We start from the raw sequence: 57,671 nt of genomic DNA, 5'->3' as shown, positions 1-57,671 counted from the left end.
GTCAAGAGTACCGCGATGTCTCGCCTGCGCTCACGAACTTCGCGGGCGAGCTCCACTCCATCCATCTCGCCCGGCATCATGATGTCCGAAAAAATCACGTCGATGCGTCGGGCATTCGCCAACGCGCCGAGCGCTGCCGATGCGCTGGCGACGCGCGTCACTTCATAGCCGAGCTGATCGAGCATCTCGCTGACCATCGACGCCACTTCGTCGTCGTCTTCCACCAACAAGACCGAACCGGCCGGCTCGTGTGCCTGACGTTGCGTGAGCAAGTCGGCCACTGCAGCCGTGTCGCTCGCTGGCCCTGCCGTCGAACGAGGCAGCAACAAAGAGACCGTCGTACCTCTGCCGACCTCGCTTTCGATGTAGACGGCGCCACCAGATTGCCTCGCAAAGCCGTACACCTGCGCCAGCCCGAGGCCCGAGCCCTTGCCGACTTCCTTGGTCGTGAAAAACGGCTCGAACACGTGTTCCTGCACTTCGGCGCTCATGCCAGTCCCGGTATCCATGACGGACAATCGAACATAGTCGCCGCGCAGATGTACATCATCACGTTCCTCGACATTCCGGGCTCGTATGGTGATGACGCCGCCCCTCGGCATCGCGTCGCGCGCATTGACGGCCAGGTTGAGCACGACCAGCTCCAGTTCTCCCGGATCCACTTGCACCGCCCAGAGATCCGCAGCGAAGTCGACGTGCACCTGAACGTTACCGCCCAAACTGCGATCCAACAGCTCGCGCATGCTGCCGATCTGCTGCGCCAGATTCACCGGCTGAGGCTGGAGCGCCTGGCGACGCGAGAAAGCCAACAGCTGGCGGGTGAGCGCCGCGCCTCGCTGCGCAGCTTGTCGCATACCGTCCATGAGCATCTGCCGACGGGCTCGCTGGTCGGTGTGATCCAACATTTCCAAACCGCCGAGAATGACCATCAGCAGATTGTTGAAGTCGTGCGCGACGCCACCGGTCAGTTGTCCCAACGCTTCGATCTTTTGCGCCTGTCGCAACGAATCCTCTATGCGCTCGCGCTCGATCATTTGCGTGCGCAGCGCTTCGTTCGCAGCTTCCAGCTCTGCAGTGCGCGCCCGGACCAGATCCTCCAGTCGCTGGGCTGCGCTGACCTGGACCTCCAGCAAGGCCCGCAATTGATATTGGCGGGAACGGGCACGGACCGCGGCCTGTACCGTACTGGTGAGAGTGATTGCCTGCACGGGCCGCTCGAGCAGCGACACGTTGTGCAACATGTCTACCAGCTCTCGCCGCCACCGCCCGACCGCCGGGTGCGCTACATCGCTGGTCAACACCACGAACGGCATGTCGGACCACGCGGGTTGATGCGCGATCCACGCGGCTAGCGCCGAAGTGTCCTTGCCGAACACAGCCTCTTCCGCAATCAGGACGGCGCACACATCTGCTTCGATGTGATCCATCAGGCACGGCAAGTCGCGGCACACCCAAGCATGCAGCCCCGCCCGGGTCAGAAGCTCCGCGGAAGCCGACGCATCTCGTCCTATCGGCGCAACGATCAGTACGCGAGCGGCATCTGGCTCAGGCCCCTCCATGCTCTTCGGCCTGCAGCAACGGACTGGGATCGCCTGTGAATTGCGGTGTGCCGGAGAATATCCCGCTGAAGCTCACCAGCGGAGGGCCGACACTGATGCCCCGAGACGAGAGTCGAAACTCTCGAATCGTATGCTCGTGGTAGCCGCTGCGTTTTTTGACAACCGACAGAGCCCGTCTGACCACGCCGCTGTGTTCGAAATAGCGCAGCATCAGCACCGAGTCGCTCAAATAGCTGATGTCCAGCGGCGTGTCCATCGGCCCCACCAGACCATGCTGAGCCAGCACCAGCAATGTCAGCACGCCCTGCTGATTGAGATACGTGAGCAGCTCATGCATCTGCAGGATCAGGAAGCGACCGTCCGGCATCGCATTCAAATAGCCATTCAGGCTGTCGATCACCACCAGCCGCGCGCCATCCACCTCGACGCTTCTACGTACGTTTGCAGCGAATTCGCCGGGCGATAGCTCAGCCGGATCGACTTGTTGAAAGCGAATCAAGCCTCGCTCCAAGGCGTCGCTCAACGGCAGTCCGATCGCCTTGGCCCTGGCCTCGAGCGTGCCGCGGCCTTCATCGAACGCAAAGAAAACCGAATGTTCATTGCGCTGCGCCGCTGCGATTACGTACGACAGCGCCAGCGAAGACTTGCCCACGCCGGCCGAGCCGATCAGCAATGCGTTGGTGCCCCGCTCCAGGCCGCCGCCCAGCAAACGATCCAATTCTTCGTTGCCGCTGGAGGTGAAGCCGTGAAAGAACCTGGCATGATGTTCCGCGGCGATCAGACGCGGGAAGATCTCCAACCCGCCTTTCTTGATAGTGAAGTCATGGAAGCCGCCACGAAATTCGATACCGCGCATTTTGATGACGCGCAGACGACGCCGCTCCGCGCCGTACTCGATCGCGAGCTGCTCCAACAGCACGACGCCGTGCGAAATCGAATGCAGCTGCAGATCATTCTCCGTCGAGGACAGGTCGTCCAACAGCACGACCGTGCATTGCCGACTAGCGAAGAAATGCTTGAGTGCAAGCACCTGACGCCGATAACGCAGCGGGTTCTGTGCCAGCAATCGCAGCTCCGAGAGGCTGTCGATCACGATTCGCGACGGGTTGAGGGCAGCCACGCGATCGAAGATCAACTTGGTCGTCTCGCTCAGATCCACTTCGGACGGATGCAGCACCGTCAGCTCCCGTTCGGGATCCAGCGTGATCTCCGGAGGCACCAGCTCGAAAATGTCGAGCCCGGCAAGCGACCACTCGTGGCGCCTGGCTACCAGCGCAAGCTCTTGCTTGGTCTCCGACAGGGTGATGTACAGCGCCCGTTCCCCCCGGCGCACTCCTTCCAACAGGAATTGCAGGGCGATCGTGGTCTTGCCGGTTCCCGGCCGACCCTCGTACAGGTACATACGATTGCTGTCGAATCCGCCGCCCAGAATGTCGTCGAGACCGGTGCTGCCGGTGGAGATGCGCTTCAATTCGGGCGCATCGTGTGCATTGCTTGGAGACTGCTCTGCCATGCGCTAGTTCGCTGAGCCCCTGAGTAGTATTTTCGTACCCGATCTAATGATCGCTAAAGCTCCTTTTGCGCCGAAAAGTTCCAACATGGCGGCCAGAGAGGCTCTGTGCCGTGCCGATCGGTGATCCAGCAATTCGATGTCAGCCGAAGATATTCAAGAACAACGGGCAAATCCGCGGCGCTGGTGCGGACGGCCGTCAAGCAATGGCACCTTCAAGGCTGCAACGCCGCCGCCTTGACGATGCGAGTGGCGAACAAGGCAAGATTCTCCGGATACGAGCTGTAGATCGGAATGTCAGGCCGGACGCCCGCGGCACTGTTGCGCCCATCTGTTCTGAGCATGATGCAATCGGGCGCGACCACCTGCAGACCGGACATCGGCAGGACGATAGGCGAGCGGCGATAGCCGATAAAGCCGCAACCGCCACCGCGCGTCCGCTCGCCGATGACGACCGCGGCATTGGCGTCCTGAAGATATCCCGCGAACAACTCGGCCGCCGATACGCTGTCGCGGTCCACGAATATGACCAAGGAACCGCGCCAGCCAATCTCCTCGACATCGATCGGCAGTCGCCGCGATGTTTTCCCCGCTGGGACGAGCGCCGTTCCATCGAGCAGCAGTTCGCCGTCCACAGCGAGCGGCACGCGTGCGACGCGGCCACATTGCCACAGGGCCGCGACGGACCACTCTCTTCTCTCCTTCCACACCCACGACAAGTCGCATGGCCTGCGGCTCGTCACATCGATGCGAATCTTCAGTAGCGCGTTGAGTGCGACGAGCGCGGCTTGGCGCGTCGCTCGATCATTTCTCGTATCTCGTGCCGCGACCTGAAGCTCGTCGGCCCGGACCGAAAGATATCGGTCGAGCCGCCCGTCCGCCACGACCCCCAGGGCCGGAGATTCCAGGCGCCTGCCCGCGATTGATTGCGCCAGATCCCACGCCCAACTCTCTCCGCCCGGATTCTGGCCAAGGTCGATGAGCAGCGTGCGCGCGCCGCGGCGCCACGCCACCTCCAGATCTCGTCGCAACCATGCGATGCCGAGGGCGATGCTCTGCTCTCTGAGCCGAGCCACACAATTCGCAGAACACCAGCGCGGCCAATCCGAATGACTGGCGGACATCGAGACGGTTGCGAAAGCTGCCTCGCAAGCCGACACGAACTCTGCAGATAAGAAGGACGCAATGCGCAGCACAGCGACCTTCTGTCCCGCGGCGGTGGTGACGATGCCAGTCCTGAAACCCGATGCCGGAGTGCCACGGATCAGCTCGAAGCGGCCCGCGGTTTCGAATGGCAGCGAATAAGCGTCCCCGTCAACGTCGCTGTACCCGATCGAGGCACAGGCGGATGCCGCATCCTCGAAGAGATCTCTTGTCTCGCTCGGCAACTGCTCCACGACGTGCTCGGCGTCGGCAATATACAGATGGCCATCGCCAATTCCGTCGACGAGCGTTGCGATGGCCTGGAACGCCTGTTGATCGGTGCGCGCCTCGCGCACCGCGCGCTCAGCGGCCGCCGCCGACGCAGGCAGGTCAACGTCGCTCTCGAACGAGGCCTTCCACAGCAGGTTCGGATAGCTCGCTTCGAGCTCTGCTTTGAGGGTTTGCAGATCGCCGAGCCAGTCACCGTCGCTGCGCTCTGCCACGCCCGCCTCGCCCGCTGCGAGAAGGGCGGGCGGCGGCGAGCAGCAGCATGCAAACACGAAAGTGGCTAGCACGCATGCTCGACCCGTTCTTGTTTTCCCAATCACGAGCGGCACTCCAGAGCGTTTATCGCCTTCGCTCTTTGGCACGCGTGCGCATTTGCTCGCGCATTTCATCCTGGATCTTCCTGAACTCCGCCATCTGGCGTTCGTCGAGCACGGCAGCCACCTGGCCCTCGGTCGCTTCTCGGAGCCTGGCCAGCTCGGTGCGCAAAGAGCGCATCTGCTGCAGGCTCGGCCGCTGTCCGCCCCGGCTGAATCCATTTGCTTCGAGCGCAGCGATGCGCTTTTCGAAGCTCGAACGCAGGATGGGCTGCAGTTGAGATTCCTGCTCGGGCGTCAAACGCAGCCGAGCCCGGACTTCCGCGAGGTGTTGCTCGATCTGGGCGCGCTGTTCCTTGCTCAGTTGGCGTTCTCGATCCTGCGCCGCCGCCGTGCCAGTGCTGACGACGATCGCGGCAATCGCAAGCATTGCTGCACAAATACGCTTGAAGGGGGACATCGATGCACTCCTTTTTAAAGCAGTCGCTACAGTCTTCCCTAGCGCCGCTTGCCACCACGGGGTGGCCGGGCCGGGAGGAGCACACGATAAGCTCTCCAGCTCGACGCAACAGCGCCGCTTTGCCAGCAGTTGTTACAGATCCGGGCCGTCGAAACATTTGTTTACAAATTGACCGCGCTGCCGATTTGCCGAAGCCGAGCGCAACCGCGATAGTATTTACATGAACGATGTGACCGCCCGGATCCTACTGGTCGACGACGATGCGCGGCTGCGCGAGCTGCTGCTGCGCTACTTGCAATCGCAGGGTTTCGACGCCAAAGGAGCGGCCGACGCCGTCCACATGCAGCAAGCTCTGGACCGTGGCCACTACGATCTCATCGTGCTGGACCTGATGCTGCCAGGTGAAGACGGACTGCAGATCTGTCGGCGCTTGCGTGGCCAGGGTGATCTCACCCCGATCGTCATGCTGACCGCCAAAGGCGATGAGATCGATCGTATTGTCGGCCTGGAAATCGGTGCCGATGACTACCTGCCAAAGCCGGTCAATCCGCGCGAGCTGTTGGCACGCATCAAAGCAGTGCTGCGTCGGACACACCCAGTCTCCGGCGCCCCCCGACCCGAAGGCGGAGAGATTCTTTTTGGCGAGTTCAAACTGAACCTGGGCACGCGCGAGCTGGCACGCGGCGCGACTCCGCTGCGGCTGACTTCCAGCGAGTTCGCCGTGCTTGCAACGTTACTGCGGCATCCGCGCCAGCCACTCAGCCGAGACAGACTGATGAGCCTGGCACGCGGCCGCGAACACGACGCGTTCGAGCGCAGTATTGATGTCACGATTGCGCGTCTGCGGCGCTTGATTGAGCAAGATCCGCGCAATCCGCGCCTGATTCAAACTGTATGGGGCACGGGCTACGTCTACGTGCCGCCGGGAGAGGTGCCATGATTTCTTCTCCGCGCGGAGTGTTTGCTCAGCTGGCCCTCGTGATCGCGCTCACCTTGATTGGCACCGCCATCCTGGCCGTACTGCTCGGCCGTGAGCTGGTCACGCGCCCCGCGGCCTCGCAGTTACTGCGGGCGATGGATGGCTTCGCCGGCGCAATCGAGGAAATGGGTCGGCACCAGCCGCGTACGCAGATGCTGGAAGCGCTAAGGGGCGCCGGGCTGCAGGTCATCGAGACGCCACCGGAGCAGCTCACAAGGCGCGTGGCGCCATTCATGCGCGAGCTGACTGATCAGGCTCAGCAGCGATCCGAAACATCGCGCGTCATACAGGTGGGCCACTACAACGGCGCGGACGGAATATGGCTCGCATTGGACGCGGCGCCTCCCGTCTGGGTCTCCTTTGGATACCCCAAAGATCGCAAGAAAGTGCGCCGGTTCTCGGTACTGCTTCTGGCCGGCAGTGTCCCGCTCGTGTGGCTGGCGGCGGCCTACTACGCACGTCGAATGGTTCTTCCTCTTCGTCAGTTGGCGCAGGCCGCGCCTAGCATCAGTCGCGGCGATCCTCCGCCCACGCTCGCCCCCTCATCTTCCGAGGTTACGGAACTCGCGCAGGCGCTGGCCGCCGCCAGCGCTGAAGTTCGCAGTGCGGCCGCGGATCGCTCCATGATGCTCGCCGGCATCTCTCACGATCTGCGTACACCGCTGACACGACTGCAATACGCACTCGAGCTGCTACCTGACACCGATCCAGAACTGCGCGCCGGCATGGGCCGAGACATCGAGGAGATAGACGCGATCCTGACGCAGTTCATCGACTATGCGCGTGACGGTCGCGACGAAACCAACGAACCGGTCGACCTTGTCGATATCTGCCGAAACGCAGTGACCGCCGCGAAGTGCGAATGGGACACCGTACTACCGGACGCAGCGCCGCTACGAGGGCGTCCAATGGCGCTGCTACGTGCCGTGAGCAACTTGATCGGCAATGCCGAACGCCACGGCGCACCGCCATTCAGTTTGTATCTGACTCGCGCTAAAGACGCTTGGGCGATCGAGGTGCGCGACCGAGGTCCGGGTCTGTCGCCCGTGGAAGCCGATCGCGTGCGACAACCTTTCGTGCGCAGCCTGGAGCACGGCGGCAGCGGCCTCGGACTGCCGATCGTCGATCGCGTCGCTCAACAGCACGGCGGTGACCTGCGCCTGGCACCGAATACGCCGAGCGGCCTGTGCGCCACGTTGTCGCTGCGTGGCGCCTGAGGTTCCCGCATCTTGATTCGCGATCACCTCACGGTGATCTGCGAACGCCGTCCCCGACAAACCATCACGGTCAATAACAAGAGCAGGAACCCAGGTCCCATCGAGCCGCCACCGCCTCTCGTAGTGCGGCTAAAAGCATTGACTGAGCCGACTCCGCCGAGGTTTGAGATCGCAAAGTTCTCCATGCCATCGGCGTCGTTCGCGCCGCCATCTTCGATGGTCACCTGCACGCACCAGTCGCCCTCGCTCAATCCGGCTCGGTAATCGAGGCTGCCCGGTGGCGGACACACCCCGAGCAGACCCGGAGCCGATGCCACCCGATTGCGTGAGTTCTCGATGAATGTGGTCCAGTGTCCAGCCGCGAACTGACGATACACGGCGTTCACGGGGATCGGCTGACGCTGTGGGATGACGATCTGGATACTGCCGCCGACGCTCGGCAAATCACGCACGCCGAAATCGAAATACCCTCCGGCGTTTCTCACAATGTCGAGCGGCAGGCGGCGCTGCCCCGCCCGTTCGGTATCGTTCAACAATGCGCCGTCGGCGCCCTCTTGGAACGCGCCCTCGCCCAGGATGAGCCGCACGCCCGGATCCGCTTCGATCAGGAACAGACCGTCATCGCCCACGCGTTCGTTGAGCACGTTTCGCAGGTCGCTGGCGTCGAGATAATTCGGCTGTCCATCGCCATCGTCATCTCCCCAGCCCTCCGACGCGTCATCGATGCCGTCGCCATCGGTATCCATGCTCGCGCTCAACGCGGGGGCATCCGCGACGACCTCGATGACGCGGAAGTCATACGTGCTCATCGCGGGCGTACCGCTGTCGCCGACAGCCAACTCGAACTTGTAAAAGCCAGGCGCGAGCAGTGATGGATCAAACGTACGAACGGAACTACCCACGCTCGTAGCGAGGATGTCAGCCGGAATGCTCCAGTGATACGTGTGCTCGTCCGCCGGGTTCGAATCGCGCACGGTCGCTCCCAGCGTCACGAGACCACCCTCCCTGACGACAACGCTCGTCTGCCTGCCCCCTTGCACGACCGACCAGTCGAACGTGGGCGCCACATTGGTCTCAACGATCCTGATGACATGGTTACGACGCGCGCCGAAGTTGCCCTCGCCCGTGAGCGCCACCGTGAGGGTTTCCTCGCCTTCGGCAATACCATCGTCGGTGACATACACCGTCACCGTTTTTTCGACTTCATCTTGCTCAAACACCACGACACCGGACACCAGATCATGATCGCCGGTGCCGGCGGTGCCGCCGACCGTGTAAGCCACCGTAAGCGGATAGCTCGGCGACGTTCCATTGAGGAAGAAGCGCACGGAAACATCCGCGCCCTCGCCGCTGACCTGATCGGGACCCAGGGAAATCAGTGGTCGAACGTTGATGGCCTGCAGTGTCTGGCCGCGGTTGCCGGCAGCGTCGGTCGCTTGCCAGGTGACCGTGTGCGTGCCCGGCGCCAGATAATCCAGTGCCTCCACCAGGCTGGCCGTGACCGGCCCATCGCGACCATCCACCGCCGAAGGGGGTGTCAACGTCGGTGCAATCGTGAGCAGGCCGGTCGCATCGATCGTCACCGGCGGCGGAGAACTGATGAGCGGCGCCTGATCGTCACGCGTCGGGTCGCTGCCCTGCAGGAACTCATCGAGGTTCGACACCCCGTCTCCATCCAGATCGGTCGCGGCATCGGACGGATCGTGCGGATCCAAGCCATAGCGTTGCTCGAACTCATCGCTCATGCCGTCGCCATCCTGGTCGTTGACAGCAACGCCGCCAATGACGATTGCCTTCTGCCCAGCCAACGAAAGTGCACTGCCCGGGATCGGCAGTGTGAGCGTGGCATCGACCCCAGCGAGATCGCGGATGATCGCGCCATTCAGCGTCAGCGCGCCGGCACTGTGGTAATCCAGATCGGCGGAAACATCGCCCGGCTGCACCACGTAGTTGAAGGTCAGCGTGTCCGTGGTGGACCCGGCAACATAGGCGATCGGTCGATCGATCGCTCCCGTCTCGAGCGTGAGCGTCGGCACCCCGCCACTGGTGGTTACAACGACGGGTGCGTCGAACGTGACTGTAATGGGGATCGAAGCGCCGACTCCGTAACTGCCATTGGCGACCGTGGAGCTCACCGACGTCACAGCGGCAGAGGCGAACTCGACCGCACCGATGTCGAGGCCCGCGCGTACGCGAGCATTCCCGTTTGCATCGATTGGCAGGCTCTCCGAGGTATCTCCGTCCTCATCGAGATCGTACGCATCGGCGGGCAGCTGTGCCGCATTGCCTGCGCCGATCAGAGCACTGCCAATCTGCGGCTTATGAGTTTGGACGTGGCCTCCATTATTGAATGCAAGATCGCCGAGCAGCAGATTGCCGGTGCCCTGGCTATTCAGCGAACCCGTATCGGCGGTGATCGTGACATTCGAGCCAAAGTAGCTGTGCATCGCCACGTCGAGCACATCGGCGACATCGTCCGGGCTGCCGCCGGTTGCAAGCGATGAGCCGCCGACGGCGGGTTGCGAGCCCGCGCCGCTCACGTTTCCTGCGACCACCGTGTTGGCGATCGTCTCAGTGCGCCCGGCATGCACACCACCGCCGCCGCTTTCTGCAGCGTTACCGACGATGGTGCTGTTATAAATATAGGCAACATCCCCGGAACCCGGGGTCACGCGGACTCCGCCGCCGAGGGAACCCGAACCCATCGCCGCATTGCCACTGATCGTGCTGTTGACGATTGTCATCGTCCCCGAGCCGCCGAATTGAATGCCGCCGCCGTGCGAGCCCGAACCGGCCGTGCGGTTGCCAGTGATGGTGCTATTGATGACATTGAGCGAGCCGCCTGGCCCGACGACTCGCACGCCACCGCCGAAGTTGGCAGAGCTGTTGTTCGAGACGGTCGTGTTGATCAGCGTCACGGCGCTGCCGCTTGCGTAGATCGCGCCACCGCCGGATCCCGTCTCGTGATTGTTATCGAGCACGCAGTCGCGAAGAGTGATTGCGACACCGGCCACGCCCACCCCCACTGCGGCACCGCCGCCGAAGGTGCTGCCATCGATCAGCGTGAGGCCTTCGAGCGTGACGTTGTTGTCGACCAGGAAAATGCGGCTGGCGCCATTACCGGAGATCGTCACATCAGGCACATGATCGCCATCGACATCACCGTCGATCGTGATGTTGTAATTCAGGCTCAGTTGCGTTCCGCCGAGCGTGATGGTGCCGCCTTGCCGACCGCTGACACCACCATTCAGATCGAAAATGATGGTATCTCCACTGCGCGCCCAGCCGATCGCTTCGCGCAAGCTCAATCCGTCGCCATCGGCTCCGTCGATCGTGACATCCGCTGCGATCGTCGAGTCATCGCCAGTGTCGATACTGCTGGTGACGAGGAATGTGAGCCGTACCGTGCGTACGGTGTAGTTGCTCGAATCCGTGAATCCCGTGCCGGCGTTGCCGGCGCTGTCCTGCACGCCCGTGTTATCCAGACGGATCCGGTTGGTGGGCACGTGCGGCAGGTTCGCCGTTGGAGTGAACTGAGCGGTATACGTGACGTTATCTGCAGTTGTGAGCGCGCTGATCGTGCCGCTATCGGCCGAGAGATCCGCCAGATCGAGCCCCGTCACCGGCTCGTTGAAAACAATGGTGACCGTCGCAGTTTCGCCCCAGTTCAACTCGGTATCTGAAAGGGTCAGAGTCGCCCTGGGCCTTTCGGTGTCGATAGCGTAATTGTTCGAGTCCGTGGTGCCGGCGCCGGCATTGCCAGCCCCGTCCATCACGCCGGTGTTGTCCAATGTAATGACGTTGGTGCTTCGAGTGAGGTTCGCTGTGGGCGTCAACGTAGCGTTGTAGACGATGTTGTCGGCGGTACTCAACGAGGAGAGCGTACCGTTTCTGGGAATGAAATCCGCGAGGGTCAAGCCTGTGACTGCCTCGTTGAAAGTGATCGTCACGAGTGAGGTCTCGTCCGCGGTCAGCAACGTATCGCTCACGACGATGTCGGCCGTTGGCCGTATCGTATCGATGGTGTACGGGGCCGACGTCGCCGTCCCGACGCCCGGCTCGTCGGTTGACACACTCGTCACGCCGCTGAGTGCGACGGAAATAGTATTGCCGCTGCTGGCGAAGTTGAGCGGTGGGGTGAGCGTGGCCGTCCAGGTGGTGTTGTCGCTGGTGGTGCGGGGACCCAATGAGCCGCCGGTCACCGTCAAGTCCGTGTGGTCGAAGCCATTGACCGCTTCGGAGAACGTGAAGGTGACCTGCGTGGTTTCACCCACGCCCAGCATCGGGTCTACGATGACGATCGACACCGTAGGGATGGCGGCGTGCGCGCCCTGTAATGCCATCAGCAATGTGGCGGCGAGCAGACTGGAAAAGCGAGAGTGATTCTTTGCGTGGCGAACCGTGACGTTGTTCGCACTATCGGAGCTGTCGAGATGCACGTAGAGGCGTCCTGCGTAGTTTCGAGCGCAGGCGCGAGGGCTCGGCTTTCGCGGACACTACCGCCCCTCTACGAAGGCGTGTGCGTCCATGCCGTGCAAGGTGCGCTTGCTCGACAGAAGTCTGCCTCGTGCGACGTTCTTCGGAAATGACCGCAGTCACACCCTCGCCTTCCCGCGCGCTAAGAGTTCGCGCGGTGGGGTGCTATCTCATCGTGCCGCTGATCTAGGCGGCGCTGTGCGATTTCAGACCGCCGTCTTGCGATCGAGCCGTCGCAGGATGTTCGGCGCGAGCTTCTCCTCCATCGCGCTCGTGCGCGCTTCGCCGCGCTTGGGCATGAAGACGGAAATGCCGAAGCTCACATCGCCCTTGCGAACTGCGAGGCCGTCGCCCCACCACAGCGCCTCGTCGCCGAACTTGCGAGGCACGGGTTGGTTCGAGATGACGCCCTGGTCTGCGGACTCATGGAACGCCTCCAGGAACTTCTTCGCCAAGCCCTGCCCTGCAGGCCAGCGGTGGGCATTGAGAATCACGAAACGGCGCCCGCGGCCCGGCTGCGTGACATCCGGCGCCTTATCGGGCTCGATTGTCCAGAAGCAGGTCGATGAGTATTGCCCGTCGCGCGACATGCCCTCGTCCTGACGGCGGCCGTTGTCCACGGGCAAGCCGCCGATCGCGGCGGAAATCTCCGCCGGCGTCAACAAAGCGCACGCGTTGATCTCGAGTGGAGACTCTGCCGCGTGAACGGTCGAGAACATCGCCCCCGACAGCAATGCTGTCGCCATTACCGTGACCCGCGCGTGCTTCATTCTATGCAGCCCCTTGCTCGTGTGAGCTCAGACTCTCACCGCAACGCTTCAGCGAGATGCCGTGCATCGTCGCCTTGTTTCTAATCGCCGAGCGCGTCCTTCGCAACGTGACGCAAATCGTGTCCAGCGAGGCGCCGGCCGTAGCCAACTGCCGCAACTGGCGGATTTCGTCGGTCGACCACGTGTTGGTCGGAATGGTTCTGCGAAGTGTATTGATCATGCCGCTCCTCGCGCCGGGACCTCCGAACTTGGGGGTACCGGCAAGCCTTGCACGACTCGCATGCACACGCGCGCGGTATCGGCGATCACGATCCAGAGAATCAGCGTCAGCACGACCGCCAGCACGGCATCGAGTCGTTGGTTGAAGATCAGCTGTGGCGCAACCGCGGCCTGTTCGGGGCTCAAGGTGCCAGCAGCCAGTTTCGATGCGATGTCATTGGCAGCAGCCAGGAAGCCGATTCGCACATCGTCGGAGACGACCTTCTGCCAGGTCGCCACGGTCGTCACGAGCGTCAGCCACGCCAGTGGCACGCCCGTCACCCACGCATAACGCAGCTTGCCCGACTTCACCAGAATGCCCGTGCAGATGCACAGCGCGATGCCGGCGAGCAGCTGATTGGAGATACCGAACAACGGCCAGAGAATGTTGATGCCGCCGTTCGGATCGATCACACCGATGTACAGGAAGTAACCCCAGCCGGCGACGATCATGGCACTGGAGAACAATATCGACGGGTACCACGAGGTCTGGCCGAGCTTCGGCCAGATGTGACCCAGCGCATCCTGCAACATGAAGCGGCCCACGCGCGTGCCCGCATCGAGCGTCGTCAGAATGAAGACCGCTTCGAACATGATCGCGAAGTGGTACCACAGTGCCAGCATGTTCTGACCGAACGTCGAGGCAAAAATGCTCGCCATGCCGACCGCCAGCGACGGCGCACCGCCGGTACGAGCAAACAAGGTCGACTCGCCCATTTCTTTGGCGAGGAACGCCATCTGATCGACCGTCACGGGGAAGCCCCAGCTGGTGATCGTCGCCACCGCCTCTTCGGGCGTCGCACCGACCGCACCCGGTCCGCTGTTGATCGCGAAGAAAATGCCCGGCTCGAGCAGCGTGGCCGCGATCATCGCCATGATGGCGACCGCCGACTCCAGCATCATGCTGCCGTAGCCGATCAGACGCACATCGCCTTCATTGGTGAGCAGCTTGGGCGTCGTGCCGCTCGAGACCAGTGCGTGGAAGCCCGAGATGGCGCCGCACGCGATGGTGATGAACACGAACGGAAACAGCGCGCCGCCGAAGATCGGGCCGGAACCGTCGATGAATTGGGTCACCGCCGGCATGTGAATGTCCGGACGCATCACGATCACGGAGATGAACAGCAGCGTCACCGTGCCGAGCTTCAAGAACGTCGAGAGATAGTCGCGCGGTGCAAGCAGCAGCCACACCGGCAGCACGGCAGCGATGAAGCCGTAACCGATCACGAACCAGGCGAGCGTGAGCGCGTCCAGATCGAAGAACTGACGAATCGTGGGGTGACTGTCGACCCAGCCGCCACCGCCCACGGCGAGCAGCAAGAGAACCACGCCGATGATGGAGGCTTCCAGCACGCGGCCCGGACGAATGTCCTTCATGTAAATGCCGACCAGCAGCGCGATCGGAATGGTCGCAAACACCGTCGAGGTGCCCCATGGGCTGTGGCGCATGGCGTTGACCACCACGAGGCCGAGCACGGCGATCAGGATGACCATGATGACGAGCGTGCCGATCATCGCGGCATAACCGCCGACCGGTCCCATCTCATCTTTCGCCATCTGACCCAGGCTGCGACCGTTGCGACGGGTCGACAGGAACAGCACCGTCATGTCCTGCACGCAGCCGCCCAGCACCGCACCGACCAGAATCCAGATCGTGCCGGGCAAGTAACCGAATTGAGCTGCGAGCGTCGGGCCGATCAGCGGGCCGGGGCCGGCGATGGCGGCGAAGTGATGGCCGAAGACCACCCACTTGTTGGTCGGGACGTAGTCGCGACCGTCGTTGATTCGTACGGCGGGCGTGACCCGACTCGGATCCAACACGAGCACCGAGGCGGCAACCCAGGCGCTGTACAGACGATAGCCGATGGCATAGACACACGCGGCCGCGACGATGAGCCACATCGCGTTGATGGACTCGCCACGGTGAACCGCGAGCCCGCCGATCGCGAAAGCGCCGATGATGGCGACCAGCAACCAACCCAGTTTTTTCATTCGACCCCCGAAATCAGCAACGCGCACGTTTGCACGTACGCGTTGCTATGTTTCATCCCGATGGACTTCAGTGGCGCGTTAGCGCTGCTGGGCCACTTGCTTCTCGGTGACTGCACCGCCGACGTTGCCCCATGCGGCACGCATGTAGCTGGCAATCAAAGCCACTTCCTCATCGGAGAGCTTCTCGCCGAAGTTGTTGGGCATATCCTTCCAGCGCTTCGGGCCAGGCAGCTTCGCCAGGTGCGGACCGTAGAGAATCACGTTGATGAGCGAGGCCGGGTTGCTCGCCTGCACCAGCGGATTGCCGACCAGGTTCGCGCCCGCATCTTCGCTCAGCGCGCCGAGGCCGCTGGGCTGATGGCAGGTGCCGCAGTGAAGGTTGTAGTGGCTCTCGCCCGCCTTCAACGCTTCGGCGCTGGCCGGCTTGCCGACCTTGCCTTCGTTGGCTGGCAGGCTCTTCAGGTACGTGGCCATCGCCATCGTGTCCTCATCGGTCAGGTGACGCGTGCTGTTCAAGATGACTTCGTTCATCGGGCCGTGCGTCTCGACGAACTCGTTACGCCCGGTCTTCAGATACGCCGCCAGCTCTTCCACGGACCAGGCAGCCAGGCCGTTCTTCGCGTTGGTGAGATTGGGCGCCGACCATTGCTTGACTTCGCCCGTCATGACCTTGTCGTTCAGTTCGCCGCCGGTGTACGCCATGCTGGATTTTTCCGCGCCCATGAAGTTGCGCGGCGAATGACAGGCGGAACAGTGACCGAGCGCTTCGGTCAGATACGCCCCCCGATTCCACTCGGGCGACTGCGCCGGATTCTCCTTGAAGCGGCCCTCATCGAAGAACATCGTCTTCCAGATACCCAGCGCCCAGCGCTGGTTGGCCGGGAAGCTCATCTCGTTCTCCGGCGTGGTGTTGTTCACCGGCTTCACGACCTTCAAGTACGCGTACAGCGCCGAGACGTCCTCGTCGGTCAACTTGGTGTAGGCCGTGTACGGGAACGCGGGATACAGATGCGCACCGTCGGGGCGCACGCCTTCGCGTACCGCGCGAGCGAACTGCTCCTCGGTCCATTTACCGATGCCGGTGTCCGGATCGGGCGTGATGTTCGTCGAATAGATCTTGCCGAACGGCGTTTCGAACGCGAGCCCGCCGGCGAATGCCTGCCCACCGTGCGCGGTGTGGCAGCTCACGCAGTTGCCGGCGCGGGCGACATATCGACCGCGCTCGATCAGCGAGTTGGCTTGATCTCCGGCGCTGGCCGCCGGACTGTCAGCACTGGAGTCGGCGATCGACAGACCTGTGACGCAGGCGACACCGAATGTAAGACCGAGCGTTACCCAAGTGGCGGCGACGCGGGAGCGTCGGCCGCCTGCAATGTTCAATTTCGTCATTTGTTATCGAGTCCGGCGAGTCGGCCGCTTAATAATGGATCCCCTGACGCAACTTTAGCCTTACGGCTTCAGCTGGCCCCGAATCTCTCCACCCTTGTGAGCGGCGCTGTGCACGTTCACGTACAGGTGGCCTGCCTTGAACGCCTGATACTGTTCCTCAGTGAGCTTCGAGCCTGCCGGGGCGGACCAGCTGCCGTCTTCGCCCTTGGTCAGGGTGACGACCGGCGGGCCGTTCTTGCCCGGCTCGGCGAGATGAATATGAGCCGCGATGCCCTCGACGCCGGAGGTCTTGACGCTGCCGGTCACGCTCATGTCCTTCGCGATCGTGATCGTGCCCTCGCCCTTGGCCTGGGTGGTCACGGCGGGAACTTCCTCGGCGCCCGTGAGTGTCACTTTCACGTCTTCGGCGCTCGCCGACAGACTCACGGCGAAGAGTCCCATCGCGAGCAACGTGCTACCGAACCTGTTCGCGGCACGAGTCGTAGTCATGCATCCCCCTCCGAGCGGATCGCTCTAGTGAGCCCTTGCGGGCCGTTGTTACGGCACCGTCACGCGGCGCCATTCTTACTGTCAAAAGCCTACTCCTGCGGCGTGGCAGGAACTTCGCGGAAATGCGTCCCCAGCTCGCGCCTTGCGCATGATGTATGCGTAATGCATCGAGCTGGCGACGGACGATTGCACGCCTTTAGATCTTCAGCGGCAATGACGTGGTCGACTTTACTTCCCAAGCCGCCACGAAGGAATTCACTTCGCGGATATTAGGCACTGTGGACAGCTTGCCGAAATAGAATTTTTCGTAAGCTTCCATGTCGCGCACCACCACGCGCAACAGGAAATCGTAGGCACCGAGGATCACGTGACACTCGAGCACTTCCGGAAAGCTGCGGATGTACTCGGTGAATTCCTGCAGGCTCTGCTGGTCGTTGCGGATCACCTTGACCTGCACGAACAGCTGCGTGAGCAGGTTCAACTTGCGGCGATCGAGCATCGCCACGATCCGGGTGATATAGCCCTCTTCCTTCAGGCGTTGAATGCGCCGATAACACGGCGACTGCGACAGTCCCACCGAATCTGCGATTTCGGCGGCTGAGTGCGAGGCATCCTCCTGAAGCGCACGCAAGATTTTCAGATCGATCTTGTCCAGACCTTCCATCATTCCCCCCTCATCAATACGCGATCGGCGCGCTCGTGTGTGCTGGTCGGGCGCAACCGTCTACAGGCATGTCTTAGGACGATTATGTGCGTTGGGCGTGCTTGGTGCGTTTACTTATCAACCTCGGCGAGTTTGGTGGCGTAGTGATGCACGTAAATGGCGACAGTTGCAAGACGCTAACGTCGTTCTAGGGGTTTTATGAACAACGTTTCAGGTAAAGGACGAACGTCACCGCCCCGCAAGCGAGGCAGTGTTGCGTTCCCTGGCAAAGTTCGTTGCTAGACGTGCAACGGCCAGGCAGTTGTGGTTTTTATCTCCGAGGCCGCGACATAGGAGGTGACCTCCAGGATGTGCGGCACGCGGGAGAGCTTCTCGAAGTAGAAGGTCTCGTAGGCGTCCATGTCCTTGGCCACCACGCGTAGCAGGAAGTCGAACACACCGAGCACGACGTGGCACTCCATCACCTCGGGAAAGGCGCGGATGGCCTCGGAAAACTCGGCGAGGCTCGCCCGGTCGTTTTTCACCACCTTGACCTGCACGAAACAGCTGCGCACGCAGGCCCAGCTTCTGCCGGTCGAGCAGCGCCACGATCTTGGTGATGTAGCCGTCGTCCTTGAGCCGCTGGATCCGCCGCCAGCACGGCGACTGCGAGAGGCCCACGGCCTCGGCGACCTCCGCCGCCGACAGCGATGCGTCCTGTTGCAGGACCGAGAGGATCTTGTAGTCGATTTTGTCGAGACTGCCGTTGCTCATGGCGCCTCTTTCTTCAGCGGCCATTACACATGCAAGGCATGGCCGAGACCGGCCAGCGATGCCTCAAAGAATGCCTCGGAGAGGGTCGGATGGGCATGGATGACTCCCGCCACATCCTCCAGCGTCGCGCCCATTTCGAGCGCCAGCGCAAACTCCCCGGACAGTTCGGACACGTGCGCGCCGACGGCTTGAATGCCAAGCAAGCGACGGTCGTGTTTGCGGGCAACGATGCGCACGAATCCGCCCGCCTCGCCCGCCTCCATCGACAACGCCCGGCCGTTGGCGGCAAACGGGAACTGCGAGGTGATCACCTCGATGTCGCCCGCGCCCGCGTCACTCGGTGACAAACCGACGCTGATGATCTCCGGTTCCGTAAAGCATACGGCCGGAATCGCGACCGGATCGAAGCGCCGCCGGTGGCCCGCGATGAGCTCGGCGACCATCTCGCCCTGCGCGGTGGCCTTGTGCTCGAGCATAGGCTCGCCGACCAGATCGCCGATAGCCCACACGTTGCGCATCGAGGTGCGGCACTGATCGTCGACGTGCACGAAGCGACCGCTCATGTCGATGCCCATGTTCTCCAGGCCCCAGCCCTCCGTACGCGGCCGGCGACCGACCGTGACCAGGACTTGCTCGGTCTTCAATGCCAGCGACCGGCCATCCTGGGTCTTCGCGAACAGCGAGCCTGCTTCGAAGCCGACGACCGACGCGCCCAGGTGCACCGGCACGCCGTTCTTCTCCAGCCAGCGCGCGACCGGCTTCACCAACGCACTGTCATACAGGGGCAGGATGCGATCCTGAGCTTCGATGACGGTGACATCGACACCCATTTTGCGGAATGCGATGCCCAACTCGAGCCCGATGTAGCCGGCGCCGATGACGGCGAGGCTGCGCGGCAGGCTCTGCAACGACAAGGCTTCGGTCGAGGAAATGATCGGTCCACCAAAGGGCAGCCCCGGCAAGGCCACGGGCTCGGAGCCCGTCGCGAGCACCACGTGCTCGGCCGTGATGCTGATCTGCCCGCCGCTGGTCTGCACCACGCACGACTTCGCATCGACGAAGCTCGCCCAGCCGGAGATCACTTGCACCTTCGCGCGCTTGAGCAGGCCTGCGACGCCTTCGTTCAAGCGGTTCACGACGCCATCTTTCCACTTCACCGTCTCGGCGAGATTCAGGGTCGGTGATGCACTTAAGGAAATGCCTAACGTGCCGCCCTGTTTGGCGGCATCCCGCACGTTCGTAAACTTTTCCGCGGCGTGGATCATCGCCTTCGAGGGGATGCAGCCACGGATCAAGCAGGTGCCGCCCAATCGGTCGGCCTCCACCAGCGTGACCTGCAGGCCAAGCTGTGCGGCTCGCAACGCCGTCACATATCCGCCGGGCCCACCGCCCACAACCAACAACCGTGTCTTGATGTGTTCGCTCATCGGAATCACCGAACGAAAATGGTGGCGGGCTGCTCGAGCACCGCGCGCAGGCGTTGAATGAACTCGGCGGCTTCGGCGCCGTCGATGACGCGATGGTCGAACGAGGACGACAGATTCATCATCTTGCGAATCACGATCTGCCCGTCGCGCACCACCGGGCGCTCGACGATCTTGTTCGGTCCGATGATGGCAACCTCGGGACGATTGATGACGGGCGTTGCTGAGACGCCGCCCAAGGGGCCGAGGCTCGTGATCGTGATCGTCGAGCCACTCAACTGGTCTCGCGATGCCTTGCCGTCGCGTGCGACCGTGGCGAGCTCACCCACTTCGCTTGCACAGTCCCACAGGTCGCGCGACTCGGCGTGCTTGATCACGGCGACCAGCAAGCCGCGATTGGTTTGCACGGCCATGCCGATGTGCACCGGGGCGCTGCGATGAATGACGCCAGCTTCATCATCGTACGTAGCATTCATCTGCGGGAACTCACGCAGCACACGAACGAGTGCGCGCATGAGGAACGGCAGAAAGGGTCAGCTTCGGCTGATCCTTGGCGCGCGTGGCGTTGAGGTGAGCACGAAGTTCTTCTTTCGAGTTTCGGTAACGTCGACCTCTTTCCACATAGGTGAAAGTGTGGAAAATTGTGACGTTTCGCCGCCTGCATGCGCTCGGCGATTTGCCGGCGCAGGCCGATGACGGGGACGTCCTCGCCACCGGAGAGTTTGCTGTACAGATAGTTGTTGCCGCCGCCTTGAGCAGGCTCGGCATGACCGATGCGCGATGGGCCGCCGTTGCCAGTCTCTTCAGCAAGATAGGCATCCAGATCGGCGTGCAGGATGCGACCGGTCGGGCCGGTGCCACGCACGAACTGCAACTTGATGCCGAGCTCTTCAGCGCGACGACGCACGGCCGGGGATGCCGCTGGACGCTCACCCCGACGAGGCTGAGTGCCAGCCTCGGCAGCTCGGCTGAAGCCAGAAGCACTATTCGCCGACGAACCACCGCTACGGCTAACAGCCGCCGCTGCTTTTGCGGACGCCTCCGCACCGCTCGCCTTGGGGGCGATCGTTGCCACCGCGACCGGGCCAGTACCGGTACGACGCGGCTCGGCTTGAGCGGCAGCGGCGATCGCAGCGGGTGGCTCCACCGACGCTGTTTGTTTGCTTTCGCTTGCGGACGCGCCACCGGCCGTTTCCAGCACGACCAGCACCGAGCCGACCGCAGCCTTCTCGCCTGCTTTGCCTGCAATGCTCTGCACGATGCCCGCCACCGGCGAGGTCAATTCCACCGTCGCCTTGTCCGTCATCATGTCGACGAGCGGCTGGTCCTCTTCAACGCGATCGCCCACCTTCACGCGCCACTCGGCGATCTCCGCCTCAGCGGTGCCTTCGCCCACATCGGGCAATTTGAAACTGTACTGTCCCATGACTTATGCCTCCATCGCCTGGCGCATGGCGGCCGCCACGCGGGCCGGGCCTGGGAAGTACTGCCACTCGAACGCGTGCGGATAAGGAATATCCCAACCCGTCACCCGCTCCACCGGCGCTTCCAGCTGATAGAAACATTCGCGCTGCACGAGCGCCGCAAGCTCTGCGCCGAAGCCACTCGTTTTAGTCGCTTCGTGAACGACGATGCAGCGACCGGTCTTGTTCACCGAGCTCATGATCGTGTCCACATCGAGGGGAATCAGGCTGCGCAGATCGATGATCTCGGCATCGACGCCACTTTCCTGCGCAGCGGCCAGCGCCACGTGAACCATCGTGCCGTACGCGAGAATCGTGACATCCTCACCGGGACGCACGATCGACGCCTTGCCCAGCGGCACGCGGTAATAATCTTCCGGCACTTCGCTCGCCGGATGCACCGACCAGGGTTTCACCGCCACATCGTGACGACCATCGAAGGGACCGGTGTACAGGCGCTTGGGCTCCAAGAAAATCACCGGATCGTCATCTTCGATCGAGCTGATCAACAGGCCCTTCGCATCGTATGGCGTCGAAGGAATCACGACCTTCAAGCCCACCACGTGCGTGAACAAACCTTCGGGGCTTTGACTGTGCGTTTGGCCACCGAAGATGCCGCCGCCGTACGGGGTGCGCACGACGATTGGCGTGTTGAAATCACCCGCGGAGCGATAGCGAATACGCGCCGCTTCGGAAGTGAGCTGATCGAACGCCGGATAGATGTAATCCGCAAACTGGATCTCCACCACCGGGCGCATGCCGTAGGCGCCCATGCCGATGGCCGCACCGACGATGCCGCCTTCGGCGATCGGTGTATCGAAGCAGCGGTTCTTACCGAATTTCTTCTGCAATCCATCGGTGGCGCGGAACACGCCGCCGAAGTAGCCCACGTCCTCGCCGAATACCACGACGCTCGGATCGCGCGCCATCATGGTGGCCATGGCCGAGTTCAGGGCCTGAATCATGTTCATCGTCGCCATGATCAGAATCCCGCCTCCTGGCGCTGCTTCAGCAGCCGCGGATCGGGCTCCTTGAACACGCCTTCGAACATGGTCTTCGGGCTCGCCGTCTGGTTGTTACCATGCACGCCCTTCGATTCGGCTTCCTTCTGAAGCGCTCGGATCTCTTGCGTCACTTCCTCTTGGAGTGCTGCATGCTTCTGCTCGCTCCACTCGCCGCGCACGATCAAGTGCTGCTTCAAACGCGCGATAGGATCGCCCAGCGGCCACTTGGTGCCTTCATCGGCGGGGCGATAACGGCTCGGATCATCGCTCGTCGAATGCGCATCGGCTCGATACGTGAACAGCTCGATCAACGTCGCGCCGTGATTGGATCGCGCACGCTCAGCGGCCCACTTCGTCGCCGCATACACCGCGAGGAAATCATTGCCGTCGACACGCAGCGCCGGCAGCCCGTAGCCAATGGCACGCGCCGCGAACGGCGCTTCATCGCCACCGGCGATGCCCTGGAACGAGGAGATGGCCCACTGGTTGTTGACGACGTTGAGAATGACGGGCGCGCGATACACGGAGGCAAACGTGAGCGCGTAGTGGAAATCGCCTTCGGCCGTCGTGCCATCGCCAATCCAGCTTGCGGCAATTCGAGTGTCGCCACTCAACGCCGAGCCCATGGCCCAGCCCACCGCCTGGATGAACTGCGTGCCGAGGTTGCCGGAGATGGTGAAGTAATTGTGCTCGCGGCTGGAATACATCACCGGCATCTGCCGGCCGAGCAACGGATCGAGCACGTTGGAATACACCTGGCCCATCATCTTGATGACGGGATAGCCACGCGCGATCAGCAGGCCCTGCGAGCGGTAGCTGCCAAACATCATGTCGGCGTCATCCAGCGCCGCCGCCTGCGCCGCGGCCACCGCCTCCTCGCCCGTGCTCCTCACGTAAAAGGAACATTTGCCCTGACGCTGCGCGCGATACATGCGCTCATCGAACACGCGCGTGAGCATCATGGTGCGAAGATTGGAAATGAGCATCGCGCTCGACAGCTCCGGCGCCCACGGTCCGACCGCGTTGCCATTGTCATCGAGCACGCGAATCAGCTCATAGGCGAGGTCGTGGATCGAGCGCGGCTCGGCATCGAGCGAGGGCCGGCGCACCGCACCGGGAGCCGACAGACGAAGCTTACTGAAGTTGGCCGGCTCGCCAGGACGGGCGGCAGGCTCGGGAATTCTGAGCGTCAGTGGCGCGTTGCGCGCTGGACTGAGCGCGGCCGCCTGACGATCCAGGCGGGGTGAATGCAGCATGACGGCCCCCTAACAACGTTTGTTGTCTGCATGTTGTAAGGGGCAGTCTAGCTACCGCATCGCGGTTATTTCTTCGCCAAATTCGCACCGTGAAGGCGCCTTGGCGCATGATCGTGGCAAGCATGGGTGCGCAGGCTGAAAATTCCTGCGCACCCAACCAAACATTACTGCTTCGACACCAGTTCCTTCTGATCCGGCTGCTTCACGTATACCTGCGTGAATTTCACTTTCACGGCCGAGGAAATTGCCGTGTTCTTGCCGGTCTTCGGATCGGGATAACCATCCGCCAGACGCATCATCGCCTTGTATTGCGAGGGCGAGGAGAGCTGACCGTAGCTGTGATGGTGAGTCGACCAGGAAGTATTCAAATGGTGGTTGAAGTTCTTCACATCGACGAAGCCAGCCATCAAGCCTTCGGCTGCTTCCGGATCGAGCTTCAGCTTGAACTGGAAGCCGCGGAACACGTGATATCCGCTGGTGCCGAACGTCACACCCCACGGCAGCATCACGCTGTCGGCAGGATCGGTGATCAGCACGCCATCGACGATCTTGCCCTTGAGCTTGCTCACATATTCCTTGCCCCAGCGCGTGTCGATGCGCTGCGTGCCGCCTGGAATGAAGCCTTCGCCCGTCGCATCCTGCAACAGACCGTCGCTACCGCGATACGTCGTCACGACCACGGAATCATCGTTCCTCAGATCGTCCACTTCGGTCAGCTCGATCACGATGCGCGTGTCGTCGTAGCTGCGCATGAACAGATTTTCGAAGTGATTGATCGTGCCCATGGTGCGGTAGTGGCCGATGCAGCCGATCACGCGATACAGCTGATTGTCGATGCCCTTTTCGCCTTCGGGGCTAGTGAAATCCTCCGGCCCCACCTTACCGTCGAGGTTCAAGCCGTAGGAAACATTGCCCTGCGCTTCCTTGAACACGAACGACTCCGGCGCGGTCGTCGGATGCCACTGCTCGCCTTCGCGCTTCAACTGCGCATCGACGATGCTGCGTTTCTTGCCGTCGTCGTACAGTTTCTTGAACTGCTCGCGCGGGCCGTCGTTGAAGCCTTGCGGGCACTCGGTCTTCGCACCTTCGGTTTCGTACACAGCCCAATATTTATGGGTCATCACGTAACCGATGCGGCGATCTTTCAACACCCCGCCGCCTTCCTGCAGCGCCGCTGGCTGGGCACTTGCCGTGGACAGCGCAACCGTCACCGAGGCGGCCAGCAGCGAGCCGGCGACGCTCATCATCCGAACTGCATTGCTCTTCATATCAGCTCCTGTATTTCGCCGACTTAGCGGTCGCCTGGCGAGCGGCCGAGGTTGTTGTTCCGATAGTCATCTCGCAGCCAGTACGCACGGAAGCCGTTGCGCTGACCGTTGAACTCACCGTAGTTGTCGCCATTCGCGTCACCCGGCTTCAGATCGTCGCCGTAGGTGTACACGGGGCGGCCACGGTAGGCCCACACTTGGAGCGCACCGGCATCGCCGGACTTCGCCCACTTGCCGGTGTTGGGATCGATCGTCACGACCGTCCACAAGCTGCCGTCGGCCTTCGCACCGGGAGACGCCTTAACGTACGGGAACGTCGCCTGGCACACCTGAGGATCGAAGTTGCCGCAGATGGCCATACGATAGACTTGCGGCGAATCCGGGTGATCGCAGGTCTGCTGATCCAGCGCATCGTCGTTGCACTGGTACACGTAGAGAGTCTTGCCGTCCTTATCCGCAAGTACCTGGCCGATGCGCGAATCCTGCACCGTGAACTCCGCCGGCGGCGGCAGCGAACGCTGCGTAAAGACGTTGTGCCAACCCGGATTGTCGCTGCCGGTCATGGCACGACCTTTGGTCTCGTGCACGTAGGTGTACAGCGGCGCGCCGCGATACGCCCATTGTTTGATACCGGGCGAGCGCTCGACCACGCTCCAGTCACCCTTGGCTTTTGCGGTCTGCGGCGCGATCACCGGATCCCAGTCCGACAGACACTTGCCGGTGCAGTTGGACTTACCCGGGCTGTCGGCATCCGAGGCATACACGGAGAAGCCCTTGTAGGTCGTGAGCATGCGGCCGGTACGGAACGGCACGATGTCCAGTTCCGGCGGTACATCCGTCGGCGGACCGATTGGCCGACGCACGATGCCCTGTGCACCACCGCTCAGCGCATTGGTGCCACCGAACACATCGCCTGCCTTTTTATCGAGATTCGAGGTGTAAACGGGATAGCCGTCGTACGCCCACTGCGTCTGGCCGTTCTTGCGCTTCACCACGGTCCACTTGCCAATGGGTTTGGCATCGGCTGGTGCGAGCACCGCAGGCCACAGCTCCTCGCAGCTCTTGCGCGTCTCAGGTTCCGGCAGCAGGAAGCCCGGCGGATAGGGGCTCATGTAACCGGTCGTCTCTTTATAAATGGTGTTGTCGCAGGTTGCGACACCGCTGTTGCGACGATCGCCTGCGTTACCGTTACGAAGGCCGCCAAGCGGCCAGGTGTAGATCGTCTTGCCTTCGGCAGTCGCGTAAACCGGCCCTTCGAGCTCGGTTTGGATGACCTGAATGCCCTCGGGCATCGGCACCTTCACATACGCTTCGACATCTTTGGAGTCTTTGGATTGCCAGTACGGACCATTGGCCGCCTGCGTCGTTTGACTGACGCCAGCGCTGACCAACAGCGCCGCCGACAGCAACCACCGAATTTTTTTCATGTATTCATATCCCCCTAAGCCATCAAACACTCATCCCCAGAACGCTTCACAGCGCTCTGGGGAATGAGTTGCGCACGCCGCCAGGTCAGCTCATGCGAGACACGAGGATCTCGCCGAGCTCTTGCGACGTGTTGTTGCTGTTCACGCCCCACGACGGCTTGTCCACGCCCATCAGGCGCAGCGCGGTGTAGCCCACGCGGCAGCCAGTGGTGCCCTTGCCGTCGATGTGCAGACCCGAACGCACCGCGCCGCCAGCACGGCCAGCCGTGAAGATCGGAATGTGATCGAGGCTGTGCACGCGAGCGTAGCCGTGGTCGGTCGTCGCCATGATGAAGACGTTGTCGAGCAACGTGCCGTTGCCCTCCTTCACCTTGGTGAACGCATCGACGAAGTACGCCCAAGATTCCATCGCGCGGCGCGTGAACCACGAGGCGGTCGGCTGATAGCCGAGCTTCATGTCCACCGGCTCTTCGTGCGTCGTCGTGTGGTGCGGCTTCTCGTAGCCCGGCTTGATGGTCGAGGAGTTCGCGTTGGTGTAGGCCATGTTGAAGACGCGCGTCTGATCGCACGCCAGCGCCATCACCAGCAGCTCCGTCATCATCTTGTGACGAACCATGATCGCTTCGGCTTCCTGACCCATGGCCGGATCGACCTTGATCTCGCCCGGACGCACGCACGCTGCGATCGGCTCAGGCTTCTCCAGGCGCTGCTGGAACTGCTGCTCCAGGTGACGCAGACCCGTGAAGTACTGGTCCAGACGCGCGCGGTCATCGGCCGGCACAGTCGCCATCAGACCCTTGGTCTGATCCATCACGCCGGACAGCACGCTCCGACGCACCATGATGCGCGGATCGGGCGTGAACGTCTTGGCGTTCGGATCCGGGAAGTCAGGTCCGAACAGGCGGGTGTAGAACTGCAGCGGCGACCACTCAGGCGCGTTCGGCGTGTTGCTGTTCTCGTAGCTGTAGGTGTTACGCACGTCGCCGGTGGCCGTGGCCGTCAGCGACTTGAAGCGCGTGCCGCCGCCGATCTGGTTGGCGATGGTCACGTCGATGGTTTCACCCGGGATGTCCTTGGTGTCCTTCGGCGCGGCGCCCGTGCGGGCGATCACCCAACCGGTGTAATGACACAGGTTCTGGTAGTTGTCGCGGAACGCCTGCGTGTTGGTGATGAGGTTGATGTGCTGCTTGACCGGCGCGAGCGCCGAGATTTCTTCAGGCAGATCGAAGTCCGTGCCGTACTTCTTGGGCACGAAGATGCTCTGGGTCATGCCCAAGCCCCAACCCCAGGTGCCGAAACGCACCGGCAGCGGCTTGCCATCGGCGAGCGCAGTGCCGTTGGTGTTGAGCATGCAATTCAACAAAGGTAGCGCAACGTTTACTGCAGCGCCGCCGACTACGCCTCGAAGGACTGTCCGTCTGGTCAACTTGCTCATGTGTGATCTCTCCGCAACGGCAAATCAGTTCTTGTCGTGGCTGTTAGTCATAGCCACGGTTTGTATATTGGAGGCAGCGTTCGACGCATCAACCGTGGTCGTGGTCGGCAACTGCTCATCGATGACGATCTCCTCGCTCGGCTCGCGCCACTCGTTCGAAATCACTTTCTTCGCTTCCGTGACGTGCTGGAACGCGTCCGAGGTGGTGATGGTGCGCAACACCTCAGGCAGCTTGTAGCCGGCCTTCTGGAATTCGGCGGTGTAGTACTTCAGCAGCGGACGATCGGTGGGCTTGGCAGCGCCACCCGAGCCGTAGCTGTACAAGCGATCGACCAGGCAGCTTGGCAGTGCCGGGTTGTCGTGCAACGCCTTGCCGAGACCGACCACGTCGGTGAATTCGACGCCGTCGAGCTCGCCGGTGGTGTCGATGACCGCGCCGTTTTCTTCGGTACGGAAGCGGCCTGCGCCATCGAAGCTTTCCAACGCAAGACCCATCGGATCGGTGATCTTGTGGCAGCCGGCGCACGCAGGATCTTCCAGGTGCACGGCCACGCGCTCACGCTGCGTCTTGTAGTGCGCATCCGGGTTTTCCAGCTTGCCGAAGTCCACGTTCGGCGGCGGCGGCGGCACGACCTGGCACAGCAGGCGCTCACGCAGTGCCTTGCCACGCAGGGTCGGCGAGCTGCGGCCGGGGTGCGAGCGCAGAGCGACGAAGCTCACCTGCGTGAGCAGTCCCTGGCGCGGGCTGTCTTCGGGGAAGGTGTATTCGGTCCAGCCGCGCGATGCGGGGATCTGATACAGCGGCGCAAGCGCCGGCGACATGAACGTCACGCGGCTGGTGTACAGCTCGCGATAGTCTTCCTGCTTGTGGATCAGGTGATCCACGAGCGTGCGCATCGTCTGCTCGCGAGCATCGGCGGCAGTCGCACCCGTGAAGAACGGATAGACGGTGGGATCCTTCGACAGTGCATCGAAGTCATCGAAGCCGAGCATGTCGTCGAAGAACGCGCGCATGCCGTCTTCAAGACGCGGGCTAGCCAGCATCGCATCGACGACCTTCTTCAAGCCACGCTGACTGTCGAGTTCGCCCTTCTCGGCGGCCGTCAGCACCATGTCATCCGGACCTGCGTCCCACAGGAAGAAGCTCAAGCGCGAAGCGAGCGAGTAAGCATCGAGGCGACGGCTGCCCTGCTTGTCGGCCTTGTCTTTGGTGGTCTCGACGATGAACAGCACTTCGGGGCTGATCAGCATCGACTCGAGCGTAAGCTCGATACCGGCGTAGAAATCCTTCAGCTGGTCGGCGGCCTGATTGGCAGACGTGACGTACTTGCCCAACTCATCGTCGGTCAGCTTGCGACGGTGCAGGAGGCGGCCCGTCTGCGAGAAAAACTGCTTGGCGCACTCTGCATCCGCCGCCTTTTCATCGGCAGGCGTGCACGGAATGAGGTAGTTGCGGCGCTCTGGTGCGACGACCTGGCCGGCGATGCTGCTCGCGGCGCGCTGGAAGGTTTCGATCTTGCCTGCGGTCACGCCGGCCAACGCGGCGCCGTTCGACAGCAGACCGTCCGTTCGACGCAGCGGCGGGAACTTCATGTCCATGCTCACGCTGGAGCCGAACACATTCCCAACCGTGTTCAAGTACTGCTGGGTGGTGATGACCCGAACGCGCGGCGGTGTGCCGGGATTCTCGGGCTCATCGGTGCCTGCACAGCCGGCCAACAGCAGGCTGGTCAAAGCAACTGTGCCAACGGCACGGATACATGACTTCACTCTCATCGTCCCCCTACCAATCAACCCACAGCGATGGACGGTATCCAACTCTACAATCGAGCTAGACCGGTTCTATCCGCTATTCAGAATGTACGCCTAAGGCGCTACATGAACTTTGTGTTTTTTGCCGCAAAAGTGGAAATTTTCGTCGGATGTCAGGCGTTTATCCTGAATTCCGGGAGTAACTCACAGCGCTTGTCGGCGCGTCGCTTTGGACCGCACAACGAACCCAGTAGTTCCACCATGCGGCTCGAACAACTCAACTCTCCGGCAGTTTGCCATCGATCTCGAGGTATACACGAGCGATGGCCAGCGAGGCCTGCGAACTGCGCAGTGCCCAGTCGGCATACGGGCCCCAGTTTGCGTGTTCCACCGCCGGACAGTTCGCGGCAGATTCGCACTTGTACCCGGCCGCATGCAGCCGTTTCGCCTCATCAATGACATAAGCCAGGGCCTGCCTCGCCTCGTCCAACTCGCGCCTCAACGTGGGCGCATCGTCGATGAAGCCATGGCCCGGGATGTGCCACGTTGCCCCCAAGTACACCGATTTTCGCAGCGTGGCGAGCCATTCGGTCGGATAGGCCGAGCGCATGGCCGGGAAGACGTCTCTTAAATACACCTCGCCCAGGAACAGCACCCCTGCCTGGGGCATCCAGGCGACCAGATCGCCGCCCGTGTGGGCGCGTCCGAGGTTCAGCACTTCAATTTGAGCCGCGCCCAGGCGCAACGAGCGCTGCTCGGAGACGAGCATGGTCGGCGGATTGGGATCTTTCGCCAGGCGCTTCTGCGAGGCGGGCGAGCCGATGAACACGACGTCGGGATAGGCCGCCTTGAAAGCCGCGTTGCCCCCCACGTGGTCGATGTGATCCGAGGCGATCACTACATATTTAATGGGCTCAGCGGTGATCTTGCGGATGTTCTCGATCATCAGCTGGGTCTGGGGCACATCGCCCTGCCCGTCGACCACCACCACGCCATCGCCCGTGACCACGATCAGGCTGACCGTGTTGACGATCACGCCGTCTTTGTCGGGGAAATGGAGCCCTTCATAGGCATACACGTTGGGCTCGAGCTCCTGCCAACGTGGAAAATCTTTCGCAGTGAGACTGCGTTTGGAAATATCCGCCGAATGTGGCGGCTCGGCGCTCGAGGCGCTCGACGAAAATAGCGTTCCGGCCAATGCCAGCATGATGGGCGCGAGCACGGTCGCTACTCTCATCGTCATCCCCCAAGGGGGCGGGCCTGCATTGGGCCCGCCCCGCTCGCGTTTCTTACTTGCTGTTTTTTAGAACTGGAAGCGCACGCCGCCGTGGAACATGGTGCCGAAGCGGTCGTACAGCGTCACGTTCGACTGACCCTGGTAGAAGCCAGCGCCGCGGCCACCCGCGACCTTCGCCGGATCCTCGTTGGTCAGGTTCTCGATCACGAAGTACAGCTCGCCCAGGGTGTCAAGCTTGTAGTTGACAGCCAGGTCGAAGTAATGCGCGGAGTCGATCCGATTGTTGTTGATCGTGTTGTTGTACCCCAGCGCCTGCGCCTCAGCGAGCGTCGGGCAGCTGCCCACTGCGCACTCGAGGAAGCCGTTGTTGTACTTACCGGAGCTGATACCACGCATCGACAACGTCACCGACACCGGATTCCAGTCGTAACCCGCCGACAGCAGGAAGCGATGTCTCGGGCCGGAGAGGTTGGCACCCAGGTTGATGCCGGCGTCGTCCGAGTTCACACCGCGACCATCGATCTTTACACCCGTGGCGCTGGTCGTCTCCAGCTTGTCGACGATCGTACCCATCGCACGCAACGTCAAGTCGCCAGGGCCCACCGGCAAGCGGTAAGTGGCATCGATGTCGAAGCCGCTCGCCGTCTCACCCACGATGTTCTCCGGGTAGCTGGTGATCACATCGATGAAACCCGCGTCATTGCGATTGATCTGCGAGCACAGCTGCTGATTGTTGCTGAGGTAGCAACCTTCGATGATTTCACGCGAGTTGCGCACGTAGATCGTGCCGTCGACCTCGATCTTGTAGTAGTCGATCGACATCGTGAAGCCCGGCAGGAAGCGCGGCGTCAGCACCACGCCGACACCAGTCGTATCAGCCTCTTCCGGCTTGAGGTTACGATTGCCGATGGTCTGGCTCTGCATGAAATAGGTCGCCCCGTTCATGCCTGGCCCCAGATCGGTGTTGTTGCCCGTGCCACCGGCGCCCCGGTTGAACAGCTCACCCAAGCCCGGCGCGCGAATGTCGCGCGAACGGGTGAAGCGGAAGCGCGCATCTTCGATCGGAGACCAGACCAAGCCGGCCTTCCAGGTCGTGACGGCACCAGACTCGCTGTAGTCGGTGTAGCGAACAGCGCCGTTGAAGTCCAACGTGTCGGCACCCGGCACGTCCTTCAACAACGGAACCACGGTTTCCACGAAGCCTTCGTTCACGGTGTACTCACCGATCGTGGCCTTGTAGTTACCCGCGAAGAATGCACTCGCCTGGTCCAGATCGCTCACGCGGCCATCCGCCGACTCCTTGCGATGCTCACCGCCGAACGCGATCGACACCGGGCCGGCCCAGTTCTCGAACGGCTCGCCGCTCATGCTGGCAGCGATGACCTGCTGCTTCAGCGTCATATCCGACCAACCCATGTCGGTGACGTAGCCGAGAGCTTGCGGCGAGTTCACGCCCAGACCCATCGGATTGTAGGCACGGCAGTTCGGATCGACCTCGATCTGCAGGAATTCATCGCGCGGACCGCACTCGATGTTGCCAGTGGTCGGATTGACGCGCGAATTGATCGCCGCGAGGTAGCGTGCGTTGACGCGGTTGGTCGGCGTCATGGAGACGATGTTCTGCTCGCCATGCACGTAGGACGCATCCCAGTTCCACTCTTTGCCGCCGAGCTCGAAGTTGCCTTCGAAACCGACCACGCCACGCTTCATCTCACGCTCGTTGATACCCTGCAGGTAGTGCATGTCGCCGTTGAACGTGCCGATTTCGATGGCGTCGATGTTGTTATCGACCATCACCTGCCGCAGTTCCGGCGCCAGGAACGCATTGTCCTGGTAAACGTAGACGCTGCCGCCGTTGTTCAGGATGGGCACGACCTGCGTGTTGTGCGACCAGGTCTTGCCATACTGCAAGTCGACGAACGCGGTGACGTTATCGGTGATGTCGTAGCTCGCGCGGCCGAACAGTGTCTTACGCTGCAGCGGCAGGGCGATGGTCGTCGCGCGATCGATACGCGAGGCTTCCCAGTCGCCGCCTTCCATGACCGGACCACTCAGCGGGTTGCCGAACGTAAACGGAAGCGCCGCGCCGCCGGTCACGAACTGAGTTCCACGCAAGGGGCACGCGCCCGTTGCGCGTGTGAGCCGGTTGCCGGGATCGCCGCTCTGGGCGTCGATGTACGGAGTGATGGTCTGGCAGCTCAAGGTCAGGCCGCCGTAAGTGCCGTTCGCAACGCCGGCGTTATGAACCGTGAGCAGCGACGGCTGGCCAGCCTGATTCGCATTTGGGTTGTTCATCAACTGGAACGAATCGTCCGCCCAGCTGCGATTGTTGCCGATGATGCCCTTGTCGTCGGCGAACTCGCCGCTGAACAACAGGTGGCCACGGCCGTCGGCGAACTTGGTGCCCGCCGTCAATGAGAACTTGTAGTTCTCGCCGTCGCCGGCGGTGGTCGCGCCGTAATCGACGTTGCCCTTGACGCCAGTGAACTCCTTATCAAGAACGAAGTTCACGACGCCTGCGAGCGCGTCCGAGCCGTACACGGCCGAGGCACCACCCGTCACCACGTCCACTCGCTGCACGAGGCCGCTGGGGATCATGTTGACGTCGACGGCGCCTGAGAGCGTGCCCGTGGCAACCGAGGAACCGACCATGCGCTTGCCGTCTTGGAGCACCAGCGTGCGGTTGGCACCGAGGCCGCGCAGGTTCAGCAGGTTCGTGCCGGCGGTGCCGGAGCTGATGTTCGAGGAGCGATTACGCGGTGTTTGGCTGCCCGTAAACGCAGGCAAGCGGTTCACGGAGTCGGCGATGGTCACGGTCGCCATCTTGTTCAAATCTTCCGCACCCAGCACGGATACGGGTGTCGGTGCTTCATAACCGTCGGCACGCGAGATGCGCGAACCGGTCACGGTGATGGCTTCGAGAGTCTCGAGGGACGTGCCAGAAGAGGTACCAGTCGCCTCCTGGGCCGTAGCGTTCATCGCAACGAAACTGGTCAGCGCGAGCAACGCACTCGTCGGCACCAATGCCCGTCTCACAGCTGCAGAAACTGGGCGGTCGCCCGAACGTGCTGCGCTTCGATCATGCATCGTCATATTCCCCCTATTAGGAAAATTCTTCTTCTGCTTGGCTTGCGCCGGTGAATTCCACGCCCGCCGCAGCAGATGAGTCACCAGGATGAGGCACAGGCGCGTAGGTTTCGCGCCAATGCCTCACTTCGCGGCACATCCTACGCGCGTAGCGTCGCAGGAATTTACTGATAATGTGTGCCGGGGATCCACGTCGCAGCATGAATCGAGCGCCGAATCGCGACTTGGCGACATTACTTTGCGTGTTTGGCACGGTGGTCCTACGCAAGGGTGTTTTCGCCACACCTGCGATGTACGCAAAGCGGTTGAAGTCGAACGCGACGACGCGCTACTTTGAAGATGCGCGCACGACCTGGCGTCGGCGCGTCAGATCCGACACCAATGTCATCACGAACGTGCACGTTCGCCCGGGGGAATCCAGATCATGCCTTCCATGTCGATGGCTCACGCCATGTCCAATTGCCTGCGCGCCGCCTCTGTTGTTGGCCTCGCTTTCGCGGCCACCACCACGCTGGCCGATGCGCCGACGCAACGACTCAATCCGATGATCGGGTTGATCGAGCAAGGTAAGCCCGTGATGGGTTTGTACGCGCCGAACAATCGCAGGCCGTATGGCGCACCGGCCGATGCACCGATTCCGAACAAGACGCCGGCGCAGCTCGCGAAGGAAACCGTCGCTTACAAGCTGTCTGATTTCGTGTTCGACGGCAGCATGGAGTACAAGTACGAGGAGACCCTCCCCGTCTTCACCGCGTTTGCCAAGGCGCTGAGCGCTGAAAATCATCTGAGCAAAAAGCCCTATCCGCACATCGCTTATCCGATGGTCGTGAAGATTCACGAGATCGCGCCCGATCCGGAGCTCGCCGCGAAACACATCGGTGAGCAGCTCGATCTGGGCGTCAGCGGCATCATGTTCGTCGATGTCCAAAGCCCCGAAGAGGTCAAGCGCGGTATCGCAGCCATGCGTTATCCCGCTCAAGGCGGCACGCGTGCCAACTCCGTGGGCTCAGCACCGAAGTACTGGGGCTTGAGCGAAAAAGCGTATCGCGCAAAGGCCGATCTGTGGCCGCTGAATCCCAAGGGCGAGCTGATCAACTGGGTCGTGGTCGAAAGCAAGGAAGGCCTGAAGAACGTGCGCGAGATCGCCGCCGTCGAAGGCATCGGCGTGCTGTGGCCGGGTGCCGGCACGCTGCGCCAGGTGTTCTCCACCGTGGGCGAGGATGGCAAGCGCGTCGTCGACGAACAGGCATGGGAAGCTGCGATTCAGTCGGTGCTGTCCGCCTGCAAGGAGTTCAAGGTCGCTTGCGGCATCCCGACCACCCCGGACCAGATCGAAATGCGCATGAGCCAGGGCTTCAGCGTGTTCGTGATGAACTGGGGCGATGCCGGGTTCAAGACCATCGAAGTGGGCCGCAAAGCCAGTAACCGGAGCTGATCGCTCCGGTTCTCTTGCCGTCGTCGTAGCACGCCGCGGGTCAATCGACTATGGACTTGCTGCCAAGGGTCAAACGCACTTGAAGTAACTAGCATCTGGTTAGCAGCAGATCAGGGCCGATACTCTGCATGAACCGGAATGACGATACGAATCCTCAGCCAGTCACTCAGCTGTTAGTACAATGGCATCAGGGCGATGAGCAGGCACTCGCCCGGCTCACCGCCCTGCTCTACGACGACCTTCGCCGGCTCGCTCAAGGCTATCTACGCCGCGAGCGAGCCGATCACACCATCCAGAAAACCGCCCTCGTCCACGAAGCGTTCGCCCGGCTGGTCGATCAGCAAGCGATCGATTGGCGTGATCGCTCGCACTTCTTTGCACTCGCCTCGCGGTTGATGCGGGGAATTCTCGTCGATCACGCCCGAGCACGTCTTGCGGACAAGCGCGGTGGCGGCGCGCGGGCGGTGAGTTTGGATCAGTTGGGCGGCGCAGGCTGCCTCGAAGACGACACTCTGCCTGCCGATCACACGACGCCCACTGCCCTTCAGCATCTGGATGGGCACACCCAGGAAGACGTCTCGGCCATCGATGAAGCCCTGAAGCGTCTGGAGCAGATCGACCCGCGCCAGGCGCAGATCGTCGAGATGCGCTACTTCGGCGGCCTCACCATCGAGCAAACCGCGGACGCCATGGGCATCTCCGATGCCACCGTCAAGCGCGAGTGGATGCACGCCCGCGCCTGGCTGCGCTGTGAGCTTGGAAAAAATCACTGATGCGTGCCGAGCGCTGGCGCCGTGCGAAGGACGTCTTCAACTCGGCCGTGGAACTGCCCGCCCGCGAGCGCGAGCTGTTCATCCGTCGCGCGTGCGGGGATGACGAGGACCTGCGGCACGATGTCGACGCACTGCTGAAGGCGCACGCGAGCACCGACAGCTTCATCGAACGGCCCGCCGCGCAACGCGCGGGGCTCGCGTCCCCACCGATCAATTGGATCGGTCGGCGGTTCGGGCCGTATCGCATCGTGGGCGAAGTCGAGCGCGGCGGTATGAGCGAGGTGTATCGCGCCGTTCGCGATGACAACCAGTATCAGAAAGATGTCGCGATCAAGTTCCTGCGGCATGGGTTCGATTCGGAGTCGCTGTTACGGCGCTTTCGCGCCGAGCGGCAGATCCTCGCCCAGCTGAATCATCCACACATCGCGCACCTGGTCGACGGCGGCACGACCGACAACGGCATGCCCTATTTGGTGATGGAATACATCCAGGGCCAGCCGATCGATGCTTACTGCGAACGCAACCAGTTGAGCGTTCGCGAGCGCGTCGATCTGGTTCGCACGCTGTGCGGCGCCGTGCACTACGTGCATCAGCATTTGATGGTTCACGGGGATTTGAAATGTAACAACGTGCTCGTGACCGAGCGCGGGGTGCTGAAGCTGCTGGATTTTGGGATCGCGAAGTTGCTGAATCCGACGCCTGCGCTGGTGGGCGCGGTGGGGATTGGCGGGGATCGAATCAGCAGTGGCTACATCGCGCTCACGCCTGACTACGCAAGTCCAGAGCAGTTGCTCGGTGAGCCAGTGACCACGGCGAGCGATGTGTATTCGTTGGGCGTGCTGTTGTATCGGCTGCTCGCCGGTCGCCTCCCCTTTCATATGCGCAGCGCGCTTCTGCCTGAGGAGGTCAAACAATTGTGCGAGGTGCCGCCGGACCCACCCAGCGTGACGTCGCGCCGCGCGGGAGAAGTCTATCGACCCTTCGCACGGGCGTTGGAGGGAGATCTCGATCGCATCATCCTCAAGGCGTTGAGCAAGGCGCCGGAGGATCGATATGGGTCGGTCGAGCAACTGTCCGAAGACTTGTTGAACTATTTGCGCGGCTTTCCCGTGCGCGCGCATAGCGATGGCGCCGCGTATCGTGCAAAGAAGTTCGTGTTGCGCAATCGCTTCGCGACGGCCGCGATGGCGCTGTTCGCGCTCGCGATGACCGGCGGCATCGCGATCACACTCTGGCTCGCTCACATCGCAGATGCCGAGCGTGAGCGCGCCGCGCGTCACTTCGAGATCGTGCGCAAGTTCGCCAATAGCTACATGACGGAGGTGCATGGGGCGGTCGAGAATCTGCCCGGCTCGATCACGGCGAGGAAGCTGTTGATCGATACGTCGCTGAAACATTTATCGGAGCTCGCCAAGGAGACGAGCGACAACCCGCTGGTGCGACGAGATCTGGCGAATGCTTACGAGAAGATCGGGGATATCCAAGGACGCGTGGGTGGCGATACGGATGGCGCCATCGAAAGCTACCGGATCGTGATCCGCACCCGTGAATCCCTGCTTGGCCAGGATGGCGCCGGCGTCGAGCTACAGCGCGAGTTGCTTCGAACGCACGGAAAGATTGCGGAGCTGCTGATCATAGACAACGAGCCACAGGCGGCGACGGTGCATTTGCGCGAGCTGACACGGATTGCCAGCACGCTTGCGAACGCGCCGAATGCGACGCTCGAGGATCGCCGCGGCCTGGGCAATGCCTATCTTTCCCAAGGCTGGCATTTCGTGTCTATCGGGCAGATCGATGAGGGTCTGGCGCAGCTGTTGCACGCAGCAGCGCTCTATCGCGAGGTGCTCGCCGCTGATCCCGAAGAGATCAAAGCGCGGCGCAATCTTGCGCTCAGTCACCATCGAGTGGGTTACACGCTGGTGGAGCGCACGGAGCGCTATGAGGAAAGTGCGCACTATTTGACGGCGGGCCTGGCGATCCTACACGAACTTGCGGATGCCGATCCCGGCAACGGCGATCTGTCGCGTGGGCTTGCGTACACGCTGATGGCATTGGGGACGGCACAGCTGAAACTCGATCGGCCACGCGAAGCGATGACCTCGTTTGAAGACGCATATCGGCGCTTCGATACGTTCCGGGTGGCAGATGCCGGAGACTTCGAGGCGCCGCTTGCGGCGGCGCATGCCTTGGGGCAGATTTCAGCAGCGCTCCTGGCGATGAATGAGCCGAAGCAGGCGTTGATGCGCCTTACGGTCGCAGAGAAGTTGATACGCGATCAGCCACCGAGTGCGGACCTTGGATTGCCGGAGACGCAGTACTACGAAGGACTCGTGTATATGCAGTTGGGCAAGACGCATGCGCGGCTGGTCGAGGGCGATGGGACGCTAGCGAAGGCGGAGCATCGCAATCTCGCAATGAGCTGGTTGCGGAAGACCATTGATGCGATGACGCGCGCCAGTGTGGATGTAGTGCACGGCGGACGAGCGCGGGCGCGGTTGAGGGACGCAGAAACATTGGTGGAAGGACTGAGACACGGGGCGATGTGATAGCGCCGTGGACTCAGGAGCGCCTGGTGGCGCCTGCTGCCGCGCGTTTGCCGACCGTCACATACGCCGCGACACGGTCTTGATCGAGTGGAAACCGCTCCGGGATAACCTTGCCCAAGGGTACCGCCGCCAAGCGCCGGCGACCGCCATCTTTGTCGTAGACTGCTTGCGACGCCCAATAGATCACATCGGAGTAAACGTCGCGGAACTTGGCCGCCTCATCGGGCGCGAGCTGACGCTTGCGGAAGATCGCGGTCACGTGATTGAGCTCGTCCTGCCAGCGCAGGGTGCTATTGGGTTTATCGAGTTCGACGAGCAGCGCCAGCCCAAGGACGCTCGAGAACACCTGGCGCGTGACCCAGTTGCGGACCTGTCCGAGAGTCTCTTGATCCAGTTGGGCGAGAATGCGTTGGCCTCGATCCAGCATCGCACCGACCAAGCCAACGGAAATGGACGTGACTTCCTTGCTTCGACGGGACAGGCGCCCCAGGGCGAGCGCGGCCACATCGCACGCGAGTTCTTCACTCATGAAACGCACGTCCCGCGGCCAGTTCGGGTGCTCACGTCGCTCGGCCATTTGCAGATAGCGGCGCGAGTTGTCCAACTGGGAGGCTTCACGCGCCACGCGCCGCTCCGCCACGGCGAGCAGGTATGCAGCTTCACGCCCGGTTCGATTCGCACGTGCCCCCGGCGGGATGCCGTCGACGACAGCCAAGGCGCTCAAGCACAGCGTACGCGTCCCTTGCCAATGTCCGCGAATGGCATAGATCAACGCGTATACCACCAGCGCGTGGTACTGCTCCGGATCGACGCCCCCAAACTCGCTGTTCAGATTCTTCAGGTCCACCTCGAGCGTGTTGTTGAACATGTCGTCTTGCAGTTGATTGCATCGTGCCTGAATACTGCTGTATTCATCGTCGAAGCGCAGCGCAGGGACGCCTCGTATCGAGGGTTTGTTATTTCGCTCCGTGACTTCACTGAGCACCACCGTCGAGATGAGCAGTGATGCCCGAGAGTTGTCGGCATTGATGGCAAGGTCGCGTAACAAGGGCATGAGGTCATCGCCCAGACGCATGCGCAAGATGCCCAGGAGTTTCTGTGCACTCTTGGTTTTCGGGGAATGGACCACGGCCTGAAACATGTCTTTCTCAACCGCCACGACGCGGACCTGCCGATCCCATTCACTGATGATCGAATCGATGTAGTCCTGAGGGCGCTCACCTCCAGCGCGCTGCGCGGCGATGGCGCGTAACTCTCGTGCTCGCCGACGCCACTCTTGCGCTGTCGAATGTTCAAGCTCATGCGCGAGCTCCTCGCGCCGTCGGATCGCTCCTGGAACGCTCAGGTCGATATGATTTGGGTAGAGCACATTCAACCAGCTGAAGATGCGCAACTCCGTAGAGTTTTCCTGGTCGGATCGATTCTCCGTTTCGAAGAACTGCCAGTGACCGAGAAACGCCTGCGGATGGCGCAGGTACAGCCGCTGATACTCCCCATCCGCCGAGGAAGTAAGCCCAGCAACAGGCGCGGCGTCCGACGCGCCGCGCGGCGGCTGGCGTGCAGCCACAAAGATGTTTCGTGAGCCTGTGACCAGCACCAGTCGGCGCCGCTGTGGCGCGATCTTACGATTGATCCACGACAGCCGGTTCAACACCTGCGCATCGTTCGACACCGCCCAATCCGATTTGCCCCGGCCGCGAGTTTCCGCGAGTCGCTCCCGCCACAGCTCGAAGCCATGAACATAGTCATGAAACTCCGGATGAGTGAGATCCTCCGGTGGCGTGGGGAACGTGAAGCCAGTGGCAGGATCGACATAGCGCTGTACATTCGTGAGGCGCGATGCACTGATTCTGCTGAAGCGCTGCGCTTTCTCGAACGGACCGCTGCGCTCGAACACCTCCATCAACGCGGTCGCCTCTTTGATGAGCAATTCGACGAGCTGTTGCTCACTCTTGCCGCCCTGACGCACGTGTTCGAGCACGTCTTTGGCCTCGCTCTCGGCGCGCCGAATCCACTCGGCCATATCCTCTTGCACCCGACGGAACTGACCATGCAATTCCTGATCGTGCGGACTGATGACGAGCAGTTGGCCAAGCTCCTGACTATTGGCCTCGACGCCACTTTGCAGGCGGTGGATGATGAAATCGCTCATCATGCGCACCAGCACCTTCGGCAGCTCGCGGTTTTCGCCAAACAGTTCTGCGTAGCGACCGTTGCTGTTCGGATCGAGGTAAGACACCAGAATGTCAGTGTCGACGACGTAATGAATACGCCAGTCCTCCTTTCGGTGCTGCTCATCCTCCCAGTAGCCGGCACAGCGAAACAGCAACTCCCCAGCGGTCCGGTAGACGACCGCAGTCCGATCGGCATCGGCATCCAACGTCGCCGATGAGTTCATGGTGCATGCACTCCTGTGGTCTCCGCCGCCCCAAGAGGGCTGATCGACACGAAGAGCTGATTCATCTGCAGCATGACTGCCTCGGCCTCTGCCAGACGCCGGCGGACCTCAGCCTTTTTGGGGATCACGCTCGGCCTCGCCGGTGCTTGGGGCACTCCAATCGTGGGTCGGCAATGCGTTCGCAGAAAGCCCTCCGCCGTGGCGGAGAGCCCCGTAATCGCCGTCGGCACTTTGGCACCTGGTACATCGAGCATCAGCCGATCGGAGATCTCATCGCGATGAGTAACCTTCGCCAGACGCTTCACCAGTCGACCGAGCACATGATCCAAGCTCAGCGCCCGCGCCTCACGATCGGTCACGTCTCTGAGCCCAGCCGCCAGACGCTCCGGCGTGACCACCCGCACGATCTGCTCGACCAAGCGGATCAATCGCCGCTCGAGCAATTGCCCACGCGCCTCGCTGTTCGAGGCCGCTACCTGTACACATAGCCGCTCGAGCCCCGGTGCGACATACAGCAGATCGTCGGCCCAATGCTCCTGCCCACTTTCCAACATCACTTCGAAAGCATCGAACAGGTAGCCAAGCGGGAACTGCCGGCAACCGATCAGCCGGCGTGCCGCCGCGTGCGCCTCGCGACCGTTGGTCAAGGACTTGAGCGAGGCGATCGCGTAGAAAAACAGCTCCGGAATCTCCTCGCCCCACGCCCCCGAGCCAAGCACCGACTCATAGTCACTCAGGTGATGATGTGCATCGGTCACTGCAATGAGCACCATCAAGTCCTGCATGCCCTGGGTCGGAAACTCAGGCCGCCGTGCATGCCGGAAGAGATTGCCAATCGCAGCGACGAAGGCCGCTCGTGCGTTACCGGACAGCTTTCGATACACGAGCCGGAGCGCCTGCACGAGCGTGTCATTGCGCTCGATGCCGAACTCGATGAACGATTCGGCCTCCTCCCGGGCGGTCCCCGGTGGACCATAGGCGTCCACCAGCCGCTGTTTGAGCCACGCCTCCATGGCCACCGCATCGCTTTGATTCAACCGCTTGAGCGCGGATCCATTGGCCTGCTTCATTCCGCGACTCCGCGCGCCCGCAGGTAACTAAGGATCACGCCCTTGCGCTTGATCAGCGAACGACGCTTCTCCAGTAACTGATCCAAGAACGCTCGGTCATTCTCTCGAGCTCCCCGACCGCGACTCTGGGTCGTCATCGTGAGATACCGCACCTCGAGCCCGTCCAACTGATTCAGCGGCAGCGACCGTGTGATGCGTTCCGCACTCCCCGCGATCGTCTTGCGGCGCTCCTGCGACAACAATGCAAGATCGACGGTACAGCCCCATCCCCGCGCCGACATGTCACGACTGCGCTTGCAGTTCGGCATGACACGAAAGCGACTGTTGCCGAAATCCGCGAACGTTGGCCGCGCGAGCTGCACATCACTCATCGATGTGAGCGAGTGTCCGCTGAATCGATAGGCCAACAAATGCACCCCTTTGCCATGATGAATCAGCCCGAGCTTGTCACGTGCACGATCTGCGGGCGTCGGGCTGCGGCTATAGCGCGGCGTGATGTCCTCTTCGATCACACCATCCGTGGCGAGCCAGCAATTGGCGGCTGCAATGGGCTGTCCTAAGGTGGCGTGCGGTGCGTGCCAACCTGGCATGGCGGTAACGAGCCGAACCACATGGACAGCATGCTGCATCTCAGAGGGATTCGTCGGTGGCTCTGCTCGCGGAATCGCTTCGGGCAATTCGCCGTCCTTGCGGCAATGTTGGATGAACACGTGCCAATCGACGGTACTGTGCAACGTATGCCCGTTGAGCCCCTGGGTGCGCTGTCGTGCGCGCCGAAGGTAACGCGGCTGACCACGCGCCGAGACGCGCATAGACACCGCCTTTCGCGCCTTATAGAACGGCTGCTCCGGATGTTTCTCCATGTGACGCGCGAGATCTTTTAGATATTGCAGAGTTGCGCGTGGCCGCATCAACTCTTGCTCGCAGGTGTCGGCCACGTTCACCAGGAACAGCTTCCCCTGCGTACCGTGCTTGCCGTGGCAGAGCTGATCGAGAAGCCTGACTACGTCTTTCATGATCGACCGCCTCAAACCCCATCCTCATTTCCCACCCGCCCGCAAGATCATCCGCGCTGTCTGCGGATGCGACATCGGACCTGGGTAGTGCGATCAGCCTAACCGGATCGCCATCATCGATCTGTCATTTGAATGATTGGGCGCCGCAGCGCGCGATGCACGCCATAGGGCAGTTGCCAACAGTGATCCGCCTCTTCGCATGGCGTCTTCCTTGTTATTGTAATGCTCATCTAGATCAATGTTTGCTAGCGAGCGTACTGACCACGCGAACCGCTGTCCAGAACTTCTCATATCAAACTCTGTGATGCATGAGCATCTAATGTTGCAAGTTAGCGAACAACGTCCTGCGACGATGGCTGTCGCTCCGCAGCATCTGTAGCAATGCCGAGCGAACACCCTCAAGAACCATTGGGTCCGTTCGGCCGCAACTCCTCCCAGGCCCGCAGGAATTGCAACTGCGTTGCGACCGCCGCCCGGATGTCCTGCTCGCGATCGGAGCCATCAATAGCAGCGATGCCGGCAACGACCTCGAAGTTTGTTGGTGCACGCTCCTCGAGCTCTTGGAAAACCTCCCGAATGATGGCGATCGAGCGAGCCTTCGCTCGATCTCTGAGCTCGCCAATGGTATTGAGCCTTCTGCTGTTGAGCAGTTTTAGCAGTCCGTCAATTTCCCTCTGTGCACAGCTGATCCCCAGCTCGCTCAGCACCGGGGGAAGATTCTCAGCATTGAGCGGATCCAAATCTCGATAAGTCGCCTGCTCCTGGAACCTCGCGAGCTCTTCGTAGAGCAAGTTGAAATGCTCATCGATGGCAGTCAGCTGGGAACTGATGATCTGAAACTGCTTGCGGACCGCAAAAGAGGTATGTTTGTTTGGTTTGTACCCAAGCAGGTGCTCAATATCGCCCCAAACATCTTCGGCGAGCGTTCGTACCTGAACCTCGAACCACGGGCGATCCTCTATTGGAATGCTCGAGGACCTCAGTCGCACCACATAGTGAATCGATGCATAGCCACTGTCCTTCGTTTGCTGCGGGATATGCTTCAGCCCGAAGCGCTCCAACAGCTCCCCACTGAGGTATGCGACGGGCGGATCGGACGCCGATATCTCGAGGCTTTCGCTGGTGCGTAACGCCCGATCGACCATCGGCAAGTTCGAGAGAAAATAGACGACGATCCGTGCCCCAAGCGCGTCATGCATGCGCCTGATGCTGTCTTGAGCCAGGCCATGCGGAAACGAGGATGGCTTGCGAATGATCTTGTCGACGACGCTTTCCGGACGCTTGATTCGCGTCACAGTTCGCTTGATCGGCGACGGAGCAGGCATCCGGCTCGAGCTCACCTGGTTTGCCCATGCGACCGGTTGCTTCCACCGAGTGAAGAACTCGCGTAACTCCGTTTCCGTAGGCTTCAGAATGGACTGAACGTAGCCTTCGTAAACTCTCAGGAATTCCTGCTGCTTGAGGGGTGTGACCAAGATAATCGTACACCTGGAGAAATCTCAACGAAGCTGCCGCTGGCTGTGCGCGCATCGATGCCGTTCGACGCGGCTAGTTCAGTGACCGCTAAACCCTGCTGCATCTCCCCTGTGCCAATTTTGCACGCTGCACATCGCTACGTTTGGGATGACGAGGCTCGACGCTAGAGCGCATCTTGAGCGCTGCTGCCCGCCGCGGGACCGAGCTCATCTCCCCTCTCGCTGGCGACAGCCAATCCATCCACGAGGCGAAAAGTCTTCCCCGCCTTGATCACATGCTCATGATTCTTCGTCCCTGCCGGCCTGATCGCGACCTCGCCTGTATGAACCTCGAACTCGACGCCCATGTTGACCCTCGCCGTGAACTTCGAAGGCACGGAGGTCGTTGCGGTCGCAAGATACGTGGACAGTTCAAACGGTTCATCCAGCGCAGGCACATCGAAGGTCGCCTCGCCTTCCACCAAGTGCGCATGCCCGTGCTGATCGCGTCCATCGACCCGAAGCGTCGCCCCCTCTTTCAGCGAGGCCACGACGCCCCCATGCAGTGTGTATCTCTTCATCTCACCGACAGTCTGTATCGTGCCGCCTGTATCCGAAGACGGCATGTCGAACCACCACAAGCAGACCACCGCCACGAGAATCACCGCCGTTGCGACCACTGAGCCATGCGTCACGAGCGTTTGAGTCGACTCATCGATCAGCTTGTGCTCACCCTCCTCGGGAAGCTGTTCGGTCAGTGGCCTGCTGGATGGTTCTGTGCCCTTCGACAGCGCGCCTCGTCGGTCCCTGAGATTGATGACCTTGGCCGAGGACCTTCGAGTCGCATAGGACAGCGGCGCCGGACATGTGGAGCCTTTGTCGTACCTCGGCCCTCGATCTTTTGTTCTTGATCGCCAGCGGCCGCGCCACAGCTGACGCATCAGGCTCGAGAGCGTTTGGCGCAAGCGATCAGGTGTCCCGCTCCGTTCGTCTTTCATTCTTATGCCTCAAGCCGGTGCAATTACGCCCCCATGTCGCCGCCGCTGCGGTGAACACGGAAAGTAGTATCATTCTCAATCACGATTCATAGTGGAGACTTGTTGGATTAGCCGGATGACCCCTGACCACACGTGTTCCTTCACGGCGACAGGCAATCCGAACACGTCGCTCTATGTAATACGATCGACCGACGCCGACAGCAGCAATGCCGTCACGGTTAGACGCCACTCGCTCCGATCTTTCGGGCGATGGAACTGCGAGTCGATCTTCGCCGCGTGAAGAATCCTCGCCGGATAGACAATTGCGCGATTGAACTGCAACTCAGTCGAAAAGATCGTCTCAAACAGCAACGTATCTCCATTGATATAGTCCCTCTTCGGGGCTCCATGCGTCCGCAGATCACTGTTGAGCGCAATCTTGTAGTTGCTGACGTTGTCCTCGGTTATTTCTTCATAGCCCGTTCTTCTATGTCTGTAGAACGCGGTTCCGGAAAACCTCGCGCCGCATAGATAGATCACCGCCGCGAACAGATTGGGGTCTTTTGAGTCATAGTGGGGAATACATTGGATCGGCAGTAAGTCTTCGCTCGCCGTGGTCACGACGGAGAAGAAACTCGTATCGCGACAGATGGTCTGGTTACGCTCCAACACCCCGTGACGTTGAAGCATTGGCGTCAGCCAGGCGCGGAACGCGCTCGAGAAGCGCTCAGGCATCGCAGCCCGCAAGCCGGGATATAGATTGCTGCTGTCCTCGGCGTACGACTGGGCAAAGCCCAAGGCAGCCACGCCCTCGGGATCGCGTAGAACGTCATCGATCACGCACACCTTGATGCCACGCCGACCGATGCTCACCAGCTCGACGTGTGCATTGGGATTGAACGCGAAGACCGTCGTATCGTGCGCTCCGTCGTCCATTGACAATCCCGGTTCCGATCCTAGCTTGCGTTACCCTGCCACGCGCGAGCCAGGGTGATGCGCTGATTTTTGAGCCGAATGAGGTTGAAGATTTGCCCGGTGGAGATCATCACGGCGTACAGCAGGTCGAGGTCGCCCGCCTGCCATAGTCTTGTGATTTCCGCGGGTTCGAGCTGCCTGAATTTTTCCTCATCGAGACCGTAAAGCCCCTGGACTTGCAGCGGCGTTCCATCATCCAACACGATGTCCAGCATGAGGGGCGCAAGCAGATCCAAGGACAGCACCGCCGCGATGAATTGCTCAGTCGCTGTTTTTCCCGCGACCAGTTCACCAAGGATGGCCAACATCTCCTTGAGATACGCAGAGTCGCTCCCATCGGCATTCACGATCGTTCGGGTGCCCGAGCTGTCCACACAGGGATGATCGAGATCGATGCATAGGACATTTGCGCCGGCAGCCTCTGGCGCATCGTCGAGCCCCACGTAAAAGGGCTGTCGCCGTACGTTCAGCGGTACATACGCCACGTCGAGCTGCGTTCCCGTCCAGAACAGATTCTCTTCGAGCCCCAAGCCACTCAGCACGTAGGGAGCGAACCGCCCGGTGTCGGGATGTTTCGCAAACACGATCGGATATTGAATCGCGGCTTTACGGAATTCCGCGACGACGATCGGGATCAGGTGTTGGCGGGCTGACCCCACCTCCACCCGATCTGCGCAGATGCGCAGTTGCCCGTGTTCGCTGCGCGATAGCTCGACTAGATGCATACGTCCCCTGTTCGCGATCGCGCAATTGCTAGATCTTCTGCAGGCCGAGCGTTTTGATCTTGTCGATCAGGTCGCGATTCCTCGGCAGTGTCTTGGTCCATCTTGCCTTGAGTGTTTCGTTCTGCGCGAACGCGCGCCTCGCACCGCCGATGTCCCGATCCAACCCCTGCTGGCGCATATCCGTCCTGAAGCCCATCCCAAACAGCACATACTGGTAGCTTGCGGCCGGAAACATCTCGCAGTTGCTGCTGAAATCCTGATCCCCCGGTGCTCGATAGCGCCACAGCGCCATCTGCTCCTTCAGGCTCTCCGGAATGCTCGCAGGATCGCGATTGTCGATCCAGAATTTGGAATCGGTGCGTTGACTCAAGATGTAGTGGAGCTTAAGAAAGTCGATGATCCGATCCCAGCGATACTGCGTGGTTTGATTGTATCGACGGGCGACGATGTCCATCGTTTCACGCGTCGCCGGCAGCATCGTGCTGATCAGCTCCGCCGATAGCTCGATCAGCACGAGCGCTGACGCTTCGAGCGGCTCCAAGAACCCGCCTGCGAGACCCACGGCGACGCAATTTCCCTTCCAGAACGTCTGACGATGCCCGCAAGCGATCTTGATCTGTCTGGGTTGCACATTGCGATGCCTGTCCCCTACATAAGCGCGCAACTCGCTAAGGGCAGCTTCGTCCGTCGTGTGATTGCTCGAGTAGACGTACCCCACGCCGCGCCGGCTTTGTAGCCCGATGTCCCAGATCCAGCCATGCCTCTGGGCGGTCGACACGGTGTACGGGACGATGTCGCTTTGTGGGTCGTCATAGGGCACCTGCACAGCGAGCGCCCGATCAATGAAGAGAACATCGCTGCGAGAGACGTACGGCACGCCCATCGCCTCACCCAACAACAACGACCGGAATCCGGACGCGTCGATGAAGAGGTCACCGGTGAGACGGCCGGACTTGCGGGTTTGCACAGACTCGATGTCGCCGGTGTCGGATCTCACGACCTCGGTCACATCATCAACGATGTGGCGCACGCCAAGGTTTTTGACACAGTGATCGCGTAGGAACGCGGCGAACCGCCCGGCGTCCAGGTGATAGGCGTAATTGACGACCCCGGCATATTCAGGTGTGGTGATCAATTTTGGCGCAAGACCCAACTCACACACCGCTTCCTGAAAACACACTGCGTTGGAGAACGAAGGAGCATTGCCCTGCGCTTCCGACGCTTTCATCCAATAGGGCGCGAGATCAAAGCTCGGAAAACCCTCCGGCAACATCAACGGATGGTAGTAGAAGTCGGACGCGTGGCCCGTCACCCATCGCGCGAACTTCGCGCCGTGCTTGAACGAGGCGTTACATTCTCGGAAGAAGTCCGTCTCGGAGATGCCCACCTTCTTCAACGTCGAGCGCATGGTCGGCCAGGTGCCCTCCCCCACACCGATGATGCCGATCGTCTCGCTTTCAACCAGGGTGATCTCGATCCCCTGGCCGGGGCCCATCACGTGCCGAGCCGCAATGATGGCGGCGGTCAGCCATCCGGCTGTTCCGCCGCCGACGATGCATATCGATCGAACCGGACGTTCCATGACTTCTCTTCAGAACTGCGCCCGAACGCCGATCTTATATCGGCGTCCGCTGTCCTCCGCATAGAGAAACTGATTCTCGTAGTAAGCGTACTTCAAGATGGGTCGGTTGGTCAGATTCACGCCTTCGATGAACACCCCAAAGGTATCGTTGAAGTGATAGGTCGCGCTCGCATCGAGCTGATAGCGGCTGCCGACCTGCGTGACGGCCTGTCCGGCCCCGTTCAACGGTGGCGGTGAGAGATATTGCAGAAAGTTTTCACGCCAGTTCAGTGCCATCCGGGCCTCGAACGTACTCTGATTGTCGTAGAACAATACCCCGTTGGCCGAGTTTGACAGCCCGGTGAGCGCGAATTTGTTGGTCAGATCCTGCGGGTCCAAGTCCTTGTTACTGTGCGCGAACGTGCCGTTCAACTGGACGCCAAAGCCGCTGTCGCCGAACGATTGCTGGATCCCGGCTTCCAGGCCATACACCTGCGCGCTTTCTCCGTTCGTGGGCGCCGTGATGGTGAATTGCGCCGGTTCTCCGGTCGCAGGATCCAGCAGCGGCGTCCCGGCGCCATTGTTCACCACACCCGTCGTTTGATTCAGGACGATGAAGTTGCTCACGTCCTTGTAGTACACACCGACCGAGATGAAGTTGGCATGCCCGTAATAGTATTCGACCGACAGATCGAGGTTGTCGGATCGAAACGGCGCAAGATCGGGGGTGCCGCTCGCCGCCGCGAAGTTGCCAGGCCGCAATGTGACGAGCGTCGTGACCGGTGAGAGCTGCTCGAGCGTCGGGCGCGTCATCGTCTTGCTTGCGGCAAAGCGCGCGGTAATGTCCTGCGTCAGTGCCCACTTGAACGACAGGTTGGGCAAGATGTCCGTGTAGTGATTGGATTTCGATAGCGTGGCGGTGCCGGCCGTCGACACGCCATATTGGGTGGCATCGTTGGCAAGCCTCGTCAGCGCCACGAAATTGGTCGCAAGCCCACTGATATCCGCCTGCGTATTCTCCACCCGCACACCCACGACGCTACTGAAGGATCGACCACCCAGGCTGCCTGCGAACACGGCTTGCAGATAGCCGCCGTAGACTTTCTCCTCCACGAGCGAATCGTTCACTTTGGGCGGCGCGAAGGTAAAGCCGGGTGTGATGGCCTGTTGCTCGCGTGTGATCGCATCGAACAGAGACTGTCCATCGAAGGTGAGCCATTGGGTGGTCAGCCGATTCGCGCCGCTGATCCCCGACAGCAAGCCGCTGCCGGCATTGAATACCCCGATCGGCACACTCGCGGGCGCTGCGTTGTTATAGCCGCACGTCGTACAGCCCGTGCCACCGTCATTTGAGTAGAGCGCGGTGTCCTTCTTGTCACGGGAAAACAAGCCGCCTAAACGCAAGCTCGTCAGTCCCTCACTCGCATCATCGCCCGCGATGTCGAGGTCGGCACGCAGCTGGGTCACTTTGTCATCGACGCCATAGCCGCGATAGAGCATCACGTGCTGGAACAGGGGCTCGTTGCCGCCTGCGACACCGGCATTCGGACCACTCGTTGGTCTCACGAAGCCGGTGGTGTACGGCAGGATTGCCCCGTCAGATTGATACCGGATCGTTTGTCCGGTGTAACCGAGCAACGCAAGCTCGCTTTCCGCACCGCCGTTCGGGTCTTCCTTCGCTCGCGAGAAGCTGCCGTCCAAATTGAGCGTCATGCGATCTGAGATCTTCCATTCGGCATTCAAGCCGGATGCGGCTAGACGCGTCCGCTTATCAAACGCCTTGTCGTGAAAGTCGGAGGCCATACCGACGCCTTGGGTCAGATCGATCGCCGTTCCGTTGGCGTCGGTGACGACGTTGGTCAAGTTCGAGGGCGTGAACCAATGGCCGTACGAACGCGCATCGGTCGTATTGGTGAACCGCGAATAGAGCGTGTCCGCGGTGATCGTCAGATCGTCATTGGCCTTGTATTGCAGCACCAAGGTGCCGCCCACGCGCTTGCGATCCTCAAACGTCACCTTGGTGTCGAAGTTCTGCGGGACGAACAGATTGGCTTGCGGATTTGAGGCCGTGGCCGCAACCCCGGCGCCCCCATTGATCTGCGCCGCCGGTGTTCCACCATTGACGATCCAGCCATCGGTCTGCGCCTGATTGAGCCGATCCTGGCGCCGCTGATAGCTGCCCGAGGCGAGGATCCCCAGGCGCCCATCGAAGAAACGATCGCTGATTAAAAAGGCTGCATCGGGCGAGGTCTCCTCCGAATTGTCCTCATAATTCACATCCGCCGACGCAGAGAATTTGAACCCGTGATAATCGAAGGGCCGCGCGGTCTTGATGTTGATGGCCGAGCCGACACCACCGGATTGCAAAGTCGCAACCGATGACTTGAATACCTCGACGCCTGCAATGAGTTCCGAGGCCAGCGTGTCAAACGAAAAGGATCGCCCGCTTGCCTGGGAGGGATCCGTGGGGGTCGCAATCTGTCGCCCATTGAGCAGGACGGTATTGAACTCCGGTCCAAAGCCGCGCACCGTGACGAACGCGCCCTCACCACCCGAGCGATCGATCGACACGCCGGTGATTCGCTGCAATGACTCTGCGAGGTTCGTGTCAGGAAGCTTGCCGATATCTTCCGGCGAGATGGCATCGACAATTCCCAACGAGTCGCGCTTGATCGTCATGGAATTGACCAGCGACTGGCGCAGGCCAGTCACGACCACTTCCTGGATGGTTTCGTTTGCCGCGGGTGGCGGTGGTGGCTCCGGGATCTGCGTGGTTTGCGCCTGAGCAAGCCGTAGATAGCCCGAATGGCTGCCGGGCGCCGTGGACGAAGTTGGTGGTGGAGCGTCGCTCGAGGTGTCGCGGCTTCCCGCCTCGGCGCGCGTTTTCTCGATGGCAATGGGCCGAATGGTCGCGGTATTTTCGCCGCTGTAGATGGCTACCAAGCCCGTTCCTCGCAACATCTGTTCCAGGGCCGCGTGCTTCTCGAGGTGCCCGGTCACCGGGTTGGCTGTTGCATTCCTGACGACATCGTAGCGGTAGAGCAGTTGCATCTTCGCTTGGGCTGCGAAGTTTCTCAGTGCCTCCGGCAGTGGCTCGCGGCCGATATCAAACTGTGCAGGATCTGCGTTCGCCCTTCCTGGGGGCGCAAGCAGCAGTCCCGATGCGCAGGCCAACGCCTGCAGAATCGCCAACCTGACCAATCCCTTGGTTGCTCTCATGCCCCCTCCTTGGCGTATCGCGTCTTATGATTCTCACCACCTCGTCAGTGATAACGACCCGTAAGAAATTGAAAGCCCCCATTCGATTTCAACACTGTGGGTGAGAGCGCGATCTGCACTATTCGGCAGGCCCTTCGATAGTGACACGATCCGCACCGACCCGCCGGATCTGAGCGCCAAATCCATCTTCCAGCATCTTCAGCAGCGCCTCCGCGCCTTCGGGGCTCGTCTGAAAGGTACCGCCAACGGGCAACTGACGAAGCTGCGCGTCGAGTACCTCGATCTTGAGCGGCGTATATCGCATCAATTCGTTGACGACGTTACCAAGCGGCTCATCGTGGAAATACAAGCTCTTTTGTCGCCAGGCGAGCGATCGATTGAGCTCTTGCGCATTTAAGGCGCGAATCACATCGGCCTTGCCCTGCGCGTGCGCCTGCTCCCCTGCGCTCACGGCGGCTGCCGATCTGGCATAGAAGGCATCCGACGGCGGCGACTGCCCGCCGGACGCATCGACCATCTTGACCGTGCCTTCGCTGACCGTGACCTGCACACCAGCCGGCTGCAGGTAGACATTGAATGCCGTGCCAACCGCGCGCACCCAACGATCCCCCGCATGCACCCAGAACGGCCGCTGCGCATCGTGAGCCACGTTGAAATACGCTTCACCGCGTTTCAGATGAATCACTCGGCTCGCTGGACTGTAGTCGACATCGACCCGACTGTTGGTATTGAGATTGAACGAGGAGCCATCCGGCAAGATCACCGCAACCTGCTCACCGATCGCCGTTTGGAATCGGGTATCCGCCTCGAGTTGGTAGAAGTGCCAGGCCATGCCGAGCACGATTGCTGCAACCATCGCCGCCAAGACGCCAGCACGCCAGCGTCGCACACGCGTCGGTTGCGCCGAGGCGGCATTCATCACTTGGCCGAACTGCACCGCCCGAACGAGCGGACCACTCTTACGCAGCTCATCCCAGGTCGCCGTCAGCTCCGCATAGGCCTTCGCGTTGTACGGATGCGCACGCAGCCACTCCTCCAACCTCGCGTGGTCGGCAGCGGTCACATCGTCAGCGTTCATTCGGGCCACCCAGTCGCTGGCCTCTCGCTCGGTGGCTTGCGGATCGGGCAATTGATGAAGCTCACCCATGGTGCCCCCGCGTGGCGCCATAGTGAACTTTCAGATAGCGATTCGTTTCGCGTAAGCCGCGGGAGATATGCTTTTCGACGGTCTTCACCGAGATGCCCAGTTGGTCAGCCACCTCCTTGTATGAGCACTCGTGAAAGACGCGCAGCGTGAATGCGGCCCGGCATTGCGGCGGTAACCGATCGATGGCTTGCTGTATGAGCCGGTTACGCTCATCCCGTAACAGCCCAGACTCGGTGGACTCGTATTCAGCATCGATGCACCACTCATCAGTGCTCGCCTGTATGTCGCGCTCCACCGTGCGTCGATGACGAATCTCGTTCGCCGCGAGATTGCGCGCCGTAGAAAACAGAAACGCCCGGGGGGTCACGATCGACTCGCGGTCGCGGTAGGTGCGGAGGAAGGCTTCCTGGACGATTTCTTTTGCCGTTTCCGTGGAACGCACGAAGCGGCGGATGTATCGAAGCAGGGGGTGGCGACTCTCGGTGAAGAGTTTGATGAAGGTGTCGGTGGGGGAATCTGAGGGGGGCGTCATTGCCGTGGGGTCCGTCGGGGGACCGTATCCTTCCGTGGGCGGGGTGGCAACTGTCGGAAATCACATGGGGGAGATTGGCGCGTTGGGTGTCCGGGGCATTTTGACGTTGTGGAGGCCTGGCTTCCCAACTCGCCTCAGGGAAATGTCAGAAATTTTTGTGTGAGCCCGTGATGATTCATTCGCTCAACACAGATCGATCCACAAATTGGATCACCACTGCGCACATCGGCCGTCAACCCGGGACCGGGCGCACACGTACGCCGACCTCACAGCGTCTGCATCGGCCGGGGCCTTTTCGGCGAGGACGTAGCCTCATTGTCGCTATTCGCAACATCGGTCCTTTCCATCAACTCAGCGTTGGTGAGTTAGTTAGGACTGAACCCGAGCGTGCGACAGTCGGGATCGACCGATCAGCGGCGGGTCAGTATCGGCCTGGCAGATCCCAAGGACATGGGCATTCCCAGCGAGGAAATCTACGAGGAAGCACCTGGTAGCAAGAGCTTGCCCCAGACAACCCTCGATCAGGACACTCTCGTGCTCGCGAGCGCTGCCTGAGACCTTCACACATATCACCAGATGCGCCCGCAAGTCAGTCCATGGAAGAAAGTCCGGATAGCGATCGCACGGCCGCTATCACTTCCATCAGGTCTGTGTGCTTGCACGACAGGCGGCACGTAATTCATTGCCGCGCCGCATCTTGTTGACAGTAATGACGTGCAAGACATCCCGAAAAGCTGCTGAGCTAGCAATTCGTTCCCGCCAGCCACCCTCTCACTCACGCGAGCGGCGGAATCATCGAACGGATGATTGTTCACCTTCAGTACGGTGCCAGCCTCCATATCGGTAGTACAGAATCGCAAGTAGGACATCGACCATTGCCGAGATCGTGAAGCTCCACCAGATAGCATCGGCCTGCCATCGATCCAAAAAGAGCGCGGCCAACGGGTATCGCACGAACAGTAGAGACAGGATGTGCACAAGGAGCGGCACCATCACGGCCCCCGCGGCGCGCATGACACCAAACAGCACTAGCGGGATGCTCATGAATGCCAGCGACCACGTCACGATGCTGTTCACGTGACTCGCGATATCCAGTGCGGGCGACCCCGCGGGCAGAAAGAGACGGTACGCGTGACTCTCGGCCGCGTAGACAATGGCGACGATCGTCCCGGTCACCGCGAAGCTATATCCCATGCCCAGATGCGCCGTATGTTTGACCCGCCTCCAGTTTCTCGCACCAACATTCTGCGCCGCCACGGTCGACACGGCGGCGGCCATAGCGAGCGCCGGCATCAAAATGTAAGTCCACAACTGCAACAGCGCGCCGTACGCCGCAGTCGTCTCTACCCCAAAGCGATTCACCAAAGCGACCATCAGAACCGAGCTCAGCGATACCACGAGCACTTGCGCGCCCATCGGAATGCCCTTGCGTACAAGCTCGCGGGCGATGGACCAGTCGACCCGAAGGTTCTTGGCGTCCTCCTGGGTGAGACACAGCGGATGGCGCCGGCGGTACAAGTAACGCAGGAGTGCTGCTAAGCACAGGGCTTGAGCAGTGCAACTCGCGACCGCGGCCCCAACGACGCCAGCGCCCGCAATGGCAGCCCCACCGAGCACGAACGCCGGAGTGAAAACCGCCCCCAAGGACACTGACAGCACGACGAATCTTAGTGGCGTCTTCGAATCTCCGATGCCGAGTAGCAGCGACATCACAAAGGCCAGTAAATACAAGCTTGGCAGCGCGAGAAGCATCACCCTCAGGTACGGAATAGCGAGCGCCAGAGCCTCGGGCGCCGTCCTCATCATGATTAACAAAGGCTCGGCGAACGCGAGACCCAGTACCGCCAAGGCGATCGAGAGTGCTGAAAAGACAACCACGCCCGTGCCTACGACGCGCCTGGCACCCGCGACATCAGCGACGCCCATGCGCTGCCCCACCAGAATCGTTGCGGCCGTGGCGATGCCGAATGAAGTGCCAGTCAGAAGGATCATCAGCGACTGCGCGTTCGTGAGAGCCGATAACGCCGCCTCCCCCAGAAAGCGCCCGACCCAGAAAGCACTGACGGTACCGTTCAAGCACTGCAAGATATTCGCGCAGAGGATCGGGAATGCTAGCTGGATCAACCCACGGCTGATTGGACCCGCGGTCAGGGAGGTGGTTGTATTCACTGAACGAGTTACTGGCTGTGAGTGGCTGTTGAACTCAGCAACGCTACGTAAGATGCCAGAGTAGCGCCACTGCAATTGCGCCTCCGTTGGCCCTCGTTGTCGTTGCGACACCTGCACCGTCAACTCACCATGATGAACATCGGAACGACGAGTACATGCCGCAATCGTGTCAATCGCGGCAGATCTTCCGTTCACGATGGGCTCGCCGGTGTTGTGATGAACCTCTCAAGACGGCTTCGTGGTATTCCTCGGCTTCGCGGTACTTAGTCCCTTTGTCCTCAACTCATCCAGCTTGGCCACGACGTGCACATTCGAGCGCACCTATAAGGCATCGACAACGCACGAAGCATAGGACTGGACCGTGGCAGTTGGAGCCTTTGAGTGCCTGGCCACATAGCAACTTAGCGAACGGGTGGATGACTCATGGGTACTATGGAAAGCCAAGCTTGGCCGACCAATTCGCCAGCGATACATGCACGCTCGCTGCCCAGCGGTGCCATTCCTTTGCCGAAGCGCCGAGCGTCGCCAGCAAGAACTCGATCACCCACTCCAATCAACAAGCCGCTTAGCGCAACCCATCCCGCCTTTACCTTCTCGCGACTGCGAACCAATCTTCACTCGCCCAGTTCCACCCAGTTCATCAACGCAACCATGCATACAACCGCGACCGAGCAAGCACCCAAATACCTCAAAGAAGGCTGGTGACTAACTCTTTGCATGGTCATCAGAAAGCAGGCACCCCACCTGCGAGCACCAACTTCGCCATCCGATCAAACTCGTCCAAGCTGGGCGGTCGAGAGAGAAGCCATCCATTTATTACTACGGTGGGAGTGCCGCGGATGCTCAACTGATCGCCCAATTGATGTCCTTCCACGACGCGTGGCACAGGATCACGGCGTTGCATGCATGCTTCAAACGCCACATAATCCTGAACACCAGCTTCGATGGCAAACGTACCCCACGCTTTCAGTCCAAGCTGACCCTGCTCGGCGAACAGAAGATCATGCATCGCTTCAAAATTCCCTTGCTCTCCAGCGCATTCTGCGGCACGCGCCGCTGGCTCTGCAAAGCGATGACCCGGTAGCGGGTAGTGAATTACCGAAATTTCGATTTGTGCTGGGTATCGATCACGGAGATCTTTCAGTATCTTTAGAAAAGAAGCGCATGAGGGGCACTCGAAGTCCACAAACTCAATCACCTGGACAGGAGCATTTGAGGGCCCAATCCGGACGCCCTTCGCCATGTAGTCCCTCCATCCATCAATGTATGCTGGCTTCTCAGATAAAATTAGGTCCGGTCGGTTTGATGCAGTATGGAACTCTCGAAATACCACCACACTGGTCGTGGTCAACGCGCAGCCAACCAAAATGGCAGTTAGCAATTCGTCGCGATTCATTGGTGTATCAAACCCACATCCGCATCAAGCCGATGTGTAAACACACAATCTTCCTGCCCCGGAGGTGTTGCAAGAGAATAAAGCACTGCAAATATTGTTCGCCAGTGCGCATCCCGACGGTGGCGCGGGGCATGGCTGACAGGCGCACATGACCGTATTGTAATCTGAGCAAGCAGCTGCGTACGAAGAAGAAGGAGTTCCAATTCCAATCAACGCCAACAGCCCGCTCCCCATTACACCAATAGCACCCAACTGAATCCTTCGATTCGCATCCATATACATCTCCCAAAGAAACGTCTCAACTCTAAAGAAAAGAATCGATCCCCTCTTTTCGCAACCTCGGGCGTAGTTCGCCTGATCGCAAAGTCTTACAGATGCCGAAACTAGGCCTCGCAGGGCAACTGTGCAAGCGGCCACAAGGATCAAGAATCGGCACACGGAACTCAACGTATTAATACCCATGGAGAAAATCCACACATCGAAAGCAAGCATTGTTGTGGACCGTCTAGGCATTTTTGACTTGGAATACCAGGCCCGCCAGCCAGGCTTCCAGCCCCGTTACCTTCTTCCAATCTCAGTTATCTGGGATTCGGCCCGCTTGGCCCGGCATGATTCAAGCCCTCAGTCATCCATGATCCTGTCTCTTATACACATCTGACGCTGC

General features: G+C 61.1%; 39 protein-coding genes and 2 pseudogenes (1 of these 41 running past the window's edge). 6 read left to right on the top strand and 35 right to left on the bottom strand.

Annotated elements, in window-relative coordinates:
• The 4 genes from D0550_RS25280 to D0550_RS35025 form a co-directional block, all read right to left on the bottom strand.
• On the bottom strand, positions 1-1,559 hold the 5' portion of the coding sequence (locus tag D0550_RS25280; RefSeq protein ID WP_116811982.1) for an ATP-binding protein. Its footprint begins 130 nt before the window's first position; only the first 1,559 of its 1,689 coding nucleotides appear in the window; the start codon lies at positions 1,557-1,559; its stop codon lies off the left edge, out of view.
• Entirely contained in the window at positions 1,546-3,072 is a 1,527-nt protein-coding gene (locus D0550_RS25275; RefSeq protein ID WP_116811981.1) for an ATPase domain-containing protein, read from the bottom strand. The genes D0550_RS25280 and D0550_RS25275 overlap by 14 nt, the downstream gene beginning before the upstream one ends.
• A gap of 212 nt (positions 3,073-3,284) precedes the next feature.
• Positions 3,285-4,715 carry a S41 family peptidase gene (locus D0550_RS25270; protein WP_161966046.1) on the bottom strand — a complete coding sequence of 477 codons (1,431 nt, stop codon included), beginning with the start codon at positions 4,713-4,715 and terminating at the stop codon, positions 3,285-3,287.
• Between the two features lie 124 nt (positions 4,716-4,839).
• Complete coding sequence (locus tag D0550_RS35025) at positions 4,840-5,274, bottom strand: hypothetical protein (protein WP_161966045.1); 435 nt, start codon at positions 5,272-5,274, stop codon at positions 4,840-4,842.
• Positions 5,275-5,494: 220 nt separating this feature from the next.
• Here D0550_RS35025 and ompR point away from each other — a divergent pair, with 220 nt between their 5' ends.
• Both ompR and D0550_RS25255 read left to right on the top strand, forming a co-directional pair.
• Positions 5,495-6,214 carry an osmolarity response regulator transcription factor OmpR gene (gene ompR / locus D0550_RS25260; RefSeq protein WP_116811978.1) on the top strand — a complete coding sequence of 240 codons (720 nt, stop codon included), beginning with the start codon at positions 5,495-5,497 and terminating at the stop codon, positions 6,212-6,214.
• On the top strand, positions 6,211-7,470 hold the full coding sequence (locus tag D0550_RS25255) for an ATP-binding protein (protein ID WP_161966044.1): 1,260 nt from the start codon (positions 6,211-6,213) through the stop codon (positions 7,468-7,470). The genes ompR and D0550_RS25255 overlap by 4 nt, the downstream gene beginning before the upstream one ends.
• Positions 7,471-7,493: 23 nt before the next feature.
• Here D0550_RS25255 and D0550_RS25250 read toward each other — a convergent pair whose 3' ends face one another.
• The 18 genes and pseudogenes from D0550_RS25250 to D0550_RS25165 form a co-directional block, all read right to left on the bottom strand.
• The gene (locus D0550_RS25250; RefSeq protein WP_116811976.1) at positions 7,494-11,909 is read right to left on the bottom strand and encodes an Ig-like domain-containing protein; all 4,416 of its coding nucleotides are present in this window, start codon (positions 11,907-11,909) and stop codon (positions 7,494-7,496) included.
• 243 nt (positions 11,910-12,152) lie between these two features.
• Complete coding sequence (locus D0550_RS25245) at positions 12,153-12,716, bottom strand: hypothetical protein (protein ID WP_241520920.1); 564 nt, start codon at positions 12,714-12,716, stop codon at positions 12,153-12,155.
• Between the two features lies 1 nt (position 12,717).
• Complete coding sequence (locus D0550_RS25240; RefSeq protein ID WP_116811974.1) at positions 12,718-12,936, bottom strand: hypothetical protein; 219 nt, start codon at positions 12,934-12,936, stop codon at positions 12,718-12,720.
• Positions 12,933-14,966, bottom strand: coding sequence for a carbon starvation CstA family protein (locus tag D0550_RS25235; protein ID WP_116811973.1), 2,034 nt, complete (start codon positions 14,964-14,966; stop codon positions 12,933-12,935). The genes D0550_RS25240 and D0550_RS25235 overlap by 4 nt, the downstream gene beginning before the upstream one ends.
• A gap of 78 nt (positions 14,967-15,044) precedes the next feature.
• On the bottom strand, positions 15,045-16,355 hold the full coding sequence (locus tag D0550_RS25230; RefSeq protein WP_116811972.1) for a cytochrome c: 1,311 nt from the start codon (positions 16,353-16,355) through the stop codon (positions 15,045-15,047).
• Between the two features lie 60 nt (positions 16,356-16,415).
• On the bottom strand, positions 16,416-16,844 hold the full coding sequence (locus D0550_RS25225; RefSeq protein ID WP_116811971.1) for a CHRD domain-containing protein: 429 nt from the start codon (positions 16,842-16,844) through the stop codon (positions 16,416-16,418).
• Between the two features lie 196 nt (positions 16,845-17,040).
• Complete coding sequence (locus D0550_RS25220; RefSeq protein ID WP_116811970.1) at positions 17,041-17,511, bottom strand: Lrp/AsnC family transcriptional regulator; 471 nt, start codon at positions 17,509-17,511, stop codon at positions 17,041-17,043.
• Positions 17,512-17,786: 275 nt separating this feature from the next.
• Positions 17,787-18,261: pseudogene (locus D0550_RS36950) on the bottom strand (Lrp/AsnC family transcriptional regulator).
• Between the two features lie 23 nt (positions 18,262-18,284).
• Entirely contained in the window at positions 18,285-19,688 is a 1,404-nt protein-coding gene (gene lpdA / locus D0550_RS25210; protein ID WP_116812000.1) for a dihydrolipoyl dehydrogenase, read from the bottom strand.
• A gap of 5 nt (positions 19,689-19,693) precedes the next feature.
• Positions 19,694-21,111, bottom strand: a pseudogene (locus D0550_RS25205) (dihydrolipoamide acetyltransferase family protein).
• A gap of 3 nt (positions 21,112-21,114) precedes the next feature.
• Positions 21,115-22,128: an alpha-ketoacid dehydrogenase subunit beta gene (locus tag D0550_RS25200; protein ID WP_116811969.1), complete on the bottom strand. Its 1,014-nt coding sequence runs from the start codon at positions 22,126-22,128 to the stop codon at positions 21,115-21,117.
• 2 nt (positions 22,129-22,130) lie between these two features.
• Positions 22,131-23,408: a thiamine pyrophosphate-dependent enzyme gene (locus D0550_RS25195; protein ID WP_116811968.1), complete on the bottom strand. Its 1,278-nt coding sequence runs from the start codon at positions 23,406-23,408 to the stop codon at positions 22,131-22,133.
• 164 nt (positions 23,409-23,572) lie between these two features.
• Complete coding sequence (locus D0550_RS25190; protein ID WP_206606530.1) at positions 23,573-24,676, bottom strand: hypothetical protein; 1,104 nt, start codon at positions 24,674-24,676, stop codon at positions 23,573-23,575.
• 23 nt (positions 24,677-24,699) lie between these two features.
• Positions 24,700-26,103: a COG4315 family predicted lipoprotein gene (locus D0550_RS25185; RefSeq protein ID WP_116811966.1), complete on the bottom strand. Its 1,404-nt coding sequence runs from the start codon at positions 26,101-26,103 to the stop codon at positions 24,700-24,702.
• An 85-nt stretch (positions 26,104-26,188) separates the two neighbouring features.
• The gene (locus D0550_RS25180; RefSeq protein ID WP_116811965.1) at positions 26,189-27,538 is read right to left on the bottom strand and encodes a DUF1552 domain-containing protein; all 1,350 of its coding nucleotides are present in this window, start codon (positions 27,536-27,538) and stop codon (positions 26,189-26,191) included.
• Positions 27,539-27,562: 24 nt separating this feature from the next.
• On the bottom strand, positions 27,563-29,308 hold the full coding sequence (locus D0550_RS25175) for a DUF1592 domain-containing protein (RefSeq protein WP_161966043.1): 1,746 nt from the start codon (positions 29,306-29,308) through the stop codon (positions 27,563-27,565).
• Positions 29,309-29,567: 259 nt separating this feature from the next.
• The gene (locus D0550_RS25170) at positions 29,568-30,527 is read right to left on the bottom strand and encodes an MBL fold metallo-hydrolase (RefSeq protein ID WP_161966042.1); all 960 of its coding nucleotides are present in this window, start codon (positions 30,525-30,527) and stop codon (positions 29,568-29,570) included.
• A 66-nt stretch (positions 30,528-30,593) separates the two neighbouring features.
• Positions 30,594-33,548 (bottom strand): TonB-dependent receptor domain-containing protein, encoded by a 2,955-nt coding sequence (locus D0550_RS25165; RefSeq protein ID WP_161966041.1) that lies wholly within the window; start codon positions 33,546-33,548, stop codon positions 30,594-30,596.
• 490 nt (positions 33,549-34,038) lie between these two features.
• On the opposite strand from D0550_RS25165, the gene D0550_RS25160 reads away from it, so the two are divergent.
• From D0550_RS25160 to D0550_RS25150, 3 genes are all read left to right on the top strand, one after another.
• Positions 34,039-35,049, top strand: a complete 1,011-nt coding sequence (locus D0550_RS25160; RefSeq protein WP_116811961.1) for an aldolase/citrate lyase family protein — start codon at positions 34,039-34,041, stop codon at positions 35,047-35,049.
• Positions 35,050-35,177: 128 nt separating this feature from the next.
• Positions 35,178-35,822 carry a sigma-70 family RNA polymerase sigma factor gene (locus D0550_RS25155; protein ID WP_116811960.1) on the top strand — a complete coding sequence of 215 codons (645 nt, stop codon included), beginning with the start codon at positions 35,178-35,180 and terminating at the stop codon, positions 35,820-35,822.
• Complete coding sequence (locus tag D0550_RS25150; protein WP_116811959.1) at positions 35,822-38,368, top strand: serine/threonine-protein kinase; 2,547 nt, start codon at positions 35,822-35,824, stop codon at positions 38,366-38,368. The genes D0550_RS25155 and D0550_RS25150 overlap by 1 nt, the downstream gene beginning before the upstream one ends.
• 13 nt (positions 38,369-38,381) lie before the next feature.
• Here the strand turns inward: D0550_RS25150 and D0550_RS25145 are convergent, their stop codons facing one another.
• From D0550_RS25145 to D0550_RS25095, 11 genes are all read right to left on the bottom strand, one after another.
• Entirely contained in the window at positions 38,382-40,766 is a 2,385-nt protein-coding gene (locus D0550_RS25145) for a hypothetical protein (RefSeq protein WP_116811958.1), read from the bottom strand.
• The gene (locus D0550_RS25140; protein ID WP_116811957.1) at positions 40,763-41,836 is read right to left on the bottom strand and encodes a hypothetical protein; all 1,074 of its coding nucleotides are present in this window, start codon (positions 41,834-41,836) and stop codon (positions 40,763-40,765) included. Before D0550_RS25140 ends, D0550_RS25145 begins: the two co-directional genes overlap by 4 nt.
• Entirely contained in the window at positions 41,833-42,852 is a 1,020-nt protein-coding gene (locus D0550_RS25135) for a hypothetical protein (protein ID WP_116811956.1), read from the bottom strand. Before D0550_RS25135 ends, D0550_RS25140 begins: the two co-directional genes overlap by 4 nt.
• Positions 42,853-43,250: 398 nt before the next feature.
• Positions 43,251-44,177, bottom strand: coding sequence for a GTP pyrophosphokinase (locus D0550_RS25130; RefSeq protein ID WP_241520922.1), 927 nt, complete (start codon positions 44,175-44,177; stop codon positions 43,251-43,253).
• Between the two features lie 314 nt (positions 44,178-44,491).
• Complete coding sequence (locus D0550_RS25125) at positions 44,492-45,304, bottom strand: FecR family protein (protein ID WP_116811954.1); 813 nt, start codon at positions 45,302-45,304, stop codon at positions 44,492-44,494.
• A gap of 171 nt (positions 45,305-45,475) precedes the next feature.
• Positions 45,476-46,219 carry a DUF6445 family protein gene (locus D0550_RS25120; protein WP_116811953.1) on the bottom strand — a complete coding sequence of 248 codons (744 nt, stop codon included), beginning with the start codon at positions 46,217-46,219 and terminating at the stop codon, positions 45,476-45,478.
• Between the two features lie 20 nt (positions 46,220-46,239).
• Positions 46,240-46,983 carry a SapC family protein gene (locus D0550_RS25115; protein ID WP_116811952.1) on the bottom strand — a complete coding sequence of 248 codons (744 nt, stop codon included), beginning with the start codon at positions 46,981-46,983 and terminating at the stop codon, positions 46,240-46,242.
• A 28-nt stretch (positions 46,984-47,011) separates the two neighbouring features.
• Positions 47,012-48,565, bottom strand: coding sequence for a tryptophan halogenase family protein (locus tag D0550_RS25110; RefSeq protein WP_116811951.1), 1,554 nt, complete (start codon positions 48,563-48,565; stop codon positions 47,012-47,014).
• A gap of 9 nt (positions 48,566-48,574) precedes the next feature.
• Positions 48,575-51,763: a TonB-dependent receptor gene (locus tag D0550_RS25105; RefSeq protein WP_206606529.1), complete on the bottom strand. Its 3,189-nt coding sequence runs from the start codon at positions 51,761-51,763 to the stop codon at positions 48,575-48,577.
• A 118-nt stretch (positions 51,764-51,881) separates the two neighbouring features.
• Positions 51,882-52,910 carry a FecR family protein gene (locus D0550_RS25100; protein WP_161966040.1) on the bottom strand — a complete coding sequence of 343 codons (1,029 nt, stop codon included), beginning with the start codon at positions 52,908-52,910 and terminating at the stop codon, positions 51,882-51,884.
• Positions 52,903-53,442 carry an RNA polymerase sigma-70 factor gene (locus D0550_RS25095; protein WP_116811949.1) on the bottom strand — a complete coding sequence of 180 codons (540 nt, stop codon included), beginning with the start codon at positions 53,440-53,442 and terminating at the stop codon, positions 52,903-52,905. Before D0550_RS25095 ends, D0550_RS25100 begins: the two co-directional genes overlap by 8 nt.
• Positions 53,443-53,829: 387 nt before the next feature.
• Here D0550_RS25095 and D0550_RS35020 point away from each other — a divergent pair, with 387 nt between their 5' ends.
• On the top strand, positions 53,830-53,997 hold the full coding sequence (locus D0550_RS35020; protein WP_161966039.1) for a hypothetical protein: 168 nt from the start codon (positions 53,830-53,832) through the stop codon (positions 53,995-53,997).
• Between the two features lie 237 nt (positions 53,998-54,234).
• On the opposite strand, the gene D0550_RS25090 is transcribed toward D0550_RS35020, so the two are convergent.
• Positions 54,235-55,611 (bottom strand): MATE family efflux transporter, encoded by a 1,377-nt coding sequence (locus tag D0550_RS25090; protein ID WP_275129284.1) that lies wholly within the window; start codon positions 55,609-55,611, stop codon positions 54,235-54,237.
• A 724-nt stretch (positions 55,612-56,335) separates the two neighbouring features.
• Positions 56,336-57,007: a DsbA family protein gene (locus tag D0550_RS25085; RefSeq protein ID WP_116811947.1), complete on the bottom strand. Its 672-nt coding sequence runs from the start codon at positions 57,005-57,007 to the stop codon at positions 56,336-56,338.
• Positions 57,008-57,671 lie beyond the last annotated feature (664 nt).

The sequence above is a fragment of the Steroidobacter cummioxidans genome (genome assembly GCF_003104955.1).
Note: the sequence above shows the minus strand (reverse complement) of the source record. Positions and strands in the feature narration are given on the sequence as shown.

Excerpts from the sequence above, each read along its gene's own strand:
- D0550_RS25220 (WP_116811970.1), bottom strand. The coding sequence starts at position 17,511 with ATGATGGAAGGTCTGGACAAGATCGATCTGAAAATCTTGCGTGCGCTT.
- D0550_RS25105 (WP_206606529.1), bottom strand. The coding sequence starts at position 51,763 with ATGAGAGCAACCAAGGGATTGGTCAGGTTGGCGATTCTGCAGGCGTTG.
- D0550_RS25125 (WP_116811954.1), bottom strand. The coding sequence starts at position 45,304 with ATGAAAGACGAACGGAGCGGGACACCTGATCGCTTGCGCCAAACGCTC.
- D0550_RS25200 (WP_116811969.1), bottom strand. The coding sequence starts at position 22,128 with ATGGCGACGATGAACATGATTCAGGCCCTGAACTCGGCCATGGCCACC.
- D0550_RS25190 (WP_206606530.1), bottom strand. The coding sequence starts at position 24,676 with ATGAAGAGCAATGCAGTTCGGATGATGAGCGTCGCCGGCTCGCTGCTG.
- D0550_RS25115 (WP_116811952.1), bottom strand. The coding sequence starts at position 46,983 with ATGCATCTAGTCGAGCTATCGCGCAGCGAACACGGGCAACTGCGCATC.
- D0550_RS25085 (WP_116811947.1), bottom strand. The coding sequence starts at position 57,007 with ATGAATCGCGACGAATTGCTAACTGCCATTTTGGTTGGCTGCGCGTTG.
- D0550_RS25120 (WP_116811953.1), bottom strand. The coding sequence starts at position 46,219 with ATGGACGACGGAGCGCACGATACGACGGTCTTCGCGTTCAATCCCAAT.
- D0550_RS25145 (WP_116811958.1), bottom strand. The coding sequence starts at position 40,766 with ATGAACTCATCGGCGACGTTGGATGCCGATGCCGATCGGACTGCGGTC.
- D0550_RS25135 (WP_116811956.1), bottom strand. The coding sequence starts at position 42,852 with ATGAAAGACGTAGTCAGGCTTCTCGATCAGCTCTGCCACGGCAAGCAC.
- D0550_RS25095 (WP_116811949.1), bottom strand. The coding sequence starts at position 53,442 with ATGACGCCCCCCTCAGATTCCCCCACCGACACCTTCATCAAACTCTTC.
- D0550_RS25245 (WP_241520920.1), bottom strand. The coding sequence starts at position 12,716 with ATGAAGCACGCGCGGGTCACGGTAATGGCGACAGCATTGCTGTCGGGG.
- D0550_RS25225 (WP_116811971.1), bottom strand. The coding sequence starts at position 16,844 with ATGACTACGACTCGTGCCGCGAACAGGTTCGGTAGCACGTTGCTCGCG.
- ompR (WP_116811978.1), top strand. The coding sequence starts at position 5,495 with ATGAACGATGTGACCGCCCGGATCCTACTGGTCGACGACGATGCGCGG.
- D0550_RS25185 (WP_116811966.1), bottom strand. The coding sequence starts at position 26,103 with ATGAAAAAAATTCGGTGGTTGCTGTCGGCGGCGCTGTTGGTCAGCGCT.
- D0550_RS25180 (WP_116811965.1), bottom strand. The coding sequence starts at position 27,538 with ATGAGCAAGTTGACCAGACGGACAGTCCTTCGAGGCGTAGTCGGCGGC.
- D0550_RS25240 (WP_116811974.1), bottom strand. The coding sequence starts at position 12,936 with ATGATCAATACACTTCGCAGAACCATTCCGACCAACACGTGGTCGACC.
- D0550_RS25150 (WP_116811959.1), top strand. The coding sequence starts at position 35,822 with ATGCGTGCCGAGCGCTGGCGCCGTGCGAAGGACGTCTTCAACTCGGCC.
- D0550_RS25110 (WP_116811951.1), bottom strand. The coding sequence starts at position 48,565 with ATGGAACGTCCGGTTCGATCGATATGCATCGTCGGCGGCGGAACAGCC.
- D0550_RS25155 (WP_116811960.1), top strand. The coding sequence starts at position 35,178 with ATGAACCGGAATGACGATACGAATCCTCAGCCAGTCACTCAGCTGTTA.
- D0550_RS25170 (WP_161966042.1), bottom strand. The coding sequence starts at position 30,527 with ATGAGAGTAGCGACCGTGCTCGCGCCCATCATGCTGGCATTGGCCGGA.
- D0550_RS25195 (WP_116811968.1), bottom strand. The coding sequence starts at position 23,408 with ATGCTGCATTCACCCCGCCTGGATCGTCAGGCGGCCGCGCTCAGTCCA.
- D0550_RS25130 (WP_241520922.1), bottom strand. The coding sequence starts at position 44,177 with ATGCCTGCTCCGTCGCCGATCAAGCGAACTGTGACGCGAATCAAGCGT.
- D0550_RS25230 (WP_116811972.1), bottom strand. The coding sequence starts at position 16,355 with ATGACGAAATTGAACATTGCAGGCGGCCGACGCTCCCGCGTCGCCGCC.
- D0550_RS25235 (WP_116811973.1), bottom strand. The coding sequence starts at position 14,966 with ATGAAAAAACTGGGTTGGTTGCTGGTCGCCATCATCGGCGCTTTCGCG.
- D0550_RS35025 (WP_161966045.1), bottom strand. The coding sequence starts at position 5,274 with ATGTCCCCCTTCAAGCGTATTTGTGCAGCAATGCTTGCGATTGCCGCG.
- lpdA (WP_116812000.1), bottom strand. The coding sequence starts at position 19,688 with ATGAGCGAACACATCAAGACACGGTTGTTGGTTGTGGGCGGTGGGCCC.
- D0550_RS25255 (WP_161966044.1), top strand. The coding sequence starts at position 6,211 with ATGATTTCTTCTCCGCGCGGAGTGTTTGCTCAGCTGGCCCTCGTGATC.
- D0550_RS25140 (WP_116811957.1), bottom strand. The coding sequence starts at position 41,836 with ATGAAGCAGGCCAATGGATCCGCGCTCAAGCGGTTGAATCAAAGCGAT.
- D0550_RS25275 (WP_116811981.1), bottom strand. The coding sequence starts at position 3,072 with ATGGCAGAGCAGTCTCCAAGCAATGCACACGATGCGCCCGAATTGAAG.
- D0550_RS25160 (WP_116811961.1), top strand. The coding sequence starts at position 34,039 with ATGCCTTCCATGTCGATGGCTCACGCCATGTCCAATTGCCTGCGCGCC.
- D0550_RS25100 (WP_161966040.1), bottom strand. The coding sequence starts at position 52,910 with ATGGGTGAGCTTCATCAATTGCCCGATCCGCAAGCCACCGAGCGAGAG.